The 55,334-nt window shown below is 61.8% G+C and carries 55 protein-coding genes (2 of these 55 cut by a window edge); 24 read left to right on the plus strand and 31 right to left on the minus strand.

Annotated features, from left to right (window positions below):
• Nucleotides 1–443 carry the 5' portion of a ribose-5-phosphate isomerase RpiA gene (gene rpiA / locus D1820_RS06765; RefSeq protein ID WP_118068311.1) on the minus strand. It extends 346 nt beyond the left edge of the window, so 443 of the gene's 789 nt are visible here — the first part of the coding sequence; the start codon lies at nt 441–443; its stop codon lies beyond the left edge, outside the window.
• A gap of 206 nt (nt 444–649) precedes the next feature.
• Nucleotides 650–1,036, minus strand: coding sequence for a hypothetical protein (locus D1820_RS06770; RefSeq protein ID WP_040174062.1), 387 nt, complete (start codon nt 1,034–1,036; stop codon nt 650–652).
• Between the two features lie 182 nt (nt 1,037–1,218).
• On the opposite strand from D1820_RS06770, the gene D1820_RS06775 reads away from it, so the two are divergent.
• The 3 genes from D1820_RS06775 (at nt 1,219) to D1820_RS06785 (ending at nt 4,374) form a co-directional block, all read left to right on the plus strand.
• Nucleotides 1,219–1,926, plus strand: a complete 708-nt coding sequence (locus D1820_RS06775; protein ID WP_118068312.1) for a glutathione S-transferase family protein — start codon at nt 1,219–1,221, stop codon at nt 1,924–1,926.
• Nucleotides 1,926–3,299 (plus strand): L-serine ammonia-lyase, encoded by a 1,374-nt coding sequence (locus D1820_RS06780; protein WP_014875278.1) that lies wholly within the window; start codon nt 1,926–1,928, stop codon nt 3,297–3,299. The genes D1820_RS06775 and D1820_RS06780 overlap by 1 nt, the downstream gene beginning before the upstream one ends.
• Before the next feature lie 112 nt (nt 3,300–3,411).
• Entirely contained in the window at nt 3,412–4,374 is a 963-nt protein-coding gene (locus D1820_RS06785; protein ID WP_118068313.1) for a DMT family transporter, read from the plus strand.
• 67 nt (nt 4,375–4,441) lie between these two features.
• Here D1820_RS06785 and D1820_RS06790 read toward each other — a convergent pair whose 3' ends face one another.
• Nucleotides 4,442–5,107 carry a thiamine diphosphokinase gene (locus D1820_RS06790; protein ID WP_118068314.1) on the minus strand — a complete coding sequence of 222 codons (666 nt, stop codon included), beginning with the start codon at nt 5,105–5,107 and terminating at the stop codon, nt 4,442–4,444.
• Between the two features lie 61 nt (nt 5,108–5,168).
• On the opposite strand from D1820_RS06790, the gene D1820_RS06795 reads away from it, so the two are divergent.
• The gene (locus tag D1820_RS06795; protein ID WP_254683373.1) at nt 5,169–7,472 is read left to right on the plus strand and encodes a chemotaxis protein CheA; all 2,304 of its coding nucleotides are present in this window, start codon (nt 5,169–5,171) and stop codon (nt 7,470–7,472) included.
• 171 nt (nt 7,473–7,643) lie between these two features.
• Here the strand turns inward: D1820_RS06795 and D1820_RS06800 are convergent, their stop codons facing one another.
• Together D1820_RS06800 and D1820_RS06805 are read right to left on the minus strand one after the other, a co-directional pair.
• Entirely contained in the window at nt 7,644–7,889 is a 246-nt protein-coding gene (locus tag D1820_RS06800; protein WP_118068315.1) for a DUF2842 domain-containing protein, read from the minus strand.
• Nucleotides 7,889–9,202: an adenylosuccinate synthase gene (locus tag D1820_RS06805; protein ID WP_118068316.1), complete on the minus strand. Its 1,314-nt coding sequence runs from the start codon at nt 9,200–9,202 to the stop codon at nt 7,889–7,891. Before D1820_RS06805 ends, D1820_RS06800 begins: the two co-directional genes overlap by 1 nt.
• A 339-nt stretch (nt 9,203–9,541) precedes the next feature.
• On the opposite strand from D1820_RS06805, the gene D1820_RS06810 reads away from it, so the two are divergent.
• Nucleotides 9,542–10,668, plus strand: a protein-coding gene (locus tag D1820_RS06810; RefSeq protein WP_118068317.1) for an IS3 family transposase whose coding sequence is annotated in 2 segments (ribosomal slippage) — nt 9,542–9,806 and nt 9,806–10,668 — 1,128 coding nt in all. Because the reading frame shifts where the segments join, the coding sequence is not laid out codon by codon here.
• Between the two features lie 31 nt (nt 10,669–10,699).
• On the opposite strand, the gene D1820_RS19090 is transcribed toward D1820_RS06810, so the two are convergent.
• From D1820_RS19090 to nthA, 6 genes are all read right to left on the minus strand, one after another.
• Nucleotides 10,700–10,858, minus strand: a complete 159-nt coding sequence (locus D1820_RS19090) for a hypothetical protein (RefSeq protein WP_162894078.1) — start codon at nt 10,856–10,858, stop codon at nt 10,700–10,702.
• A gap of 91 nt (nt 10,859–10,949) precedes the next feature.
• Nucleotides 10,950–11,951 (minus strand): hypothetical protein, encoded by a 1,002-nt coding sequence (locus tag D1820_RS06815; protein ID WP_118068318.1) that lies wholly within the window; start codon nt 11,949–11,951, stop codon nt 10,950–10,952.
• An 11-nt stretch (nt 11,952–11,962) separates the two neighbouring features.
• Nucleotides 11,963–12,640, minus strand: a complete 678-nt coding sequence (locus tag D1820_RS06820; RefSeq protein WP_118068319.1) for a hypothetical protein — start codon at nt 12,638–12,640, stop codon at nt 11,963–11,965.
• Between the two features lie 934 nt (nt 12,641–13,574).
• Nucleotides 13,575–13,931, minus strand: coding sequence for a nitrile hydratase accessory protein (locus tag D1820_RS06825; RefSeq protein ID WP_118068320.1), 357 nt, complete (start codon nt 13,929–13,931; stop codon nt 13,575–13,577).
• Nucleotides 13,928–14,632: a nitrile hydratase subunit beta gene (nthB, locus tag D1820_RS06830; RefSeq protein ID WP_118068321.1), complete on the minus strand. Its 705-nt coding sequence runs from the start codon at nt 14,630–14,632 to the stop codon at nt 13,928–13,930. The genes D1820_RS06825 and nthB overlap by 4 nt, the downstream gene beginning before the upstream one ends.
• Nucleotides 14,629–15,255, minus strand: coding sequence for a nitrile hydratase subunit alpha (nthA, locus tag D1820_RS06835; protein ID WP_118068322.1), 627 nt, complete (start codon nt 15,253–15,255; stop codon nt 14,629–14,631). The genes nthB and nthA overlap by 4 nt, the downstream gene beginning before the upstream one ends.
• 249 nt (nt 15,256–15,504) lie before the next feature.
• Between nthA and secG the strand changes: the two genes are divergently transcribed.
• The 3 genes from secG to D1820_RS06850 all read left to right on the plus strand — a co-directional run bounded on the left by secG (nt 15,505) and on the right by D1820_RS06850 (nt 18,868).
• Entirely contained in the window at nt 15,505–15,867 is a 363-nt protein-coding gene (gene secG, locus D1820_RS06840) for a preprotein translocase subunit SecG (protein ID WP_014875296.1), read from the plus strand.
• A 262-nt stretch (nt 15,868–16,129) separates the two neighbouring features.
• Complete coding sequence (locus tag D1820_RS06845) at nt 16,130–17,773, plus strand: CTP synthase (protein WP_118068323.1); 1,644 nt, start codon at nt 16,130–16,132, stop codon at nt 17,771–17,773.
• Between the two features lie 192 nt (nt 17,774–17,965).
• Nucleotides 17,966–18,868, plus strand: a complete 903-nt coding sequence (locus D1820_RS06850) for a fructose bisphosphate aldolase (protein ID WP_118068324.1) — start codon at nt 17,966–17,968, stop codon at nt 18,866–18,868.
• A 130-nt stretch (nt 18,869–18,998) separates the two neighbouring features.
• Here the strand turns inward: D1820_RS06850 and D1820_RS06855 are convergent, their stop codons facing one another.
• Nucleotides 18,999–19,784 carry a crotonase/enoyl-CoA hydratase family protein gene (locus tag D1820_RS06855; protein ID WP_118070080.1) on the minus strand — a complete coding sequence of 262 codons (786 nt, stop codon included), beginning with the start codon at nt 19,782–19,784 and terminating at the stop codon, nt 18,999–19,001.
• A 139-nt stretch (nt 19,785–19,923) separates the two neighbouring features.
• On the opposite strand from D1820_RS06855, the gene D1820_RS06860 reads away from it, so the two are divergent.
• Entirely contained in the window at nt 19,924–21,033 is a 1,110-nt protein-coding gene (locus D1820_RS06860) for a pyridoxal phosphate-dependent aminotransferase (protein ID WP_118068325.1), read from the plus strand.
• A 25-nt stretch (nt 21,034–21,058) separates the two neighbouring features.
• Here the strand turns inward: D1820_RS06860 and D1820_RS06865 are convergent, their stop codons facing one another.
• On the minus strand, nt 21,059–22,312 hold the full coding sequence (locus D1820_RS06865) for an alanine--glyoxylate aminotransferase family protein (RefSeq protein ID WP_118068326.1): 1,254 nt from the start codon (nt 22,310–22,312) through the stop codon (nt 21,059–21,061).
• A gap of 417 nt (nt 22,313–22,729) precedes the next feature.
• Between D1820_RS06865 and D1820_RS06870 the strand changes: the two genes are divergently transcribed.
• The 3 genes from D1820_RS06870 (at nt 22,730) to D1820_RS06880 (ending at nt 26,039) form a co-directional block, all read left to right on the plus strand.
• A complete protein-coding gene (locus D1820_RS06870; protein ID WP_254683394.1) occupies nt 22,730–24,571 on the plus strand; it encodes an ABC transporter ATP-binding protein in 1,842 nt (613 codons plus the stop codon).
• A 56-nt stretch (nt 24,572–24,627) separates the two neighbouring features.
• Nucleotides 24,628–25,368: a folate-binding protein YgfZ gene (locus D1820_RS06875; protein WP_118068327.1), complete on the plus strand. Its 741-nt coding sequence runs from the start codon at nt 24,628–24,630 to the stop codon at nt 25,366–25,368.
• A gap of 101 nt (nt 25,369–25,469) precedes the next feature.
• A complete protein-coding gene (locus tag D1820_RS06880; RefSeq protein ID WP_118070084.1) occupies nt 25,470–26,039 on the plus strand; it encodes a hypothetical protein in 570 nt (189 codons plus the stop codon).
• Between the two features lie 90 nt (nt 26,040–26,129).
• Here D1820_RS06880 and efp read toward each other — a convergent pair whose 3' ends face one another.
• Nucleotides 26,130–26,693: an elongation factor P gene (efp, locus tag D1820_RS06885; RefSeq protein ID WP_040174033.1), complete on the minus strand. Its 564-nt coding sequence runs from the start codon at nt 26,691–26,693 to the stop codon at nt 26,130–26,132.
• 216 nt (nt 26,694–26,909) lie between these two features.
• Here efp and D1820_RS06890 point away from each other — a divergent pair, with 216 nt between their 5' ends.
• Complete coding sequence (locus D1820_RS06890) at nt 26,910–27,227, plus strand: DUF6280 family protein (protein WP_008207990.1); 318 nt, start codon at nt 26,910–26,912, stop codon at nt 27,225–27,227.
• A 190-nt stretch (nt 27,228–27,417) separates the two neighbouring features.
• The gene (locus tag D1820_RS06895; RefSeq protein WP_118068328.1) at nt 27,418–28,878 is read left to right on the plus strand and encodes a cobyric acid synthase; all 1,461 of its coding nucleotides are present in this window, start codon (nt 27,418–27,420) and stop codon (nt 28,876–28,878) included.
• A gap of 48 nt (nt 28,879–28,926) precedes the next feature.
• Here the strand turns inward: D1820_RS06895 and D1820_RS06900 are convergent, their stop codons facing one another.
• The 5 genes from D1820_RS06900 to D1820_RS06920 form a co-directional block, all read right to left on the minus strand.
• Nucleotides 28,927–30,294, minus strand: coding sequence for a hypothetical protein (locus D1820_RS06900; RefSeq protein ID WP_118068329.1), 1,368 nt, complete (start codon nt 30,292–30,294; stop codon nt 28,927–28,929).
• A 128-nt stretch (nt 30,295–30,422) separates the two neighbouring features.
• Nucleotides 30,423–31,841 (minus strand): TolC family outer membrane protein, encoded by a 1,419-nt coding sequence (locus D1820_RS06905; RefSeq protein ID WP_118068330.1) that lies wholly within the window; start codon nt 31,839–31,841, stop codon nt 30,423–30,425.
• A 136-nt stretch (nt 31,842–31,977) separates the two neighbouring features.
• A complete protein-coding gene (locus D1820_RS06910; protein WP_118068331.1) occupies nt 31,978–32,631 on the minus strand; it encodes a protein-L-isoaspartate O-methyltransferase in 654 nt (217 codons plus the stop codon).
• A gap of 105 nt (nt 32,632–32,736) precedes the next feature.
• On the minus strand, nt 32,737–33,252 hold the full coding sequence (locus D1820_RS06915) for an alkylphosphonate utilization protein (RefSeq protein ID WP_118068332.1): 516 nt from the start codon (nt 33,250–33,252) through the stop codon (nt 32,737–32,739).
• 300 nt (nt 33,253–33,552) lie between these two features.
• Nucleotides 33,553–33,861 carry a hypothetical protein gene (locus D1820_RS06920; protein WP_118068333.1) on the minus strand — a complete coding sequence of 103 codons (309 nt, stop codon included), beginning with the start codon at nt 33,859–33,861 and terminating at the stop codon, nt 33,553–33,555.
• 242 nt (nt 33,862–34,103) lie between these two features.
• Between D1820_RS06920 and D1820_RS06925 the strand changes: the two genes are divergently transcribed.
• Complete coding sequence (locus D1820_RS06925) at nt 34,104–34,253, plus strand: entericidin A/B family lipoprotein (protein WP_081497224.1); 150 nt, start codon at nt 34,104–34,106, stop codon at nt 34,251–34,253.
• Nucleotides 34,254–34,321: 68 nt separating this feature from the next.
• On the opposite strand, the gene D1820_RS06930 is transcribed toward D1820_RS06925, so the two are convergent.
• The 3 genes from D1820_RS06930 to lepA all read right to left on the minus strand — a co-directional run bounded on the left by D1820_RS06930 (nt 34,322) and on the right by lepA (nt 37,910).
• The gene (locus D1820_RS06930; RefSeq protein ID WP_118068334.1) at nt 34,322–34,561 is read right to left on the minus strand and encodes a hypothetical protein; all 240 of its coding nucleotides are present in this window, start codon (nt 34,559–34,561) and stop codon (nt 34,322–34,324) included.
• 322 nt (nt 34,562–34,883) lie between these two features.
• On the minus strand, nt 34,884–35,666 hold the full coding sequence (locus D1820_RS06935) for a DUF3800 domain-containing protein (RefSeq protein WP_162894079.1): 783 nt from the start codon (nt 35,664–35,666) through the stop codon (nt 34,884–34,886).
• Nucleotides 35,667–36,095: 429 nt separating this feature from the next.
• Entirely contained in the window at nt 36,096–37,910 is a 1,815-nt protein-coding gene (gene lepA, locus D1820_RS06940) for a translation elongation factor 4 (RefSeq protein WP_102896599.1), read from the minus strand.
• A 201-nt stretch (nt 37,911–38,111) separates the two neighbouring features.
• On the opposite strand from lepA, the gene D1820_RS19095 reads away from it, so the two are divergent.
• The 4 genes from D1820_RS19095 to D1820_RS06960 all read left to right on the plus strand — a co-directional run bounded on the left by D1820_RS19095 (nt 38,112) and on the right by D1820_RS06960 (nt 41,379).
• Nucleotides 38,112–39,248, plus strand: coding sequence for a hypothetical protein (locus D1820_RS19095; protein ID WP_162894041.1), 1,137 nt, complete (start codon nt 38,112–38,114; stop codon nt 39,246–39,248).
• A gap of 250 nt (nt 39,249–39,498) precedes the next feature.
• Complete coding sequence (locus D1820_RS06950) at nt 39,499–39,681, plus strand: hypothetical protein (protein WP_014875318.1); 183 nt, start codon at nt 39,499–39,501, stop codon at nt 39,679–39,681.
• Nucleotides 39,682–39,932: 251 nt separating this feature from the next.
• The gene (locus tag D1820_RS06955; protein WP_014875319.1) at nt 39,933–40,244 is read left to right on the plus strand and encodes a hypothetical protein; all 312 of its coding nucleotides are present in this window, start codon (nt 39,933–39,935) and stop codon (nt 40,242–40,244) included.
• A gap of 169 nt (nt 40,245–40,413) precedes the next feature.
• The gene (locus D1820_RS06960) at nt 40,414–41,379 is read left to right on the plus strand and encodes a LysR family transcriptional regulator (RefSeq protein ID WP_040174015.1); all 966 of its coding nucleotides are present in this window, start codon (nt 40,414–40,416) and stop codon (nt 41,377–41,379) included.
• Nucleotides 41,380–41,382: 3 nt separating this feature from the next.
• Here D1820_RS06960 and D1820_RS06965 read toward each other — a convergent pair whose 3' ends face one another.
• The 5 genes from D1820_RS06965 to meaB all read right to left on the minus strand — a co-directional run bounded on the left by D1820_RS06965 (nt 41,383) and on the right by meaB (nt 44,688).
• Entirely contained in the window at nt 41,383–41,838 is a 456-nt protein-coding gene (locus D1820_RS06965; protein WP_118068337.1) for a low molecular weight protein-tyrosine-phosphatase, read from the minus strand.
• A 160-nt stretch (nt 41,839–41,998) separates the two neighbouring features.
• Nucleotides 41,999–42,469: a copper chaperone PCu(A)C gene (locus D1820_RS06970; protein WP_118068338.1), complete on the minus strand. Its 471-nt coding sequence runs from the start codon at nt 42,467–42,469 to the stop codon at nt 41,999–42,001.
• Nucleotides 42,470–42,522: 53 nt separating this feature from the next.
• Nucleotides 42,523–42,879, minus strand: coding sequence for a DUF2946 family protein (locus D1820_RS06975; RefSeq protein WP_371311714.1), 357 nt, complete (start codon nt 42,877–42,879; stop codon nt 42,523–42,525).
• Between the two features lie 184 nt (nt 42,880–43,063).
• Nucleotides 43,064–43,354: a 50S ribosomal protein L28 gene (rpmB, locus tag D1820_RS06980; protein ID WP_024096446.1), complete on the minus strand. Its 291-nt coding sequence runs from the start codon at nt 43,352–43,354 to the stop codon at nt 43,064–43,066.
• A 311-nt stretch (nt 43,355–43,665) separates the two neighbouring features.
• Nucleotides 43,666–44,688, minus strand: a complete 1,023-nt coding sequence (gene meaB, locus D1820_RS06985; protein ID WP_118070086.1) for a methylmalonyl Co-A mutase-associated GTPase MeaB — start codon at nt 44,686–44,688, stop codon at nt 43,666–43,668.
• 142 nt (nt 44,689–44,830) lie between these two features.
• On the opposite strand from meaB, the gene hrpB reads away from it, so the two are divergent.
• The 3 genes from hrpB to D1820_RS07000 all read left to right on the plus strand — a co-directional run bounded on the left by hrpB (nt 44,831) and on the right by D1820_RS07000 (nt 49,548).
• Entirely contained in the window at nt 44,831–47,335 is a 2,505-nt protein-coding gene (gene hrpB / locus D1820_RS06990) for an ATP-dependent helicase HrpB (protein WP_118068340.1), read from the plus strand.
• A 182-nt stretch (nt 47,336–47,517) separates the two neighbouring features.
• Nucleotides 47,518–47,976: an NUDIX hydrolase gene (locus tag D1820_RS06995; protein ID WP_040174005.1), complete on the plus strand. Its 459-nt coding sequence runs from the start codon at nt 47,518–47,520 to the stop codon at nt 47,974–47,976.
• Between the two features lie 90 nt (nt 47,977–48,066).
• Nucleotides 48,067–49,548: an inorganic phosphate transporter gene (locus tag D1820_RS07000; protein WP_014875328.1), complete on the plus strand. Its 1,482-nt coding sequence runs from the start codon at nt 48,067–48,069 to the stop codon at nt 49,546–49,548.
• Between the two features lie 106 nt (nt 49,549–49,654).
• Here D1820_RS07000 and argF read toward each other — a convergent pair whose 3' ends face one another.
• Nucleotides 49,655–50,581, minus strand: a complete 927-nt coding sequence (gene argF / locus D1820_RS07005; protein ID WP_118068341.1) for an ornithine carbamoyltransferase — start codon at nt 50,579–50,581, stop codon at nt 49,655–49,657.
• A 109-nt stretch (nt 50,582–50,690) separates the two neighbouring features.
• Nucleotides 50,691–51,875, minus strand: a complete 1,185-nt coding sequence (locus tag D1820_RS07010) for an aspartate aminotransferase family protein (protein ID WP_118068342.1) — start codon at nt 51,873–51,875, stop codon at nt 50,691–50,693.
• Between the two features lie 336 nt (nt 51,876–52,211).
• Between D1820_RS07010 and D1820_RS07015 the strand changes: the two genes are divergently transcribed.
• A complete protein-coding gene (locus D1820_RS07015; protein WP_118068343.1) occupies nt 52,212–53,141 on the plus strand; it encodes a DMT family transporter in 930 nt (309 codons plus the stop codon).
• Here D1820_RS07015 and D1820_RS07020 read toward each other — a convergent pair.
• On the minus strand, nt 53,123–53,959 hold the full coding sequence (locus D1820_RS07020) for an ABC transporter permease (RefSeq protein ID WP_118068344.1): 837 nt from the start codon (nt 53,957–53,959) through the stop codon (nt 53,123–53,125). The two genes, D1820_RS07015 and D1820_RS07020, sit on opposite strands and share 19 nt — an antisense overlap.
• Before the next feature lie 315 nt (nt 53,960–54,274).
• On the opposite strand from D1820_RS07020, the gene D1820_RS07025 reads away from it, so the two are divergent.
• On the plus strand, nt 54,275–54,883 hold the full coding sequence (locus tag D1820_RS07025) for a GcrA family cell cycle regulator (RefSeq protein WP_027246824.1): 609 nt from the start codon (nt 54,275–54,277) through the stop codon (nt 54,881–54,883).
• A 156-nt stretch (nt 54,884–55,039) separates the two neighbouring features.
• Here the strand turns inward: D1820_RS07025 and D1820_RS07030 are convergent, their stop codons facing one another.
• Nucleotides 55,040–55,334, minus strand: partial view of a YHS domain-containing (seleno)protein gene (locus D1820_RS07030; protein WP_118068345.1) — the 3' portion only. 224 nt of this gene lie beyond the right edge of the window; only the last 295 of its 519 coding nucleotides appear in the window; the start codon falls outside the window, past its right edge; the stop codon is at nt 55,040–55,042.

The raw sequence follows: 55,334 nt of genomic DNA on the forward strand, positions 1-55,334 counted from the left end.
CAGCCAAAGGGGATCACCTCCACCGGCAGGGGGAACGCTCCAAGGCTCTCGACCTCCTTGGCCTTGTCGGCAATCACCACCATCCGGTCGGAGGCGGTGGCGACAATCTTCTCCTGCAGCAGCGCCCCGCCGCCGCCCTTGATCAGGTTCAGATCGCGGTCGAATTCATCAGCGCCGTCAATTGTCAGATCCAGCCACTTCGCCTCATCCAGCGTCAGGATCTCGATCCCCACATCGCGGGCCAACTCCGCCGTGCGGGTGGAGGTCGGCACGCCTTTGATCCGCAGACCGTCGTTCTGCACCATCTCACCCAGACAGCGCACCAGCCAGGCAGCTGTGGAGCCTGTGCCCAGCCCCACCCGCATGCCATCCTCAACCATCTCCGCCGCACGTTTGGCGGCAACAAATTTGGCCTTGTCGATGGGGGATAATTCTCCGGTCATGACCGCGACTCCATGAGACTGCATTGACGTGTTCTCAATGTGTTATACGCATTGTTGCCAACAGACGCGAGGGGGCGCTGCGCGAGTTTCCCATAGCACCAGTGCCGCGAAACCGCAGCGCGGCCACGTAGGTCTGACCAGCATCGGTGACCGGATGCCTGCCGAGACCCGGCGTCAGATCGCCACGTCTCGCCACTGCAAGTGCCTCACTCGGCAAGGATCTCTGCCAGCGTGGCATAGTCTTCGCGGTAATCAAAAGATCCAAACTGGCCCCCCAATCGCACCGCCAGATAGAAGAGAACACTCAGCAATACTGCCGTTGGCACCGTCACCAACGCCCATGGCCAGCGCTGCGTTACCGCGTCATGCAGCATCGCAACAAAGAACTTCCAGTCGCAGCGCGCCCGGTCCCAGCGGTCGCCGCCGACCGCATAGCCAAAGTCATGGTGCCGCCAGCTGGCATCGCAAAAAAACCAGCTGGCTGTCTCGGTAATCAACTCTCGCATCCGCTCCGGCAGCCAGTAGGGCCCAACCCCATTTCCAAACAGCAGTTTCTGGCAGTCGTTGAGATCGTCAAATGAAGGGCGGGACATCCAGTCACTCCGTCTGGCTCGGCAGCGGCGCTGCCTCTCACAACCGGAGCATAAGCATTTCATTCCGTACACCAAGCCTCCACTTGCGACCCTGCCGGAAGGTTTGCGCAAACTGCGTGTTTCCTATTGGAAACGTCGGAAACGGGCGTTACCAACGCCTGCAGACAGCTTAGAATGGTTCCATGATGAACAGCTACCGCCTCCATTACGCTCCCGATAACGCCTCGCTGGTCATCCGGCTGGTGCTGGAGGAGCTTGGCCAGCCTTATGAATGCGTACTGGTTGATCGCAGGGCCAAGGCGCAGACCAGCGCGGAATACCGGGCGCTGAACCCGAACGGGCTGATTCCGGTGCTGGAAACCCCGGACGGGCCAATGTTTGAGACCGCCGCCATTCTGTTATGGCTGTCCGAACGGCACAGCGCGCTGGCCCCGCCCCCCAGCAGCCCAGACCGCGCAGCCTTCCTGAAGTGGCTGTTCTTTGCGTCCAACACGCTGCACGCAGATCTGCGGATGCTGTTTTATCCCAAGAAATACATCGGCCCGGACGCCGACCAGCAGGCACAGTTGCAACATGTGCTGCGTCAGCGCCTGCATCAGCATCTCACCCACCTCGACCAGGCCGCCGCAGCCCGCCCCTCATGGTTTGGTGCGGTGCACCCTTCGGTGTTGGACTATTATCTGGCCTGCCAGATACGCTGGATGGCGCTTTATCCGGCGCAGGCCGACAGATCCTGGTTCACCCTGGCGCATTACCCCAGCCTACACCGCCTCTGCGCGACGCTCGAAAGCCGCGCTGCGGTGGCTGTCGCCTGCGAGGCCGAAGGCCTCGGCCCGACACCCTTTACCCAGCCATCCTACGCAAATCCCTCAGAAGGATCAGCCACCTGATGTTCCTCTCCGTCTTCGACATGTTCAAAGTGGGCATTGGCCCTTCGTCCTCGCACACCATGGGGCCGATGGTGGCCGCCGCAAAGTTCCTGGACCTGATGCGCGCCTCGCCGTTTGAATTCCACGGGCTGCGCGCCTCGCTGCATGGCTCGCTCGCCTTCACAGGCGTTGGCCATGCCACCGATCGTGCCACCATCCTCGGCCTCGGCGGGTTTGTCGCCCATGACTATGATGATGAGAAGGCGGTCGCCTTCCTCGCAGAGCTGGACAAAACCCACACCATGCACCCCGAAGGTCTCGGCGCGCTGCATTTCGACCCCAAGGCCGATATGATCTTCGACTATGATCACGCGCTGCCCGGCCACGCCAACGGCATGATCCTGATGGCCACCGATGCCCAGGGCGACGTGATTCTGCGGCAGGTGTATTACTCCATCGGCGGAGGCTTTGTCCTCACGGAGGAAGAACTGGCTGCCGGTAAGGCCACAGACGAAGGCGAGCCGGTGCCCTACCCCTTCAAGTCCGCCGCCGAAATGCTGGAGATGGCCAAGGCCAGCGGCAAATCCATTGCTGGTATGAAACGCGCCAATGAGATCGCGCGCGGCTGCGAGGTCAGCCTCGCCAAAGGCACCGCCCGCATCTGGCAGGTGATGAACGATTGCATCAACCGGGGTCTGGAACGGGACGGCATTCTGCCCGGTGGCCTCAATGTGCGCCGCCGTGCCAAGGGGATCCACGATGCCCTGCAGGCCGAACGCGGCATGAACATCAACGCGCCCCACACCATCAATGACTGGATGAGCGTCTATGCGATGGCGGTGAACGAGGAAAACGCCGCTGGCGGACAGGTTGTCACAGCCCCCACCAATGGCGCCGCAGGCACCCTGCCGGCTGTCATTCGCTACTATCTCGACCACGTGCCAGGCGCGTCTGAGACCCATGTCGAGGATTTCCTGCTGACCGCCGCCGCCATCGCGGGCCTCGTGAAATACAACGCGTCTATCTCGGGTGCTGAGGCAGGCTGTCAGGCCGAAGTTGGATCAGCCGCCGCCATGTCCGCTGCGGGTCTCTGCGCGGTGATGGGTGGCACACCCGAACAGGTAGAGAACGCGGCTGAGATCGCGCTGGAGCATCACCTGGGCATGACCTGCGACCCTGTGAAAGGTCTGGTGCAGGTGCCCTGCATCGAGCGCAATGGATTGGCGGCGATCAAGGCGGTCTCCGCCGCCTCTCTCGCCCTGCGCGGTGACGGCCAGCACTTCGTGCCGCTGGATGCCTGTATTGAGACCATGCGCCAGACCGGCGAAGACATGCATGACAAGTACAAGGAAACCTCGCTCGGCGGCCTTGCGGTGAACGTGCCGAACTGCTGAGAACACAGGACCTCTTTCTGGCGGGACGCAGATCACACTCAACACGCATCCCGCCAGATCCAAATCGCAACCCCTGCTTGCATCCCCATGCGCCCGCGCCTAGCGTGGCCGCATGACACATGACCGCCCCTCTCTCGGCATCCTCCTGATGCTTGGTTTCTGCATCACCGCCCCGATGGGGGATGCGGTGGCCAAACTCCTGGGCGCACATATTCCCCTCGGACAGATGCTGTTTGTCCGCTTTGCCGCTCAGGTTCTGCTGCTGGCCCCGCTGATCTGGGCGACAGGCCGCATCTGGCGGATGCAGGGCCGCGTGTTGCGCCTCACCTTTGTGCGCACGCTGCTACATATCGCGGGCATTGGTGCCATGTTCACCGGGCTGAAATACCTGCCGCTTGCGGATGCGGTGGCGATTGCCTTTGTGATGCCTTTCATCATGCTGCTCCTCGGCAAATATGTGCTGGGCGAAGAGGTGGGCATGATCCGTCTTCTGGCCTGCATTGTCGGATTTGGCGGCACACTTCTGGTGATCCAGCCCAGCTTTGTAACGGTCGGCTGGCACGCGCTCTGGCCGCTGATGGTGGCGGTGATCTTTGCGCTGTTCATGCTGGTCACCCGCCAGATCGCCAAGGACACCGATCCAGTGGGCCTTCAGGCGGTCTCCGGCACCATGGCCTGCGTGCTACTGGCCCCCGTGCTGCTGCTGGGCCAGATCACGGATAGTCCGGTGCTGACGCTGATCACACCAAATGCTGAGCAATGGGGCCTTCTGGCCGCAATCGGCCTGCTGGGCACCGCCGCGCATCTGCTGATGACATGGAGCTTGCGCTACGCACCCGCTGCCACACTGGCCTCGATGCAGTACCTGGAAATTCCGGTCGCAGCCCTGATTGGCCTGTGGATCTTTGATGAGCTGCCAAACGGCCTCGCCGCAATTGGCATCCTGATCACCATTGCCGCCGGTCTCTTCGTAATCCTGCGCGAACGCCAGATCCAGCTGCAAAAGGCCGCCGCCGATAGGGCCGCGCTCCTGCTCAAGGACCCGCCAATCGCACCCGAACAGCCGGCGGTCTGATCGGCTCGGCCGGTTAGGCCAGAACAAGATTGCTTAAGACAAGGCGAGACAGGAAAAGGCCCGCGTATCAGGCCTGCGCCTGTAACGCGGCCACAACATCCGCCAGCCGGGCCCGCGGCAAAATAACCAGCATCCCCGGCCCATCCGCCCTGAGCCGCACCGGCCCCGTCGCCCGGTTAGAGGTCCCGACCCGCGCCATCGGATCCAGCCGCAAGCCCTCGATGGGCCATGCCAGCCCCTCCGACCAGCCGGTGACCTGCTGCATCGGGAACAGCGACACCACCTCCCCCGCCGTCAGCGGCAGCGCGATCTCACCGCGCAGATGGAACACCACCTCCTGCGGGCCAAGCAGCACGCAGGGACTGGGATGGGGTTGTACCAGCGTGTTGAATCCGGCCAGCTGATGGTCGATCCGGCCGCCCAGAAATCCAACTCCCAGCACCACCGGCGCGCCGATCATCCGCAGCGCCTTGTCGAAATCTGTGGTGGTCTGCTCGGTCACATGATGCAGCGCCCCCGGCGCCAGATCCGCCTGTACTTCCGCTGCCAGCGAATCCAGGTCGCCAATCACCGCCACCGGGTGATGCCCCGCCGCCAGCGCATGCGCCGCCCCGCCATCCGCCGCGACCAACACCGGGGCCAGCGCCAGCGCCGCCTCCAGATCATCCGGTCCCAGCACCCCGGCGCCAACCAGCGTCACCGGCTCAACCCGTTCAACAATCAGCTCTTTCATACCGGGATTACTGGCAGAAAAGGAAACAGACCACAATCTGAACACAAAATGATACGATCAATTGCACGGATTCGGGCGCAATTTGACCCCCTGCGCCATCAACGTGAGCGGCAATGACTTTGGCGAGGACACCTATCCGATGGTACAGAACAACAAGGTTTTGACAGTCTCCTACGGGACTTTTTCCTGCACATTGGAAGGGTTCGACGATTCATTTGGCACCATGAAGGCGATTGCGGAGTATTTTCGCGATCTCGCCTCCGATGACCGTTATTTCGGGGCAGAACCGCCACAGCCGGACGCCGAGATGCTGGCCCGGATTGCCCAGCGTGAGGTTGCCCGCCAGGTCGAGGCCCGCACCAGCGCCGAAGGCATCCACCTGCGCGCCGCCACCCTGACCAGCCCCGCCGCCGAAACGCCAACACAGCCCGCAGGTGATGCTCCGCAGCACCGCGCTCCCAGCGCCCTAGCCTCCCCGACTGCGGCTCCGGTCACCGCCGCAGATCCGGTTGAGCCGACCGCCAGACGCGTTGAAGCCGCGCCTGGCGCGCCGCAGATCCAGCCCGCCGCCGAGGCCCCCATTCAAGTGGCAGAGGTACCGCTGCAGCCTGTGCAACAGACTGCGCCCTCCACACCCGTCGCCGCGTCGGCTGATACGGCTGTGGCCGAGACTGTGGAGCCCGAGACGATCCAGGCCGATCCCGCTCAGGCCGAGACTGACAGCTCCGCCGAAAGCATCGCCGCCAAGCTGCGCCGCATTCGCGCGGTTGTCGCCAAGACCCCAACGGAGGAGTTCACCGAAGATCAGCACGCCGAACAGGCGCGCGAAGACGCGGTGAAAGACATTACCAATGCGCTCTCCGCCGATCACGATGCGGTGGATGCAGAGAGCGTGGACGAGACCCCCACTGAAACCGCCGATGCCGACAGCGACGCCGATATCGCCGAGGCGCTGAACCGCCTCGACCTTGGAACAGACACTGACGCCTCTGACACGCCGGCCATCCCCAACGTGCCCGAAGGCGCTGAGGCGTTCTTCGCCGACAGCAGCACAGCCGAGGCTGAGGATGACACCTCAGACGAAGAGACCAGCGATGATCGGAACGGTCTGGATGATATCGCCGCCGAACAGGACAGCGATACGCCCGCTGCAAACTCCCAGCCCGAAGAGACCGAAGAGACTGAGGTCACAGCTGACGCGGCCGCACCCGCAAAACCCGAAACGCCGCGCAAGCGGGGCCGCGTGCTGCGCGTCAAACGTCGCGAGATAGAAGGCGCCATGGCCAGCGGCACGCTGGAAGCGGTCGATGAAGAGGCCAGCGCCCCCGCGGCTGACAGCACCGCCGCACCGGCCCCCCAGATCAGCACACCCGCGCCAGAACCTGCCGCCGACAGCAGCCTGTCCCCCGATGACGAGGCCGAACTGCTGGCCGAACTCGCCGCCGTAGAGGCGGAATTGCTCGGTGATGACGATATCGATGATATCTCAGATACGCAGGCGGCCTATGACGACGAAGATGACAACGCTGAGCCGCAGCCCGACGACAGGGCAACGCGCCAGCACCCTGCGCAGCTGACAGAGGCCCCCCAACCCATCAGCACCCCGGAGGAGGCCGCCGCATCCGTGGCGCCGCAACCGGGCGCCAAACGCGGCGCCACCAGCACCGCCGACGGCGATATTGCCCGCCTGATGGCCGCCGCCGACGAACGTCTGGAAGACCCCGAAAACAGCACCTCGCGCGAAACCTACAGCCAGCTGCGCGCCGTGATGGCCGCGGCCTCCACCGAACGCAGCGCTGGTGGCGCCTTGGAAAACAAGGATGACGCGCAGGTCTACCGCGATGATCTGGCCAGCGTGGTGCGCCCGCGCCGCCCCGATGCCCGCCCGACCTCCAGCGGTGAGGGCCGCAGCGGCGCCGACCAGCGCCCCGCCAAACCCGCCAGCCGCCCGGCACCGCTGAAACTGGTACAGGAGCAGCGCATCGACGACAGCAGTGCCGCCCCAGCCGCACCAGTACGCCCGCGCCGGGTCTCCGCTGCGATCCTGGCTGAAGACGCCCCGGCAACCAGCGCCACCGAAGGCGGCTTTGCCGCCTACGCCGAAGAAACCGGCGCAGTCGAACTTGGCGAGCTGCTCGAAGCCGCTGCCGCCTACATGAGCTTTGTGGAAGGGCGCGATCACTTCTCCCGCCCACAGCTGATGAACAAGGTTCGCGGCGTCGACGGGACCGAGTTCAACCGAGAAGACGGGCTGCGCAGCTTTGGCCAGCTGCTGCGCGAGGGCAAGATTGAACGCGCCGACAACGGTCGCTTCACCGCCTCCGGCCAGATCGGCTTTCAACCCGGCAACCGCGCTGTTGGCTGATCCCTGCCCCCCGTGCAACACATGAAAAAGGCGGCCCGCAAAGGCCGCCTTCTTTCTGTCTAGGGCAAGATGTTCAGGGCAAACCGCCCGTCATCTTTCCACAAATACTCCGGGGTGAATTGACCGCAAGGTCAAGAGGGGCAGCGCCCCTTCCCCGCCAATATCATAAACTCAGCCCTGATCCTGATCCGGGTCATTGGGATCCGCCTTGCCGACACCGCGAAAGACGAATTTGAACGGCAGGATCCACAACACCCCCAATAGGACATAGACCACCAACTCCACCAGCAGCGAGGGCCGGTCGAGCCAGCTGATCACATTGACCGCCAGCACGATATAGAGCGGCATGCCGATCAGCAGGATCACCAGCGTCAAACGCCGCCGCGCCTTGTAGCTCAGACCACTTTCGTCAGACATCAGTCAGCAAAGGGATCGGTCACCAGAATGGTGTCGTCCCGCTCCGGGCTGGTGGACAAAAGCGCAACCGGGCAGTCGATCAGCTCTTCCACGCGCTTCACGTATTTGATGGCATTGGCCGGCAGATCGTTCCAGCTGCGCGCCCCTTCAGTGCTCTCGCTCCAGCCCGGCATCTCTTCATAGATGGGGGTGCAACGCGCCTGCTGGTCAGCTGCGGTCGGCAGATAGTCCAGACGGCTGCCGTCCAGCTCATAGCCGACACAGATTTTCAGGGTTTCAAACCCGTCCAGGACATCCAGCTTGGTCAGCGAAATCCCGGTGATACCGGAGGTGGCACAGGTCTGACGCACGAGGCAGGCATCAAACCAGCCACAGCGCCGCTGACGGCCGGTGGTGGTGCCAAACTCATGACCACGGGTCCCCAGACGCTCGCCATCTGCATCCGGGGTGCCATCCGCATTCAGCAGCTCGGTCGGGAACGGCCCCTCACCCACACGGGTGGTATAGGCCTTCACAATGCCCAGCACATAATCGATGGAGCCCGGACCAATGCCCACACCTGTGGCCGCCTGACCGGCGATCACATTGGAGGAGGTCACAAACGGGTAGGTCCCAAAATCAATATCCAAAAGCGCGCCCTGCGCCCCTTCAAACAGGATCCGTTTGCCTGCCTTGCGCTTCTCGTTCAGCACTTTCCACACCGGCGCGGCAAAGGGCAGGATCGCGTTGGAGATCTCTTTCAGCTGAGCAATCAGCCCGTCACGGTCCACCGCCTCAATGCCCAGACCTTTGCGCAGCGGGTCATGGTGCTGCAGCGCACGATCAACGCGGGCAATCAGGGTCGCCTCATCCGCCAGATCCGCCACGCGGATCGCCCGGCGGCCCACCTTGTCCTCATAGGCCGGGCCAATGCCGCGCCCGGTGGTGCCGATTTTGGTGCCCTTGGAGGCCGCCTCTTCGCGCGCCCGGTCCAACTCGCCATGCAGCGGCAGGATCAGCGGCGTGTTTTCTGCAATCATCAGCGTCTGAGGTGAGATATCCACGCCCTGCGCGCGCACGGTCTCGATCTCTTTCATCAGGTGCCAGGGGTCCAGCACCACGCCATTGCCAATGACCGAGAGCTTGCCGCCGCGCACCACACCCGAGGGCAGCGCGTGCAGCTTGTAGACTTTGCTGTCGATCACCAGCGTATGACCGGCGTTATGACCGCCCTGAAAACGCGCAATGACATCAGCGCGCTCGCTGAGCCAATCGACAATCTTGCCTTTACCTTCGTCACCCCACTGGGCGCCGACTACCACGACATTGGCCATCTCAGGTCCTCTGTATGCTGGTTGAAACCGACGCTCCGTATAACGAGGCAGCGCAGACAGGGGAACCGGTTTTTCGCCGCACCGCGCCTGCGCACCGCTTTTCCACAGGATCTTAGGCCGCTGAGCCCTCCGAAACAGGCCACAAGCCGCCCCCAGCCCCGGCGCACGCCCCTGAGGCCCGTCGATTCCCCCCGGCGCAAAGCCGCGCGCGAAACACGAGACCGCCTCAGCCCCACCTCCACGCGCGCGCAGGGCAGTCAGGTTTTCCGCAGGCGACAGTGGTGAGCCTCCCCCCATGAAGTGGTCCGCCCCTATGTTTAGGAAAGCGGAGGACCATAGATGGCCAATAAGAGACCGAAGCCCGAAGAGATTGTCGTGAAGTTGCGGCAGGTTGAAGTGCTGATGGGGCAAGGCATGCCCCGGATTGATGCAATCAGACAGATCGGCGTGACTGAACAACCATACTACCGCTGGAAGAAGAAGTACGGTGGCATGGGTACAGAGCAGCTTAAGGAACTGAAGCGGCTTCAGAAGGAGAACGAGCGCCTGCGTAGGGCGGTATCGGACCTGACGTTGGACAAATTGATCCTGTCCGAGGCCGCAAAGGGAAACTTCTGAGCCCCTCGCGCCGCCGCGCCTGCATCGATCTTGTGCGCAGCCAAATGAAGGTTTCCGAGCGTCGCGTTTGCCGCGTCCTGGGCCAGCATCGATCCACACAGAGACGAGAGCCGGTTGGTCGGGCTGACGAAGACCGTCTGGTTGCGGACATGATCGAGCTGACACGCCAGTATGGACGATACGGCTACCGTCGGATTGCCGCTCTGCTGAGAGACGCAGGCTGGCAGGTGAACGATAAACGTGTCGAACGTCTATGGCGGCGAGAGGGGCTAAAGGTTCCAATGAAGCAACCCAAGAAGGGACGGCTCTGGCTCAACGACGGATCATGTGTCCGGCTGCGGCCAGAGTATCGCAATCACGTTTGGTCATACGACTTCGTGCATCACCGGACAGATGATGGCAGGGCGTTCAGGACATTGAACATCCTGGACGAACACAGCCGGGAGTGTCTTGCGATCCGGGTGAAGCGAAAGCTGAACTCGACCGAGGTCATCGACGCGCTGACGGACCTGTTCATATTGCGTGGTGTCCCAGCGTATATCCGATCTGACAACGGCCCAGAGTTCATCGCGGAGGCTGTCAGGGGTTGGATCAAAGCTGTCGGGGCCAAAACTGCGTTCATTGAACCAGGGTCACCTTGGGAGAATGGCTATTGCGAAAGCTTCAACGGGCGAATGCGCGACGAGCTGCTGAACGGGGAAGTTTTCTACTCGCTGCGTGAGGCGCAAATTATCATCGAAAGCTGGAGGAAACACTACAATACCAAAAGACCCCACAGTGCTCTGGGCTACCGCCCACCGGCTCCAGAGACCATCGTCTCGATGGACCAAAGGCCAACTATGCACTAACTTTTAATTTGGACCACTCAAGTGGGGCTGCTCAAGATCCCAACACTGTTTCAAAATCAATAACTTCAACATGAATCCCCGAAAATTCGAGCGCTTCTTCTTGGATGTCGACCGTAGCTCCGATTTTTAGTTGGCTCAGATCGAAAATATCACCAGCGCCCTCGATTTCAGAACTCGCATCAATAGTCATAACATCAGAGGCATCTATTATGCGTACAATGTCGTTGCTTTTTCCCAGTTCTAGCGTTTCAAAACCTGCAATCTGAGAAAAAACGCCTTTTTTAGGCTTCCACAGAACTTATGTCCTCGGATGTTCCGCCACCTAAAAACGTAAATGTTTCAGTTAACGCTTTGGTTTCGATGACTTGGTTAAAAGTCACTTCATCCAAACCGTCTCCACCATCTAAAAGGTCGTTACCGTCAAAAAATCCGGCTTGCTCACTCCCACCAATTACGGTGTCGTTCCCAGCGCCGCCATGAATGGCGTCCATTTCATCAGTCGCAGAGAGCGTGTCGTCTGAACCCAACTTGCCCAATTTAATATCTGCACCAACGGTTAAGTACGCAAGTAGGTTTGTTCCGTCTACTCCATAATGCTCTTCCAGAAACGTAGCCAAGCTAGCCACAGCCGTAACAGCCACATCAGCTCCATCTGGGCACTGGTAGATTTGTAGCAGCGCATCAACGATGTTGGCAGATTGGTAACTTTCAAGCATGAACTTGAGCATTGCAAATGCGTCATAAGTACCGTTTCGGTCGCCAACAATATATCTATTAAAGTAGTCGTTGATCCCGAGCGCCAAGAACAGTGGGGATCCGGCCCATCCACCGAAATCGCCGTCTTGAAACAATATCCCTGCCGCCGCACGCGCATCGTTCTCCGCAATGAAATTCAAATCAGGAATGACTCCAGAGCTTCTCTTTATGCCGAGAAATAGTCTTTGTGCCATTATATTTGAGATATCACTCATCTCATCAAATGACACCGAATCTCCGGTACGTGCTCCGGCTTGTGAGTTATTGTAATTTCGAATAAAGTTTGCTTGATTTCCAACACCAATATTTACTTCTGCTGCGCCTCGCAGCCAAAGCCAGACAGGGGGTTCCACACCTGGTCGCCCTTCGACCATCACAGCAAGCGCAAGGTAGAATGCTGCTTCTGGATGGCTGTCAATAATACCTTCTGTTATAAGCCCAGTCGCTAATGGAAATAGATCCTCCGTCAAACCATTGACATACTCTGCAGTGAAGCTTCCTTCCATCAGAGCTGAAATGAATTCCATTTAGATTGCACTTAGTTGCACAATACGTCTTCCTCTAGTGAGTAAACTCTATTTTCAATTGACTTTTCGATAACACTCAGTGACTCGCTCCAGCTGAAGTCGTCAAACTCCATTGCCATATCTGGCGGCTTTGGCCAATGCCCTTTCAAATCCTCTCCCGTAAAAAAAGAAAAATCAATAATCATGCCGCTGGGCCGAACACCAATGCCCAGGCAGGCATAAGAATTATCATCATCAGAATAGATTGGTAGATTGGCTCGGCAAGTTACCTTTACCTCATTCCCAAAAAGATCTGGCGTGTTTACAAGAAAAATTTTATTGCCACGTCGAGACACTTCAAAGCGTGGGTGTTTGCTCGGCCATTCCACCAACTCCTCCTCAGCGATAAATCCGAATCCTATTTGACTTATGCGAAAATTGCTATTTTGATCGAGCAGAGTTTCCAGAATGGGATTGGTGCCGGGTACTGAGTTTAGAATTATAACCTCACTGAATGCTATAGGCTTACCCCCACATTCTTGCTTTAGCGCTTGGTAAGTATCTTTTTTATATAAATTTTCTGTCAGCGGGATCCTAATTGTTTCACCTGAGATGAAGATAGAGATGTCGCCTGATGTTTCCGCGCAGACTCCATTCGCATAAAAAATTGACGTCAATATGTAGGTAATTATTAACTTAATACTTTTCATTGCGATTCTAAAGTGTAAAGATCTTAACCTTATCCGACAAAAGGTAGGTATCGCATCGATCTGATGCTGTAACATGCCGATTGTATTGTTGGACTACATCTCATGCAAGAAGGGTGCTGCAAATAGTAGCCAATAGGTGTCAAGAACGGTTATGGTTTTTGTCAAGTTCGAAGGCTATAGAAGGCTATAGAAGGCATTCGATGTGTGTTGGTCCTTCACCGCCAGTGCTTGAACCCTTCGAATATGAGCTCGATCCGGCCGCATCGTTTGTAACGGCGCATCAACATCGCTGATGACCCTCGCAGCACCAGCTGGGATAGTGACTTACCTTTGCACGTCTGCTTTCGGGAAAACTGGCTGGCGTTTACGCACCTGCGGCATGGTAGCGCCGCCGACTCTACGAATGTCTGCTTTGGGCTGGGAACGGACATCCGACTTGCCTGTCACGAAGGTGGTCCATGGACCGTTGGCCAAACCTCGCAAAGCCCACTTCCTGCGCGACCCGTTGTGCAGCCACCGCGCGCCCTCTTCACGATCATTACCCGCAAATCTGCCAGACTGACCGCTGATCGATCAACTCTGCGCAGTCGGCGTGACCGCCTTGCTGCGCCACCAACCAAGACGACCCAAGATCGGCTCCGCATCCGCAGGGTGCTGCGTTTGAGCGCAGTTGGCACGCCAGGCAATGCGGGGGCAGATCAGGATATCCTGTCCGCCAGGCCCCACCCGGGCCTGACCAGAGCTTTAGCGGCGGCGCCGCCCTCTTTTCTCTTCATCCGTAAGAGGAGACACCGAATAAACCCCATCAGACCAAGAGGTCACACCGGAGACATCCAGCCGCAGACACCAACACAGCACCATGCCCCCAACAGTGTCTGAACACCCTGTTTATGAACCCGCCGCAGCGGCCCCGCCCGTTGTGCATAACGCGGGCTCAGCCCTCCTGCGCTGCGGGCTCTGCCAGCCGCACCGGTTGGCCATGAGGCGTGGTGAGATAGGCCGCCTCCCATTTCAGGCGCATATCCGCGGCGTCCTCAACCGCCACTGTTCCAGCCTCGGCCAGATAGTGTTCCAGCGTTTCCAGCCAGGCGGCAAAATAATCCTCGCCACCATTCAGATCCTTCGCCAACCCGTGACGACGCAGCGTCGCAGAAAACCGCGCCACCCAGTCGCCCCAGGAAAACGCCCCGCGTTCATTCAGATGCACCGTCAGCGCAAAGACCTGCGCGTGCCAGGGTTGCCCGAAGGCCGGGTCCGGTTGCGCCTGTGCCAAATTCTCAAATCCGCTCATACCGCCTCCAGATAGCTCTGCCACAGATCCAGCACCACCTCGTCACCCGGATGCTCCGGCGCGCTCCACAGGTCCGATGCCGCAAAGGCCACCGCATAGAGCGGCTCTGGTGCCTCGCCCAGACCATGGGCGGCACTGTCAGGCAGAACATGCGTCCCATGCACCCGCACAATCCACCCCCGCGCCCCGACCGCATAGGTCGGCAGCCGCGTGTGACCACCCGCCACCAACCGATTGCCACCGGGGCGGCGACAGCGCACAGGATCACCGGGGGCAAAGGCAACGGCGACATCGCTGGGGCGATCTGCCGGACCACCCTTGGCCAGTGCTGCGGCCACATCCGTCGCCTTCAGGGCACGGGCAGCCAGCGGATGCGGGGCCGCGCGATCTGCGCCCGTGCCATCCCTGCCGTCAGTGGCTGTGGCCAGATCCTTGGCGCTCAGCACCTGTTTTTCCACCAGCAGCGTTGCCAAACCCGCCAGCCATTTCTCGTAGTAGGAAAACCGCGTGTAATCCAGCGGTGCCAGCCGTTCGCGCGCATGGCGCGACGTGTCGATATTCCACTGCCCCAACGCGCCGCAGGCCAGCGTTATCGCCAGCGCACGGGCGTGCCAGTCTTCGGCAAAAACCGGGGCGCCCTGCGGTTCAGGCGTCACCGGCCCATCGCCGAATCGTCCCCCCATGTCATGGACCCGGCTCATGACGCCGCCACCTCCGGCGCGATCGCCAATCCTGTGCCGATCATACTGTCACGGCTCACCAATGCGGCCAGTTGTTCTTCGCTCATCCCTTCGCTGCCCTCGGGTCGCATCGGCAGCACCAGATAGCGCACCTCGGCCGTGGAGTCCCAGACCCGCACCGATGTGTCCGCAGGCAAGGTCACGCCAAACTCCGCCAGCACCCGACGCGGCTCACGCACGGCGCGGGCGCGGTAGGCATCCGATTTGTACCACCCCGGCGGAATGCCCAAGAGCGGCCACGGGTAACAGCTGCACAGGGTACAGACGACCATATTGTGCTGCGCGGGGGTGTTTTCCACCACCACCATATGCTCGCCCTGACGGCCATAGTAGCCCAGATCCGCCAGCACTGGATCGGCGTCAGCCAGCAGCGCCGCCTTGAAGTCCGGATCGTGCCAGGCGCGGGCCACCACCCGCGCGCCATTCGCAGGACCGATACGGTTCTGATAGGTGTCGATAATCTCATCCAGAGCGGCCGGATCAATCAGCCCCTTTTGTGTCAGCAGGGTTTCCAGCGCCTTGACGCGCAGGGCAGGATCCGAGGGCAAGAGGCTATGCGGGGCGTCAGCGTGATCATGAGGCATGGGGTGAGACTGCCCGCCACAGCGCAAACCTGTCCAGTCACAATCCGTCATGGATGGGATCAGCGGGCCTGATGCAAGGCGCCACCAACTCCTCCCGCAGGCGCCGATCCTGCGCTATTTCCTGCACATTTCAGCCGCCTCAGAGGCCACAGCGCCGCGTTCTCCACGCTTCGGCAAACTGAGCCCTTGCCCCTCAGAGCAATCTTCCCTATTTACCGCCCGATACTCAGCCAACCGCCGTAGGATCCTATGGAAAACGTCGTACTCATCATCCATCTTCTTCTGGCCTTGGGGCTGATTGCCGTTGTCCTCTTGCAGCGTTCCGAAGGCGGCGGCCTTGGCATGGGCGGCGGCGGTGGCGGGGCCATGTCTGGCCGGGCCGCAGCCACCGCGATGAGCAAGCTGACCTGGATCCTGGCCGTGGCCTTTATCGGCACCTCGATCACGCTGACCATTCTGGCGGCACAGAAATCCGCAGGCTCTTCGGTCGCCGACCGCCTGAGCGCCCCTGCCGCAGAGGGTGCCGCTGATGCCCCCGAAGCGCCGCTCGGCAGCGATCTGCTGCCGCCGGTTCAGGGCGACAACGCACCGCTGGTTCCCAGCGCAGACTAAATTCGGCCCTTCGGGTCCGGACCTTTGGATCGGCCCGGCGGATCTCACCGCTTTGGGCAGATCCGACAATGACCACTGCGTCTGACGCGGGATTCGCGAGAATCCACTACACTTAGAATGAACAAAAGCAGCCGTAACAGCATCTTGCGGCTTGCTTGCGCATTTTGCGCGAATCCTTTATACGTAAAGCCCCGTGATGCTGCGGTTTCTGCAACCGCCGGGCAGCTGAATTCTGACTTCTCACGGGGGCAGCCGAACACTCATGGCGCGTTTCATTTTCATTACTGGCGGTGTTGTATCATCTCTGGGCAAAGGGCTGGCATCCGCCGCTCTTGGGGCACTTCTTCAGGCGCGCGGCTATTCCGTCCGCCTGCGCAAACTGGACCCCTATCTGAACGTCGATCCGGGCACGATGAGCCCGTTCGAACATGGCGAAGTCTTCGTAACTGACGACGGCGCCGAAACCGATCTCGACCTGGGCCACTACGAACGGTTCACCGGCGTGGCCGCACGCAAGACCGACTCGGTCTCCTCGGGCCGGATCTATTCCAACGTGCTGGAAAAGGAACGCCGCGGCGATTACCTCGGCAAGACCATTCAGGTCATTCCGCATGTAACCAATGAAATCAAAGACTTCATCTCTATCGGAGAAGATGAGGTGGATTTCATGCTCTGCGAAATTGGCGGCACCGTCGGCGACATTGAAGGGCTGCCCTTCTTTGAGGCTATCCGCCAGTTCGCCAATGACAAGGCGCGGGGCCAGTGTATCTTCATGCACCTGACCCTACTGCCCTATATCAAGGCCTCCGGCGAGCTGAAGACCAAACCGACCCAGCACTCGGTGAAGGAGCTGCGCTCCATCGGTCTGGCGCCCGATATTCTGGTTTGCCGCTCCGAAGGTCCGATCCCGCATAAGGAACGCGAAAAACTGGCGCTGTTCTGCAACGTGCGCGCCGACAGCGTGATTGCCGCGCAGGATCTGAAATCCATCTATGAGGCGCCGCTGGCCTATCACCGCGAAGGTCTCGATCAGGCAGTTCTGGATGCCTTTGGCATTGCGCCTGCCCCGAAACCCAAGCTGTCGCGTTGGGAAGATGTGGCCGACCGCATTTACAACCCCGAAGGCGAAGTCAAAATCGCCATCGTGGGAAAATACACCCAGCTGGAAGACGCCTATAAATCCATCGCTGAGGCACTGACCCATGGCGGCATGTCCAACCGCGTGAAGGTGAAGATCGAATGGGTCGACGCCGAGCTGTTCGACAAGGAAGATGCCGCTCCCTACCTGCAAGGCTATAACGCCATTCTGGTGCCCGGCGGCTTTGGCGAGCGCGGCACCGAGGGCAAGATCAAGGCGGCGCAATATGCCCGCGAGCACAAGCTGCCCTATCTGGGTATCTGCCTCGGCATGCAGATGGCGGTGATCGAAGCGGCGCGCAACGTTGCAGGTATCTCCGAGGCGGGTTCGGAAGAATTCGACCACGAGGCGGGCAAGAAACGCTTTGAGCCGGTGGTCTATCACCTGAAAGAATGGGTGCAGGGCAACCACACTGTCGCGCGCAAGGTCGATGACGACAAGGGCGGCACCATGCGTCTGGGCTCCTACAACGCCACGCTGGCCGAAGGCTCCAAAGTGGCCGAGGTCTATGGCACCACCAAGATCGAGGAACGCCACCGTCACCGCTATGAGGTGGACACCAAATACCGCGAGCAGCTGGAGGCCTGCGGCCTCAAATTCTCCGGCATGTCCCCCGATGGTCGCCTGCCCGAAATCGTCGAATGGTCGGATCACCCCTGGTTCATCGGCGTGCAGTTCCATCCTGAACTGAAATCGAAACCGTTTGATCCGCACCCGCTGTTCGACGATTTCGTTCGCGCCGCCAAGGAAGCCTCGCGTCTGGTGTGACGCCCGGCGCCGCATGCGCCACAGATCATTACAACGTAAAAGGCAGGCCCGCGCGGTCTGCCTTTTTTCTTACCCACGCGTCATGTTAGCGACGGCGTTAGCGCAACCACCTGATGCTAATAGTTGTTTCCTGCCGCAGGCGCGGTATAGACGGTGCCAGACAGACAATCCCTTTTCGTGGAGACCCGACCTATGGCGCAAGAAACTTCGACCCAGACCGCACAGCTTGATCGTATCGCAAACGGCAAGGGCTTTATTGCGGCGCTCGATCAGTCCGGCGGCTCTACCCCGAAGGCGCTGGCGCTCTATGGTGTGACCGAAGACGCCTATGGCAATGACGACGAGATGTTCGGCGAGATCCAGAAGATGCGCGCCCGCATCATCACCGCGCCCGATTTCAACAGCGACAAGATCCTCGGCGCGATCCTGTTTGAAAAGACCATGGATGCGGCCATCGACGGTACCCCGGTGCCGGCCTACCTCTGGAACACTTGCGGTGTGGTGCCCTTCCTCAAGGTCGACAAAGGTCTCGCGGATGAGGCGGACGACGCCCAGACCATGAAACCGATGCCTGATCTTGATGCGCTGCTGTCGCGCGCGGTGAAGGCCGGGATTTTCGGCACCAAGATGCGCTCCGTCATCAAGGGAGCGAATGCCACTGGCATCAAGAATGTCGTGGGTCAGCAGTTCATCATCGGTCGCCAGATTGCCGCTGCCGGCCTGCTGCCGATCATCGAACCTGAAGTGGACATCCACTCCGCCACCAAAGCCGAGGCAGAAGCCCTGCTGAAAGACGCGATCATGGCCGAGTTGAACGCCCTGCCCGCCGAGACCAAAGTGGCGCTGAAGCTGACCATCCCGACCGAGGCCGGTCTTTATGACGATCTGGCAGCCCACGCCAATGTGGTGCGCGTCGTGGCCCTGTCCGGCGGTTACACCACCGATGACGCCTGCGAGAAGCTGACCCAGAACAAGACCATGATCGCCTCCTTCAGCCGCGCCCTGACCGAAGGTCTGAACGTGGCCATGAGCGATGAGGACTATAACGCGGCGCTTGGCTCCAACATCGACAAGATCTATCGCGCCTCGATCTGACGCGCGCGCCCCTGACGGGGCAAGACACTAAGAAAAGAGCCGCGCCGGTCAGATCCCGGCGCGGCTCTTTTTCGTTTCATCACGGGTTCATTTCAGCACCGGTTTATTTCGGACGTGGCCGACGCCGGGCTCAGTCGAATTTGGGCGCGCGTCTCTGCATCTGGGCGGCGACCACCTCCATCTGCTCCGGCTTGCCGATCAGACCGACCTGAACGCGGGATTCCTCCAGCAGCACCTCGGCGCTGTCGGTGCTGGCCTCGGCCGTCTCGATCAGCGCTTTCGCCGCGCGGATGGCGGCCGGGCTTTGGCCTGCAATCACAGTCGCCAGCTCATGGGCGCGGGCGACGGGATCTTCGGCCAGTTCCGTAACCAGCCCCCAGTCCAGCGCCTGCGGCGCCGAGACCTTCTCCGCCGTATAGGTCAGCCGGCGCAGCACATCGGACCGCAACAGCTGCGGCAAGAGCACCATGCCCCCCATGTCGGGAACAATACCCCATTTCATCTCCATGACCGAAAACCGCGCATCCGGCGCGGCAATGCGGATATCGGCCCCCAGCGCCAGTTGCAGCCCGCCGCCAAAGGCCACGCCATTGATCGCTGCAATCACCGGCATTGGCAGCCGCCGCCAGACCATCGCCACCTGTTGCACCTGATTGGCATCACCGTGAGAGCGGCTCATCAGCCACTCTTCGGGATTTTGCAGCCCCATCTGGGCAAAGCTCATCAGATCCAGCCCGGCGCAAAACGCCTTGCCCTCGCCCGAGAGCACAACCACCCGCGCCTTGCTGTCCATCAGGCTTTCGCCTGCGGCAATAATCTCTTCGATCATCTGACTGTCCAGCGCGTTCATCTTGTCGCCGCGGGTCAGCGTCACCCGTGCGATGTGGTCTTCGATCTCTACCGATACCCGTGCCATGTTGGCCCCCTCTTTCTCGGACATTCTCTTGGCCGCAGACTGCCCCGGATCCCCGGCCCGCGCCAGCGTAACGCCGGGGCAAAGCGGCAGGCTGTGACCTGCGCTTGCCCGAGAGGGTCCGATCACGTTATCTGCCCCCATGACACAGCCACGCTACACCCCGCTCGCCCAATCCCTCCCCGCTTCGGTTCCCTTTGTCGGGCCGGAAACCCAGGAACGCCAGCGCAGCGCGGTGTTCAAGGCACGGCTGGGCGCAAATGAGAATATCTTTGGCCCCTCACCCAAGGCGATTGCGGCGATGCAGGCTTCGCTCACGGAGATCTGGAAATACGGCGACGCCGAAAGTCACGACCTGCGCGCGGCATTGGCCGCCCACCACAGCGTTGCGCCTGAGAATATCATGATTGGCGAAGGCATTGACGGGTTGCTCGGCTATCTGGTGCGGCTGCTGATTGGCGAGGGCGATGCGGTGGTCACCTCGCTTGGCGCCTACCCAACGTTCAATTACCATGTCGCGGGCTTTGGCGGCGTATTACATACTGTCCCCTACAAGGGCGACCACGAAGACCCCGCCGCGCTCTTTGCCAGGGCGGCAGATGTGGGTGCGAAACTGGTCTATCTGGCCAATCCCGACAACCCGATGGGCAGCTGGCACAGCGGCGCCGATCTGCTGGAGGCGATGGATGCCCTGCCAGAGGGCTGCCTACTTTTGCTGGACGAGGCCTATATCGACTGCGCGCCGGAAGGCACCGCCCTGCCCATCGACATCAATGATCCGCGCGTGATCCGCACCCGGACGTTTTCCAAGGCCTATGGCATGGCCGGTGCGCGGGTGGGCTATGTGCTGGCAGAGGCGGAACTGATCGCCGCCTTCAACAAGGTGCGCAACCATTTCGGCATGAACCGCACCGCCCAGATTGGCGCGCTGGCGGCCCTGCAAGATCAGGACTGGCTGGTTGATGTTCTGGACCGCATCAGCACCGCCCGCGACCGGATTGGCGAAATTGCCCGCGAAAATGGGCTGACGCCGCTGCCCTCAGCCACCAATTTTGTCGCCATCGACTGCGGCAAAGACGGCGCGTTTGCCAAATCGGTGCTGGACGGTCTGGTGGATCAGGGCGTGTTTGTGCGGATGCCCTTTGCAGCGCCGCAAAACCGCTGCATCCGCGTGAGCTGCGGGCCGGAGGATCAGCTCGACGCCTTCGCCCGCGCGCTGCCTATCGCGCTGGCGCGGGCGCGCAACGGCTGAGGCCGCGCGCAAGGCCTGCTGCGGATCACCCGCAGCAGCTCAGACCTGTGGGCGCGCTGGTTTCTGTGCTGCCAGCCCCGGCGATCACAGATGCCGCAGCCTCCAGCGCGCCGGATCCATGCGGGATCTCCAGCGCCTTCAGCCCGGCATCAACGCCGCCCAGTAGCCCCATGATCATCTGACCATTCACATGGCCCATATGGCCCAGGCGCAGAAACCCGTGCCACTCCGGGCTGTTCGGCGGCGCCATGCCAAGGCCGATCCCCAGCGTCAGCCCCAGGGTCTGCTCCACCCACGTGCGCAGGCGGGTGGCGTGATCGCCGCCCAGATGCAGGGAGGTCACCGCATTGGAGCGCAAGGCAACGTCCTGCACATTCATCCGCAGCGGACCATCCGCGCCCCAGGCGTCACAGGCTGCCCAGATCGCGCGCGCCAGATGATGATGCCGCGCCCAGACGGTCTCCATCCCCTCAGCGTGGATCAGATCCAGCGCGGCCCGCAGACCATACAGATGATGCGTCGGCGCGGTGCCGCCAAAATACTGGTAGAATTCTTCCGGATTGGCGCGTGGCTCCCAATCCCAATAGCGGCTGACCCGCGGCAGGCGGGCGCGGGCCTCGGCGGCCTTGGGGCTGAAGAACACAAACCCCATGCCCGCAGGCACCATCAGCCCCTTCTGGCAGGCAGAAACCATCACATCGACGCCCCAGGCGCCCATCTCAAACCGGTCACAGCCGAGCGAGGCAATGCAATCGGCCATCAACAGCGCAGGGTGATCGCAGGCCTCCAGGGCCGCGCGCAGCGCCGCCACATCATTGCGGATGGAGCTGGAGGTATCGACATGCACTGCCAGAACCGCCTTGATCCGATGCGCGGTATCTGCGGCCAGATGGCTGGCGATGCGGTCCATGTCCCAGGGTGCACCGGTGCCGAAATCCAGCAGCTCAACCTCGATCCCCAGCGCCTCTGCCATTTCGGACCAGCCGATGGCAAAGCGCCCGGAGGAGGCCACGAGCACCGTGTCGCCGGGTTTTAGCGTGTTCTGCAACGCCGCCTCCCAGGCACCGTGGCCGTTGGAGATATAGATCGCCACATGATGATCCGTGCGCGCAACGCGGCGCAGATCAGGGATCAGCGTCGCGGTCATCTCCACCAGTTCTCCGGCGTAGATATTCGGCGACGGGCGGTGCATCGCCTGCAACACCGCATCCGGAATGACCGAAGGCCCGGGGATCGCCAGATATCCGCGCCCCGCGGCAAGGGAAACACCCGCTGTCATGCTGCACTCCTGTCCTGCAAACGGTCTGATTGCGGCGACTGTGGCCTGCGGGGTCACAGGCTGCAAGCCCTTGCGCTGCCGTGCAAATAAATTTGACGTAGCGATGTCGTGATCCCGGTCGGCGCCCCGCCTGCAACGGGTGACAGCCGCGCCAATGCTTGCACCTTTCCCCTCAGCTGCTTAAATGGCGCAGGTCTGACGCAGATGTCAGCGCCAGAAAAACCACAGCGGTTGGACCCCTTGCCCCAGACTGACCCCAAGCCCCCCTCGCCCGCAGCGCCGGACACGGCCCCCGCCACGGACGCGTCCACGGAGGCGGCATCGCCGACGCAGGCCACAGCGCCCGCGACGGATCAGACCGTGGCAAAGCCCCCCGTCACAGGGGAGCCCCCGGCCATCAAGAGCAAGCCCGAACATATGTCCTCGCGCGAGTTGCTCGGCTGGCTCTGGCGGGGCTATCTGCGCCATTACATGGGGCTATTGGGTCTGGCGATCCTGTTCATGCTGATTGAGGGCGGCACCGTTGGTGGCCTCAGCTACATGATGCAGCCGATGTTTGATCTGGTGTTTGTCGCGGGCAATACCAATGCGCTGTTCTGGGTCAGCCTGGCGTTTCTGATCATTTTTACCATGCGGGGGCTGTCCAGCGTCTGCCAGAAGGTGATCCTGAGCAAGATTTCCCAGACCTCTGCGGCGCATATGCGCAAGGATATGCTGGCGCGGCTGATCCGACAGGATCCCTCGTTTCATCAGGTGAACCCGCCCGGGTTTCTGATCCAGCGGGTGCAAAGCGATGTGATGGCGATCAATTCGGTCTGGCAGGCGCTGATCACCGGTGCCGGCCGCGATGTCACCCAGATGGTCGCCGTGCTGGCTGTGGCGATCAGCGTGGACTGGCGCTGGACCGCGATCATGCTGGTTGGCCTGCCGATGCTGCTGTTGCCGCTGGCCGCCGTGCAACGCTACGTGCGGCGCAAGGCCTCGCAGGCACGGGATCTGGGCGCGTCCCTCTCTACCCGGCTGGATGAGATTTTTCACGGCATCGTACCGATCAAACTGAACAATCTTGAGGACTACCAGACCGACCGGTTTGGCGGCCATATGGATCAGTTTGTCCGCTCCGAGGTGCGCGCCTCCTTTGGCGTGGCGTCCACCACTGGCATGATCGATATCATGGCCGGGTTGGGCGTGATGGGCGTGGTGCTTTACGGCGGCGCGGAAATCATCGAGGGCAAGAAAACCGTTGGTGAGTTCATGAGCTTCTTCACCGCCATCGGTCTGGCCTTTGATCCGATGCGCCGGTTGGCGTCGATCAGCGGCACCTGGCAGGCGGCCGCCGCCGCGATGGAGCGCATCAAGGAGCTTATGGATTCTCCGATCAAACTGGTGTCGCCCGAAAACCCAGTCGCACCGCCCAAGGGCCTGCCAGAGGTGGCGTTGACAGGTGTGACCCTGCGCTATGGCGACTCCGATGTGCTGCGCCAATTGTCGCTGGTGGCAGAGGCAGGCAAGACCACCGCCCTGGTCGGCGCCTCGGGTGCAGGCAAATCGACCATCTTCAACTTGCTGACCCGGCTGGTGGACCCGCAGGAGGGATCCGTCACCGTGGGCGGTGTTGCGGTGCGGGATCTCGATCTGGATGACCTGCGCGGGTTGTTTTCCGTGGTCACACAGGAGGCGCTGCTGTTTGACGAGACCCTGCGCGAGAACATCCTTCTGGGGCGCACCGATGTGAGTGATGCGCAGCTTGAGGAGGTGTTGAAAGCCTCCCATGTGGCGGATTTCCTGCCGAAGCTGGCCAATGGGCTGGATACGCTGGTGGGGCCGCGTGGCTCAGCCCTGTCTGGGGGACAGCGCCAGCGGGTGGTGATTGCCCGCGCGCTGCTGCGGGACACGCCGATCCTGCTGCTGGATGAAGCGACCTCGGCCCTGGATGCGCAATCTGAAAAGGTGGTGCAACAAGCGCTGGAGAAACTCTCCGGCGGGCGCACCACATTGGTCATCGCGCACCGGCTGTCGACCATCCGCAATGCCGATAAAATCGTGGTGATGGAACGCGGCGAGGTGATGGACCATGGCACCCATGAAGAGCTGCTGGAGCGCGGCGGCATCTATGCGGATCTCTACCGGCTGCAGTTTCAGGACGGCAAGACACTGGTCGACCGCGAAGGCGTCGCCGCACAGGCGCCGAAACAAGTCCGCGATGGCGGTGACCAGCCCCGTTGGTTCCAGAAACTGGCCCGCCGCATGTTCGGCTAGGCCTTACCCACCCCGCGACCTACATTGCCTCTCATGATCCTTCAGGAGCCTGACCTATGAGCAACCGCCGCATCCTGCGCCTTTCCGGTGCCGAGACCCGTGACTTCCTGCAGGGGCTGATCACCAATGATGTCGCCAAGGTCGATCAGGGGCTGGTTTATGCCGCCCTGCTGACGCCACAGGGCAAATATCTGGCGGATTTCTTTGTCGCTGCGGATGGCGAAGATCTGCTGCTGGATGTGGACGAGAGCCTGGCCGCCAGTCTGGCCAAACGGCTGACCATGTACCGGCTGCGCGCCAAGATCACCATTGAGGAAACCAATCTGGCCGTGCGCCGGGGCACCGGACCCGCGCCTGAGGGCGCGCTGGCGGATCCGCGACACCCGGATCTGGGCTGGCGGCTTTATGGCGCTGAGGCGGGCGACGACGGCAGCAACTGGGACGCGATCCGCGTAGCCCATTGCATCCCCGAAACCGGCATTGAGCTGGGGCCGGACAGCTACATCTTGGAGGCCGGGTTTGAACGGCTGAACGGCGTTGATTTCCGCAAAGGCTGCTATGTCGGCCAGGAGGTCACAGCCCGGATGAAGCACAAGACCACCCTGCGCAAGGGGCTGGCCACGGTTACTGTTGCGGGCGCGGCCCCCGTCGGCACCGAGATCCGGCGCGCCGATAAACCCGTCGGCACGCTGTTTACGCAGGCCGGAAATCAGGCCATCGCCTATCTGCGATTCGACCGCGCCGGTGACGACATGTGTGCGCAGGACGCGCGGATCGACTGGCCGGGTAAGACCTGAGGCAATTCTGTGGCCGCACCCTCAGCTTGTGACGCGACGTCACAGCAGGGTTGATCCACCGCTCGGCTATGTCTGAGGAATCATTTTTCGAGGAATTGCCGATGCGCCTGCTCCCTTGTCTTGCCCTCAGCCTGCTGCCCCTGCCCGCCCTCGCGACGGATTATTGGGAGTATCAGGACTGGTCTGTCGCCGCTGAAATTCGGGTCACCGAACAGCATGACTGGCGCGATTGCACGGCCTGGACCGGCGGCGACGGGAGGCCGCTGCTGCGGCTTTCGGTGACCCAAGGCGATGTTGGACCGCCGGAAACATACCCGCAGCTGGAGCTGTTTGAGAGCGCCCCGCGCCACTACCCGACACAGGTGCAGAATGGTCAGGCGATTGGTTTTATCATCGACCGAGAAGCGGTGTTCTACGGGGTCGCCAACGGTGAAATCAACGACGAAGGCCTCGCGGAGGCGCGCGCGCAGATCCGCTGGATGGACGCGCTGAACAGCATTCTGTGGATGCAGAACGGTCAGCGGATGGAGGTGCGCACGGTGGTGCCCTATGCCGCTGGCGAGATGGTTCTGGACGCATCACTGGCCGGATTTACTGCCGCCTACGGCAAGATGATGGATGAATGCGGCCACAGTCTGGAGCTGCGCAAGCTCGATATCGACTATAACTGAGGGCAGCTGTCAGCACATTCGGCGCAAGAAAAACCCCCGCAGCCGGGCTGCGGGGGTTTGCTGCTTCACGGATCTGTTGGCGCTAACTGCTTATGCGCGTTCAGAATATTCCATGGTCTCGGTATTGACGATGATCATCTCGTCCTGACCAACGAAGGGCGGCACCATAACTTTCACGCCATTATCAAGGATCGCCGGCTTGAAAGAGTTGGCCGCGGTCTGCCCTTTGACGACCGGCTCGGTCTCGACGATTTTGCAGGTGACTTTCTGCGGCACGGTGGCGTTCAGCGCCTCGTCATCGTGGAATTCAACAACGATGGTCATGCCATCCTGCAGGAACGGACGGCGGTCGCCAAGCAGCTCTGCGGGCAGTTCGATCTGCTCGTAGGTTTCAGCATCCATGAACACCAGCATGCCGTCACTCTCATAGAGGAACTGCTGATCTTTCTGCTCCAGACGAACCTTCTCGACCTTGTCAGCGCTGCGGAAACGCTCGTTCAGTTTGGAGCCGTTGCGCAGGTTGCGCATCTCGACCTGAGCGAAGGCGCCGCCTTTGCCGGGCTTGACGTGATCGACTTTGACAGCGGCCCACAGACCGCCATTGTGCTCGAGAACATTGCCGGGGCGGATCTCGTTACCGTTGATTTTGGGCATGACAAAAATCCCTCTCGGGTGGTTGATGAACTGTTAACCGCCCCTATATCTGGCAGGGAGTCGGCTGGCAAGACAACGATATGTCGTGTGACAGACCGGAGAGCTATGCAAATTGCGCATAAAAGATATGCGTTTGCAGGCTATCCGAATCGTCACAATTCCGCCATAAGGAGCGCCACGCCGAAATTGCAATAGCAAGAACAAAAAGGAAGCACGATGCGAGATTTCGTTGACGGCACCGCATATAATAACGAGCAAGGCAACCGGGCCCGCAAGCTGTTTGCCGCGGTTGTACTGGCGGCACTTGATGATGCGATTGCCGATGACAAGAAATATGGGAATGGCCCCGAGCAGATCGCTCGGTGGGCACGGTCGCGCGACGGGCGCGAAGTGCTGAGCTGTGCAGGCATCGACCCGAACGAACGCGTGGTCGGCGGCCTGATGGAATTTGTGGGCCGGGGTGTCCGCACCTCTGTTGCGCTGTCGCGCGAAGAGAGCGAACGCCGCAACGCGGCACAGGCCGAGGCGGCCTGATCAGACCTGCCAGTCTGAAAGACTATATATGACTGTCGAAGAAAAGCGCGTCCTGGGGGGCGCGTTTTTTCTTTTTGTGGTGGCGGTTTCAACGCGGAATAGGCCGCTCTGCGGGCTTTTCAGGACGGGAAAAATCCGCCATGGCTGACAGGTGAGAGATCACACCACCAACAGCACGAGAGAGGCCGCCATGACAGCACGGGCGATCATGATCCAAGGCACCGGCAGCAATGTCGGCAAATCAATGATCGTTGCAGGGCTGGCGCGCGCCTTTGTGCGCCGGGGCCTGTCAGTGGCCCCGTTCAAGCCGCAGAACATGTCCAACAATGCGGCTGTGACGCCTGAAGGCGGCGAGATTGGTCGCGCACAGGCGCTGCAGGCCCGCGCGGCCATGCGCCCGCCCCACACCGATATGAACCCGGTGCTGTTGAAGCCGGAGACGGAGACCGGCGCGCAGGTGATTGTCCAGGGCAAACGCCGGGGCACACAGGCGGCCGGATCCTTCATGCGCGACAAGACCGGCCTGTTGGAGGCGGCACTGGACAGCTTTCACCGGTTGGCGGCGGATGTGGATCTGGTCCTGATCGAAGGTGCGGGCTCCCCCGCTGAGACCAACCTGCGCAAGAACGATATCGCCAATATGGGGTTTGCCTGCGCGGCGGAGGTGCCAGTGGTGCTAGTGGGTGATATCCACCGTGGCGGCGTGATTGCGCAGATTGTCGGCACCCATACGGTGCTGGACCCGCAGGATCTGGCGCGCATCAAGGGTTTTGCGGTCAACCGGTTTCGCGGGGATCGCAGCCTGTTCGATGCCGGGCGCGATGATATCGCAGCGCGCACCGGCTGGCCGTCGATGGGGGTGATCCCGTGGTTCTGGGATGCGTGGAAACTGCCGGCTGAGGATATGATGGACATCGCCTCCCGCCCCGGTGGCGCCTGCAAGATCGTGGTACCGCAGCTGGAGCGGATGGCCAATTTCGACGACCTCGACCCGCTGGCAGCGGAACCCAATGTTACGGTGGAAATCGTGCCTGCGGGCCGCGCCCTGCCCGGTGATGCGGATTTGGTGCTGATCCCCGGCAGCAAATCCACCATTGGCGATCTGACGTATTTGCGGGCCCAGGGCTGGGACATTGATATCCTCGCCCATCACCGTCGGGGCGGCCATGTCATGGGGCTTTGTGGTGGCTATCAGATGCTGGGGCAGACTGTTGATGACCCGGACGGCGTGGATGGCCATCCCGGCAAGGTTGACGGGCTGGGGCTGCTGGATGTGCATACCGTCATGGCCGGTGAAAAGCGGGTGACATTGACCGAGGCGGTGACCCGCGATGGCAACTTGCCCGTGAGCGGCTATGAAATCCACATGGGGCGCACTGATGGACCGGATTGCGCCCGCGCCTGGCTGGAGATTGATGGCCGTCTGGAAGGTGCCGCCTCCCCCGATGGGCGGGTGCGCGGTTCGTATCTACACGGGCTGTTCAGTTCGGATGCGTTTCGGGCGTCCGTGCTCTCCGGTCTCGGCCATGAGAGTGTCGCGGGCTATGACGACGGGGTTGAGGCCACGCTGGACGCGCTGGCAGATCACCTTGAGGATTGTATGGATCTGGATGCGCTCTTGGCGCTGGCAGAGCCGGTGCGCAGCGCCTAAGCGCGCCATCTGCATCGTCTCAGATCCGTCACCCCCGAGGTGGCAACCTCAGAGCAGGTTCTGGGCCGAGAGAGCGCGGTGGATTTCGCGGCGCACCAGCTTGCGGACGTTGCGGGTGATCCGCTCACCCAGAGCGCCCTGCAGCTCCTCGCGCACGATTTCCGAAACCAGCTCACGCAGCGCGTGCTCATCCAGAAAGCTCTCATCGGAGCCAAGAGCGTCCAGCGCCTCAAGTGCGGTTTCGGTGACTGACGTCTCCAGCAGATCGCGGTCCACCTCGTCGGCGGTGGATGCGGCTGGCGCTGCTGGGATATCGGTGCTTGTGTTTTCCTCAACCGCGGTATCGGCGGCGGGCGCCTCGGCCTGCGTGTGCTGCTCCGGCTGAGGGGGGGACGGTTCGATCTGCGATGTCTCAGGCTGCGGGGCCTCAGACTGCGTGTCCTCAACCTCGGATCTGATGACCACATCCGCAACACTCTGGGTCTGATCGACGGGTTCCGTCTGGCCCTGTGCATCCGTGTCGCTGTCCTGATCATCCCAGGCAAGTGTTTCCAGATCACTGCCGGCGTAGGGCGTGTCGCGGGTTCCGTCGGGTTCCCAGAGCACCGGGCGGGCCGTATTGGCTGCTTCCATCTCCGCCAGTTTCTGCACCACCGCGCCGACCTTCGGGTTCAGTTGAGAGGTGGGTTTAGCCGGGGGCACTGGCGGATGGGGATCCTCGACCTGCGTCTCCTCCTCGTGATCTGTGCTGGCGGCGGCCTGATAGAGCGTGGCGTCAGGATCAGTCCAAGGGGCCTCGGTGTTGAGCGCCGCCTCAGCCTGCGCTGTTGGCGTGCCGGGCATATCTGCGGCGGCGGGCGCCGCATCTTGGGCCCCGTCGGCGGCCTCATCGGCCGCTGTGGCGGCGGTGATCCCGTTGAAAAAGGCCAGATCCTCATTGCCGGGATCATTGTCATGCAGGGCAATCCCCTGTGCGATAAGGTCCTTCGGCTCAGTCCAGAATTCTATGGCGTCTGCCGCCAGAAGCGCCTCAAATCGGGTCTTCCCGGATGCCGCTTCGCCGTCGGGATGCGGGGCGGTGTCCATCGGGGCGGTCTCAGTGATTGTGGCCGGTGTGGGCGCTGCTGGCGTTGGGGCGACGGGGGTCAGCTTGCTTTCGGGGACGCGCAGCGCCGGTGTCAGAACCAGACGGGTGACCGGCTGGCTGCTGCCATTTGTGGCGCCATTGGCGGGTCCCGGCGCGCCGGCGCCCTGCCCCCCGGGTGCTGCCGGGACGGGTTTGGCGATCTGCGCGGCCAATGCCGCCTCTGCCCCCTTGCCAAGCGAGGAGCCAGCGGCGCGGCTGTCCTCGCTCACCAGACGGCGGATCGATGACAGGACGTCTTCAATTTCAGCTTGGGTAACCGGTTCGGACATTTTTGCTTATCACTCTCGCCTCTTGAGATTGAGTGTAGCGACCTGTCCCGGTCCAGACAACCGTGTGAATTAGGTGGTTTTTAGGAAGGCCCGCGCTGGCGGGCCTCCAATTGGTGGTCAACCGGGCCTCAGTTCTTGCCCAGGGCGCGCATGACCCGGTCCAGATCCTTGCTGCGCTGGCTGACATGGGCCGGAGCGCCCTTCACCAGATTATAATACAGCGTCGGATCGTAGATTTCGACAGCCAGACCAAGGTGTTCCGCCGTCAGAAGCCCCTGCGCCTGCAACAGCGCATAGGCTGCGAGGGCCTGATTGGCGCGTGACTGGACACGGGCGGTCTGGGCGTTCAGCAACTCCTGCTCTGCCTCCAGCACATCCAGCGTGGTGCGGGCTCCCAGGGTGGCCTCCTCGCGGATACCGTCAAAGGCAACGCGCGCGGCGCGGACCTGTTCGTTAGAGGAGACAAGGCTGGCGCGGGCGGCTTCCAGCACCACGAAGGCCTCGGAGACGTCCTGCACCACACTGCGCTGGGTGGTGATCAATGCGCCGCGTTCCGCCTGAAGGCGGGCGATGCTGGCGCGCCGGGCCGCAGCCACTGCCCCGCCTGCATAAAGACGCTGGCTAAGTACAATGCTTGCGCTTGACGTGTCACTTGTGCCGGAGCCGCTGGGGTCTTCACCGTGAGCCGCGCTGGCGCGGAGGTTCACTGTCGGGCCAAGGCCACGGCCGGCGCTCTGGGCGCTCAGATCGGCGGCTTTGACCGCATGCTGCTGTGTCAGCAGGCTGGGATGATTGCGCATGGCAATGGCTTCTGCGGACTGCAACGAGGCGACCCGTTGCGGCAGCGGCGGCTGGCCCGCAATTGTGCCCGGCTCCCGGCCGACGGCCTGGACATAGGTTGCTTTTGCATTGAGCAGATCGCCCTGACTTTCGATCAGGCTGGCCTGCGCGCCCGCAACCCGGCTCTCCGCGAGGGCGACATCGGTCCGAGTGACCTCACCCACTTCGAACCGGTCATTGGCAGCACGCAGTTCCTCCCGCAGGAGACGCAGGTTGTTGCGGCGCAATGACACCGTATCCTGCTGCAGCAGGACATTAACATAGGCTTGAACCGCTGCGAACAACACCTGCTGTTCAATGTCGATCAATGCCTGACGCGTGGCCAGAACGGTTTCCTGTGCCGCCATCTGGTTCAGGCGGGAGACCCCATTGTCGAACAGCAACCAGGAGAGGTCCACTCCGGTTGAAATCGACGAATCGTGGTTGGAGACCGCAAAGTTGCCAAACCCGGTCCGAACATACCGACGTTCCGCCCGCGTGACCCAGTCGACAACCGGCCGCAAACGGGCAACAGCCGCCGCCACATTTTCATCCTGCACCCGCAGCAATGCGCGGTTCTGTTCCAGCAGGCCACTGGTGTTGTAAGCGCCGATCATCGCATCGGAGAGATTATCGGCGGCGGCCTGTTTCGGGGCGCCGAGCAGCAATGCTGCGCTTCCGGCGAAGACGAAGGCCTTGAACAGGTTTGCCGTCAGTTTATTGCGCATCTTTAGCCTCATGTGGTCCGGCCCACCGACGCGGCAGTGCCGTTCTGCTCTCTGGCGCTGTGAAATGTCAGGCGCCTGTCTGTTGCAATCCGCGCCGATCAGGATCCGCGCGGATTGAAGGTAAACCCCCTGCGGATCAGAGAGCGAATTCCTCTGCAGCCGCAAAACCGGGCAACACCGGAGCACCGGCATTAAACGCCAGCCGCCAGGAGATCTGGCCGCCGCTCTTATAGCCGACTTTGACCTCTCCCAATGGGCCGGACATGAAGATCGCGGCGACACGACCGCCATCCTTCAGCTGATCCAGCAGCGCCTCCGGCACGGTTTCCACGCCGCCCTCAATGATCATCACATCATAGGGGCCATGTTCGGCGGCTCCCGCCTCCAGCGCGCCCGTGTGGACAATGGCGTTGTCGGCGCCAACTGCCGACAGCTGGTCCTGCGCCTCAGCGGCCATGGACTCATCCGCCTCCACGCCGATCACCATCTGGGCGACGCGGGCGATCACTGCGGTGGAATAGCCCAGACCACAGGCCACATCGAGCACCAGCTCGTCCGGCTGCACATCAATCGCATCAAGGATCTTGGCCAGGGTGCGCGGCTCAAGCAGCACGCGACCGGGGCAGAGATCCAGGTTGCTATCGGCATAAGCCGCCTCGCGCTGCGCATCCGCCACAAAGGCTTCGCGCGGCACCGCCAGCATGGCTTCGATGATCGGAAATTTGGTGACATCCGACGGGCGGATCTGCGTGTCGACCATCATGCGGCGACGTTCGGCAAAGTCAGTCATATGCTAAACTCATCTGTTCAGTCAGTTGATCCGGTTGTGGCACATCCGGGACAGGGCGGCAACGGGCGGGCGCGCATTTCTGCGGCCCTGTGGCGACTGGGTCGCCTATTTCTTTTTCACAAATTTGGTGAGGATGACGATGCGCTGCCCGTCAACCCGGCCTTCGATATGCGCGGGGGTGTCGGCGACGAGGGAGATATTTCGCACAGCCGTGCCGCGCTTGGCGGTGAAGCCTGCGCCCTTCACTGGCAGATCCTTGATCAGCACCACGGAATCGCCCTGCGCCAGCGGCGCGCCATTGCTGTCGCGGTGGGCGCTGGTGGCCGGTGCCGCCTCGACCCAGGCGCGGGTCTCATCCTCCAGCCAGAGCTGCTCGGCCAGGTCGCGCGCCCAGTCGTGATCCGCCAGCCGCGCCAGCAGCCGGGCCGCCAGCACCTGAACCGCCGGTGTTTCAGACCACATCGCCGAGGACAGGCAGCGCATGTGGTTGGGATCAAGCTCCCCGGCCACCTGTTCCGCGCAAATCTCGCAAAGCGCCACCTCCGGGGACTGGCCATCGGGGGCGCCGGTCACCTCATAAGACACCAGCGGGGTTTCGGCAGCACATAGGGCGCAGGACATCGGCAAAGCTCCATCGGGGCAGGTCAGAACAGGATGGTTCTGCTGTAGGGGAGCAGGCCGGCAATGAAAACCGTCAAAAAGAAAAGCGCCCGCGTGGAGGCGCGGGCGGAGTTGGGATGCAGCGCGGAGATGTGCTGCGGGTCCACAGGGGATTGAGCTTGCGGAGGATTGGGCCTGCCGGGGGCTGCGTTGGCAGGGGCTTGCGTTGGCAGGGCCGGCGTCGGCGCTGGAGCGCTGTTGCGGGCACTGGTTGGAGGCGCCAATCCCGCAACGCGCCAGCCCTGCAATAACGCGGCGCCGTCAGCCCGCGCAGGACGCGCAGAACGCCGTGGTTGGATGCGCACTCAGATGGCTGTCGCAGATCCGATCGCCGCAGATCTGACAATAGCCATAGGACCCCTCATCCAGACGGGCCAGGGCACAGTCGATATCGCGGCGCAACTCCAGCCATTTGCGGCTGAGCACGGCCTCGGACGGCTGCGCCATGGCCGGGCTTGCGCGCCGGGGCGCCAGCGGCACCACAGTGGCCTCAGCAGTGATCGGTACGCCAACGGCTGGCAGGCCCTTGCGCAAATGTGTCAGTATGTCCTTTTGAGCGGCGTGGTTCATTCAGAGGTCCTCCCCGGATCGGTGACAGGTTTTGCTGACGAAATTTTATCGGCCCGACTCAACCTATGCGGTTTCATCCCAAAGTGGTACTCGCTGGATATGGGGGATGGGGTCGGTGTCGGCGATGGGGTCCAGCGCGACGGTAGTCCTGAAATGCCACCGATATATCCCCCCGCAAACCACTGGAACGGCTCAGTCCGCCTTGCTATCTGTTGGGCAAGATCGACCACGGGAGACATGAGATGATCCGAACCGCCCTCACCACGCTTGCCCTGACCGGCGCGCTGTTTGGCCTGACCGCCTGCGAAACCACCAAAGGCGCAGGCCGCGACATTTCCAAAGCCGGCCAAGCCATCAGCGGCGCCGCACAAGATGTGCAGAACAACCTCTGACGACGGGATGCGAAAGATGTGGAAACGCCCGGTTTGCCGCCGGGCGTTTTTGTTTGGCCTGCGGGACCTCAGATGCCGAGCATCGCCTTGGCGTCGGCCAGTATCTGAACCGAGGCATCATGATCGCCCGCGTCATGCAGGCTCTGCCCCTCGTCGCGCACCTCCTGAACGGTTGCCAGATCGGCCTCCGACAGTTCGGTGCCCGCGGCAAGTGCCGCGTCGATGGCGGCAATGTCGGCAGGGCACTGTCCGGCCAGAAGCGGTGACGCAACGAGGGTGAGTGCAGCGGCCAAAGTCAGCTGTTTCATGGTGTTCCCCTCCCCAGATGAACGGGGTTTAGGATAGCGTGGAACGGGTGGATTTTCAGCGGGTTGGTGCGGAGAGGCCGCGAATGGGCGGAGAGTGGCGCATGGGGTTTGGAGAGGAGCGACGGTTGGCCGAAGGTCGCAGGGCGAGCCTGCCCGCTTAATGGAGTTTGCCTAACATCAGATCAGCACGCCGAGGGCAGCGCCCGGCCCGGCGGGGTGGGAAGCGAAGCGCCCGCCCCACGGGGTGGGATGGGCGCTACCCGGTCTGGCGACCGGGCGGAAGAGAAGGACCCGCATTCAGCCACAGGTGTTTGTTAAGCAGTCACTTATCTTGATACATAGAAAGAGCAAATCTCAGCGCATCACCTTCCAAATTCATTTTGAATGGTCCCTGAATGTACTTCACTCCAAAGTTAGCGATCTTTTTGCCCTTTGGGTTGTTCCAGAACTTTGGGCGAAGCTCTCTCATATAGCGAAATTCTGGATAACCAAAATTGGAGTGAAGCTTTGAAACAGATTGATACAAGCTAAACGCAGTCAAATCTGCCAGAGAAAGTAAGATTTCATCTTTCTTTGCCTGCGCCTTTATTCGATGTGGAGCTATTCTTGACAGGTAACGCGCCCGATCGTCGTGCGGTGTATCTTGCATAGTTCCTATGAGGTTCCTGAGTTTCTTGTAATCATGCTTCTTCTCCTCAAAAACAATTTCCACCTGCTCCGGGCCGATACCTGTCTGTGACATGAAGTGGCCCAAGCGCTCTAACAAGTATGCTGCACATTTGTTGTAGTAAGCCTCGGTATCCTTCAAGTCGGCAATTTGTTTCGTGTAACTCCCGAGCGTTTCCTTCTTAGAAACAAGCCCAAAAAGCAAAACACGCATACTCTGAACCTTTCGACAGAAGTATGCGGTCTTTAGGTGAACGAGATCTGTGCTGTGAAGCTGCTTGACCCCGATTTCACATTGAAACGAGGTCAAAGCTTGCCTTATTTCATCTTGGAACTTCACAGGTACAAGACAGGCTCCAAACACTAGAAATGGGTCAGAGCCACGCACCCGTTCTTCAGTGCGAAACTTTTTGACGTCCTGATCGCCGCTCTCGTCCACGTAGAGCACATACTTGGTTGATGGTTTCATTTTACATAATAAACAGACAGTTGCGCTCCAAACCGTACAATAACCCTTTCTGGAGTCCAGAGGATTTTCACTTATTTGGTGTATCCGCGCAATTGGCCACACCCACCGCTTTAACCGCTCGGCTTTCACAACCACAGGGCAGCGCTCGGTCCGAGGGTGGGTGCGTAGCGCCCGCCGTTTTGCCGGAGGCAAACCTTTGATTTAATTGGGGCGGATCGGGCGCTGCCCGGCCTTTAGGCCGGGCGGGACTTGGCAATCGCCGGAATAGAAAACGGGGCCGAAGCCCCGTGTTGCATGCGTTTGAAGGTGTCGCATAGTCACCGCGTCATTGCTGGGGTGCGGGCACGCAATTGGCTTTGCCAAGTGCGCATCCCCGCCCTCCCTCAAAAACGGCCAGCTTTAGCTGTCCATTTTGAGGGCTGAAATAAACGCTTCCTGCGGAATGTCGACCTTGCCGAACTGGCGCATCTTCTTCTTGCCCGCTTTCTGCTTGTCCAGAAGCTTGCGCTTCCGGGTGGCGTCGCCGCCGTAGCATTTGGCGGTCACGTCCTTGCGCAGGGCGGAGAGGGTCTCGCGGGCGATCACCTTGCCGCCGATGGCGGCCTGGATCGGGATCTTGAACATGTGGCGCGGGATAAGGTCCTTGAGCTTTTCGCACATGGCGCGGCCGCGCATCTCGGCCCGGTCGCGGTGCACCATCATCGACAGCGCATCCACCGGCTCGTCATTGACCAGCACCGACATCTTCACCAGCGCGTCCTCGCGGTAGCCGGTCATCTGATAGTCGAAGGAGGCATAGCCCTTGGTCACCGATTTCAGCCGGTCGTAGAAGTCAAACACCACCTCGTTCAGCGGCAGGTCATAGACCACCATGGCGCGGGAGCCGGCATAGGTCAGGTCTTCCTGAATGCCGCGACGGTCCTGGCAGAGCTTCAGCACATCGCCGAGATACTCATCGGGCACCAGAATGGTCGCCTTGATGCGGGGTTCCTGAATGTGGTCGACCTTCGACATATCAGGCATATCGGCGGGGTTGTGCAGGTCCATCATCTCGCCCGCTTCGCCGTCCTTGCCCTTCATATAGACATGGTAGACCACGGAGGGCGCGGTGGTGATCAGTTCGATGTTATATTCGCGCTCAATCCGGTCGCGGATCACCTCAAGATGCAAGAGGCCGAGGAAACCGCAGCGGAAACCAAACCCAAGCGCGGCAGAGGTTTCCATTTCGAAGCTGAATGACGCGTCGTTCAGCGCCAGCTTATCGATGGCGTCGCGCAGATCTTCGAATTCAGCTGAATCGACCGGGAACAAGCCGCAGAACACCACGGGCTGCGCAGGTTTGAAGCCCGGCAGCGCCACCTCGGTGCCGTTGCGGTCATTGGTGATGGTGTCGCCGACGCGGGTGTCGCGCACCTGCTTGATCGAGGCGGTGAGGAAGCCGATTTCGCCCGGTGCCAGCTCATCCACCACCTGCATCGCGGGGCGGAACACGCCGATACGATCCACATGGTGCAGGGTGTTGTTCGACATGAACTTCACCCGCATGCCCTTTTTCAGCACGCCGTCCATGATCCGCACCAGAACGATCACACCAAGATAGGCATCATACCAGCTGTCCACCAGCATCGCCTTCAGGGGGGCGTCGCGGGTGCCGGTGGGCGCCGGGAGCTGCTGGACGATGGCTTCCAGCGTATCGCGGATGCCCTGCCCTGTCTTGGCGGAGACCTGAATCGCCTCGGAGGCGTCGATGCCGATGACATCCTCGATCTGTTCGGCGACGCGGTCACAGTCGGAGGCCGGCAGGTCGATCTTGTTCAGGACAGGCACGATTTCATGGTCCGCGTCCAGCGCGTGGTAGACATTGGCCAGCGTCTGCGCCTCCACCCCTTGCGAGCTGTCGACCACCAGAAGCGAGCCTTCAACCGCGCGCATGGAGCGGGAGACCTCATAGGCAAAATCGACGTGACCGGGGGTGTCGATCAGGTTGAGCACATAGGTCTCACCGTCGTCGGCGGTGTAGTCGATGCGGACGGTATTGGCCTTGATGGTGATGCCGCGCTCGCGCTCGATATCCATGGAGTCGAGCAGCTGCTCCTTCATATCGCGGTCCTCAACCGTTCCGGTCTCCTGAATGAGCCGGTCAGCGAGGGTGGATTTGCCATGGTCGATATGGGCGACGATGGAGAAATTGCGGATGTGAGCGAGGTCTGTCATGCAAGGGGATATGATTTGGTTTTAGGGTTTGGTCAAGCGGGGGCTTTGCCTTCGCCTAAGTTATTTTGATGCGCAGAATTGAGAATTGGATGCGGTGAAGTGATTTCCAATATGGACGACTTTCAAAGATGGCTTAGGGTGCAGGACCGCCCCTTCTGCACTGCGATAGCTGGGCGTTCGGTTCTCCGAAGCACTCTTGCGATGATGAAGCCAAATGACCAAAGAACTGCTCTTCAGAATGGTTCGATACCCCTACTCGCGTGCCTTCGAGCAACTCTTGTTGCTGTGACCGCTCACACCACCCCAGCAGCCCAGGTTGTGGAACACTCCACCGCCGCTTTGGCCGCAGAACCCACGGTAGAAGATATCCACCTTTCAAGCCAATCATCACGTCTTTCACAAATGCAGTCTGATCTCGCTCCGCACGAGGAACTTGACCTCGCAGATGCCATGGTCAATGTCGCTGCCAGCGCACTGTCGGCCGCCAGATTTGCAGCCAGCGCCGCCAGTTCAACCTACTCAAACGCTTCGACGCCTGCCTTACGTGCAGTTTCGGATGCCGCTGACACGCTGGCGCTCTTCGTCGCACCACAAGGGCAAAAAGTTGAATGCAAAAGAAAAGCACAGTCGGCGTCATTTCAGGATGCAAAGTTATCGCCTTCGACGTTGTTCCAAACCAAGTTATTGTCGCCATTCGAGGGAGAGGAGTTGCTTATGGCAGTTTGGCAAGAATTTGATTTGTTTTCGTCTAACAAAGCTGATTGGTCCTTCTGGCGCGACTGGTATCAAGGTTTCCTCGATGGCAAACCGCTCGACTGGGTCCTGCAACGCCGGGTTGCCCTGATCGACGATGCAATCTGGGACGCAGGCCCTGAAGCCGTTGCCGCCGAGATTGAGCGGATCCGCAGCCGCTACGATTTGGAACGGGAAATTGCCAACCTCAAGGAACAACTGACAACATTTCAACACAGTCCAGCAACCGCTCTGATCGGCGACAATGGGGGGCCACCGCTGGAGGATGCTCCGGCACGTGCTTTTCAAACCGACCTCGCGCTGATCTGGAAACAGGTTGAGGAGCTGGAGGAGGAAATCGCGAAACCGTCCCCCTCCCCTTTGCAGCTGGAAAAGATCGCCAAGGCGCTCTGGGACATTTGCCTGCGCATGGCGGCTTACTGCGGATCGATTGCGGACGGCATGATCCGCGAGGGAACCAAGGAATTGGCCAAGGCAGGTGCCAAATGGACTGCAAGGGCAACAGCCGTCACGGTCACGGCGCAAACCGAAGGCGTTCAATCGGTTGTCAAAGCCATTGGGGCATTCGTCAAAACGCTTCAATAGGCTGAACAGGCCCCCCGTCGGCCGCAAGGTCGGGCCGTGCCTGACCCTTCCCTCAAACCGTAGGTTTGCCTTCGGCAAAACGGGAAGGCGCGTGCCCATCCCCAAACCGCGCCTGACCTCCCCGCACCGCCAAAACGCCGCAAATTCGTCTGGCCTCCTGCGGGCGGGTCGAAAATACGCTATACTGCGGCCATTCCGCGAGACGCGCGCCCCCGCTGCGGGGGATCCCACTGCTCAGGAGGACACCGAAATGGACGCCATCAGAACTGCTGAATATGCCCGTGCGCTCTACTCAGCGCATGGGGACAAGGCCGAGGCCGAAGTGGCGCAGAAAATGCGGCGCTGTCAGGAGGTTGGCAAAACCGCCGAAGCCGAGGACTGGAAGTCCGTGCGTCAAATGATCCTGTCCCTGCGCGGGCCAAACCAGTCCTGACGCGCGCCAGATGACCCTTGGCGCCCGCCATCGGCTGCGGGCGATACACCCGACCGCGCCCGGCGCAGGACGGGCCAGTGCGGCGCGTCCCTGTCTGGCCGCGACAAACACCCATTGGCGGGTTTCCGCCGAGGGCTAACCAGCTGTTTACCTAGATTGAAAGCCCCCGCCGCTTGCGGCATAGTCCCGGCAAGTGCGGGCAACAGACCCGCTCAGATCAGAGCACTTGCAGATTTCTAGGGACAATGAAGATGAAGCTACTGCTGACCGCCACGCTATGCGCCGTGATGATCACCGGGGTGATGCCTGCCCCCGCCGGAGCCGGCGCGATCGAGAAAGCCTGCCGCCAGTCGGACCGCACCGCCGCCTCACCCTCGCTGTGTCGCTGCATCCAGTCGGTGGCCAACGCCAGCCTCAACCGCAGCGAACGCAAGACCGTCTCCAAATGGTTCAGCGATCCGCATCAGGCCCAGGTGGTGCGCCAGTCGAGCCGCAGCTCGGATGAACGGCTGTGGAAGCGGTACAAATCCTTTGGCGAGAATGCCGCACGCGTTTGCAGCTGATCCGGCGTGGCAGGGTTGGTGCAAACGCGCACTTCCCCCCCTCTGCCCGGATGAAATCGCATAAGACACCAACGCGGACCGCAGCTGAGTAGACGATCCGCATCGCCCCTCCCCTTTCCCATCGACGGGACGCAGACCCGCGCCCGCAACATCAGGCAGGACCGCAGATATGTTGATGAAAGGGGTGACGCTGCGCGGGCTTGAAGTGTTCGAAGCGCTGGCCAAAACCGGATCCGTGGCGCAGACCGCCGCGCTCACCGGGTTGAGCCAGCCTGCGGTCAGCCAGCAGCTGCGCAATCTGGAAAGCGCGCTGGGGGCGGAGCTGGTCAACCATGGCCGCCGCCCGATGGTGCTGACGCCTGCCGGGCGCAATTTTCTGGCCAGAACAGAGGCGGTGCTGACGGAACTGCGGCTGGCACAGAGCGAATTGAGCGTGGTTGACCTCAACCACCTGTCGACGCTGTCCATCGGGCTGATTGACGATTTCGACAATGATCTGACCCCGCGTCTGGCGACCACTCTGGCCGAAAGCCTGGTCAATTGCCGCTTCAAGATGATCACCGCCTCCAGCCACGACATTCTGGACGCGCTGGACGCGCGCGAGCTGCATATCGCGGTGGCGGCCACCTCTGGTGCCCTGCGCGAGGGGATCACCGAATACCCGCTGGTGCAGGATCCCTTCATGCTGGTGGCGCCGCGCGGGATGCTGCGCAAGCCAGAGGCGGAACAGGATATCCTCAACGCGTTGCCGTTCCTGCGCTACGAGGGCAGCCAGTTGATCTCGCAGCAGATCGAGGCGCATCTTGCGCGGCAGAAACTGCTGTTTGAAGAACGGTTTGAGATCGGCTCCCACCTGTCGCTGATGGCGCTGGTGGCGCGTCGGATTGGCTGGGCGATCACCACGCCGCTGGGCTATATGCGGGCAGCGCGGTTCCATGATGAGATTGAGGCTTTCCCGCTGCCTTTTGGCGCGTTTTCGCGGCGGATTTCGCTGTTTTCCAGTGCTGACTGGGCCGACCGGGTGCCGCGCGACGTGGCGCAGACCATGCGACGGCTGGTGCAGGGGCATATGATTGATCCTGCCGTTCAGCGCCTGCCCTGGCTGGCGGGCGATCTGAAAGTGCTGGAAGACTAAGACCTAGCCCGCATCGCTGTTGCGCAGCGCCTTGGTCAACCCAGCGGCGGCCCCCTCAATCAGATCAAGACAGCCCTCAAAATCGCGAGTGTAATAGGGATCGGGGACGTGATCGGTGCCCTGCCCCGGCGCGTAATCTGTGAACAGCTGCACGGGCGTGGTATTGCCCGCGGGGCGCTGCGCCTCAATGTCTGCCAGATTGTCGCCGTCCATTGCGATGATCAGATCAAACCGGGTGAAATCCTGCGGCGCGAACTGACGTGCGCGCAGGTCGGAGAGGTCAATCCCACGCGCGCTGGCGGCGGCCTGCATCGGCCCATAGGGCTGTGACCCCACGTGGTAGCTGGCAGTGCCGGCGCTGTCGGTGTCCACCTCCGGGCATAAGGCGCGAAACACGCCCTCAGCAGCGGGCGAGCGGCAGATATTGCCAAGACAGACAAAGAGGATCTTTTGCGCCATTCTCATCGCCCTTGAAGATTGCACCGCCACCCGGCACCAATTGCGAGATCTATCGTAACCCGACTGCGGCAAAAGAAAATGGCCAACCCATGCAGCAGAGCGCGGATTGGCCATAGTGTGTTTGATCAGGTGTCAGATCAGACCCTGATCAACGGGTCGATCAGTGCGAGTGTTTCATCGCGCCGTGATCGGGCTTGCGCTCCAGATCGACGGGAACGGTCACGGTGACCTCACCGGCCTTCTCGAATACCAGTGTCAGGTCGATGGCGTCGCCATGCTCCAGCGATTTGGTCAGCCCCATCAGCATCACATGATCGCCGCCCCGCTGCAGCATGTGGGTGTCGCCTGCGGGAATGGCAAAGCCCTCCTCGACGTGCAGCATCTGCATGACGCCGTTTTCGCCTTCCTTATGGGTGTGTAGCTGCACCAGCTTTGCGGCATCGCTGCGCGCGTCGATCAGCCGGTCATCGCTGTCGGTGGCGTTTTCGATCAGCATGAAGGCAGCGCCGCTCTTGGCCGCTTTGGAGGAGACGCGGGCGTAGGAATCCGTCACGGTGACGTCAGCGGCGAGCCCCGCAGTGGCAAAGCTGAGTGCGGCGAAGGTGGCGGCGATCGTGGTCTTGAAGGTCATAATCTTTGATCCTTGATACGTAGACTTTGGAATTTGGGTCAGAAACAGCGCGGTCATACCGCGCGGGAACGTCCCAGTTCCGGCGGCCCACGAGCAAAGGCCGCCAGCCGCACCACAGTCCGTATCTCAGCGCGCTGCACTATGTCTCGCGGCAGTTTTTGCGGCAGGGTGCTGTGCCCAAAGACCGCCAGGGGCAGGCCCAGATCCGCAACAAAGGTCAGACACTCAGGGCAGTCCATCGGCGGCGACACTGGCTGACCATCGCTGTCGATATAAACCATCACCGGGCCAGTGCCGGTGCAGATCACCATCTGACCGGTCGCATCACGCATCCCCGCCTGAGCACTGACGCCGGTGAGAGCCATCAGCGCGATCAGGGCAAGCGCCAGATATGATCGCAGAAAGGTCATGTCGGGATGAGATATGCGCCTGTGACCGCGCCGCCGCAAGGCGAAAAAGCGACGCAGGCAAAGGCACATGCAACAGGCCGGTCCCGGCCTCAACGGCCACATCGGCAAAAAGAAAACGCCGCGCATGATCTCATGCACGGCGTCTAAAATCTCTGTCCCGCCCCTTGGGCGGGGAGGTCGGCGATCAGGCCTCTGCGGCTTGCGCCTTGGCGATCTCTTTCTTGACCTTCAGCGCGGTGTTGGACAGCTCTTCGTCCTTGGCTTTGGCCAGGAAGGCGTCCAGACCACCACGGTGGTCGACGGTGCGCAGAGCAGCAGCGGAGATGCGCAGCTTGATGCCACGGTTCAGCGTCTCGGACTGCAGCGTAACGTCGTTCAGGTTCGGCAGAAAGCGACGCTTGGTTTTGTTGTTGGCGTGGCTGACATTGTTGCCAGTCATCGGGCCTTTTCCGGTCAGTTCGCAACGGCGCGACATAGGTTCATCCTTCGTATCTGGGGCGCCCGTTGATCATGGTTCGAATCGAGCACCAAATTACAAGGGGCGCGGCCATTGGCTGCGCCCGAAAACTGGTTGGATGCGTTTAGGAGGAATCGCGTGCAGGGTCAAGCCATATGAAACGGTTTTATGGGACAACCTGTGCACACACCCCTAACGGGCCATTCCCGCATCCAAGGTTCGCGCCCTTCTAGCCTGCCTCAGCCGTGAAATCCAGCGCTGATCGCAGGTTTTCGGTGCGGCCACGGGTGGCGTTCCCGCAGGCCGCCAGCCGCCCGGCGCCAGACCGCTCAGCCAATCCCCAGCCCTGCAAGCAGGTCCTTGGCTGCCGCCGCCGGGGTGACGCGCCCCTCAGCGACCTCTTCTGACAGATCGGCCATACGGCCTTGTGCCCAAGGCGTCTCCAGCCGGGCCAGTAGCGCCTGACGCACGTCTTCGCCAAACCAGTAGCGGGCCTGTTCGCCGCGCCGCCGCTGCCAGTGGCCGTTTTCGCGCCGCCAATCGGCCAGCGTCTGCATATCATCCCAAGCGGTCTCCAACCCGTCACGGGTGGCGGCGGAGACCATCAGCGCCTTGGGATAGCCATCCGGATCCTGCGGGCGTTTGCGCAAAAGGCGCAGAGCCCCGGCATAATCTGCACAGGTGCGGGTGGCGGCGGGCTTCAGATCGCCATCAGCCTTGTTCACCAAAATGATGTCGGCCATCTCCATAATGCCCCGCTTCACGCCTTGCAGCTCATCCCCGCCAGCCGGGGCCAGCAGCAAGAGAAACAGGTCGGACATTTCCGAGACTACGGTTTCGGACTGCCCGACCCCGACGGTTTCAATCAGCACCACGTCAAATCCCGCCGCCTCGCAGAGCGCCACCGCCTCGCGGGAGCGGCGGCCGACGCCGCCCAGATGTGTCTGACTTGGCGAAGGGCGGATGAAGGCGTTCTTCTCGCGGCTGAGATGCTCCATCCGGGTCTTGTCGCCCAGAATGGACCCGCCGGAGCGGGTTGAACTGGGGTCCACTGCCAACACCGCGACCCGCAGGCCCGCCGCGATCAGCATCATGCCGAAGCTCTCGATAAAGGTGGATTTCCCCACCCCCGGCGTGCCGGACAGGCCGATGCGCAGGGATTGGCGGTTTTCGCGGGCCAGCAGGTCCAGCAGGCGAGTGGTGGCCTCGCGGTGATCGGCGCGTCCGCTTTCGACCAGCGTGATGGCCCGCGCCAGCGCCCGGCGTTCGCCATCCAGAATGCGGGTGGCCAGATCGTCAATATCCGGCACGGCGCCCCGCGTGGCACCTTTCGGTTTGTCTGCTGCTGACATATCGGCCTCTCCCGCTCCCATCCGCCTGTCGCGCATTGATGGCGCAGCCGGGCCGCGATTGTCCAGAGAGCATCCGTCGCAGGAGGACAAAGCCAGTGAGGTCGGCGCTGGACCAGACCCGCGCCATTGGCGATAAGGCAGCATGACCAGATTGCCCATTGATGACGCCCTGCCCGAACTGATTGCTGCGCTACAGCGCCACAAACGCGCCGTGCTGCAGGCCCCGCCGGGGGCAGGCAAAACCACGCGGGTGCCCTTGGCGATGCTGGAGGCTGGGCTGTGCGACGGGCGCATCCTCATGCTGGAGCCGCGCCGACTGGCCGCGCGCGCCGCCGCCGAGCGTATGGCCGACACATTGGGCGAGCCGGTCGGGCAGACCGTGGGCTACCGGATCCGCGGTGAAGCGAAGGTGAGCGCAGACACCCGGATCGAAGTGGTGACCGAGGGCATCCTGACGCGGATGCTGCAATCGGACCCGGATCTGCCCGGCGTTGGCGCGGTGATTTTTGACGAATTCCACGAACGCTCCCTTAATGCCGACTTTGGTCTGGCGCTCTGCCTTGAGGTGGCGGGCGCGCTGCGCGACGATCTGATCCTGCTGGCGATGTCGGCGACACTGGATGCCGCGCCGGTGGCTGCACTGATGGAGGCGCCGCTGGTCACTTCCGAGGGGCGCAGCTATCCGGTGGGGACACGCTGGCTGGAGGCGCCGCTGGCAGCGGACAGCCGCAGCGGACGTGGCCCCCGGCGACTGGATGCGTTGGTGGATCTGGTGCAACGCGCCGAGGCGGAGACTCGACCCGCAGGATCTGGCGGCAATGGCAGTTCCGAGGCCAAGGGCGGCGGCATTCTGGTGTTCCTGCCCGGCGAGGGCGAAATCCGCAAGGCCGCTGCTGCACTGGCTGGTCGGCTGCCCGGCGATTGCGTGGTGCGCCCGCTGTTTGGTGCCCTGCCCTTTACCGAGCAGCGCGCCGCGATCCAGCCCGACCCGAAGCTGCGCAAGGTGGTGCTGGCGACCTCCATTGCGGAAACCTCACTCACCATTCAGGACATTCGCGTGGTGGTGGATATGGGGCTGGCAAGGCGCAGCCGGTTTGATCCGGGGTCGGGCATGTCGCGGCTGGTCACCGAACGTGTGACCCGCGCCGAGGCCACCCAAAGGCAGGGCCGTGCCGGCCGGGTGGCGGCGGGGGTCGGCTACCGGCTGTGGACCAAGGGCGAAGACGGGGCGCTGGCTGCGTTTCCGCCACCGGAGATCCAGGCCGCTGACCTCACATCACTGGCACTGGAGCTGGCGCTTTGGGGGGCGGCTCCGGATGATCTGCCGTTTCTCACGCCACCGCCGGACGGCGCGCTGAAGGAGGCGCAGGCGCTCTTGCGGATGCTGGGCGCGCTTGATGGGGAGGGTCGGATCACCCCCCATGGCAAGGCCCTGGCCAAGCTGCCGCTGCATCCGCGTCTGGGGCATATGCTGGCGCGGTTTGGCGCTGATGCGGCACCGCTGGCGGCCCTGCTGGCGGAACGCGATCCTTTGCGCGGTGCGCCGGTGGATCTGGCGCTGCGGCTGGAGGCGCTGCGCGATGCCAGAGGGTTTCAGCGCCGCCGGAGCTATCAGCTGAATGTCCCCACGCTGGAGCGTATCAAGGGAGAGGCCAAGCGACTGACCCGGCAGGCGCGCAGTGGCGCATCCTCTGCATCCGCAAGCGCTGCCGTGATGGCCGCCGCCGTCTACCCCGACCGGATCGGACAGCGCCGCAAGGGCGATGCGCCACGCTATGTGCTCTCCGGGGGCAAGGGCGCGGTGCTGCCACCGGAGGACAGCCTTGCCGCCTCCCCGTTTCTGGTGGGGCTGGACAGTGACGGCAACCCGCGTGAGGCGCGGCTGCGGCTGGCCACGCCGATCACCCTGTCGGAACTGCGCAGCGAATTTTCCGACCAGATCACACCGCAGCAGACCTGCACATGGTCCAAACGTGACCGCCGGGTGGTGGCGCGCCGCCAGCAGTGTCTGGGGGCCATCGTGCTGGAGGATCACATCTGGAAGGATGTTCCCGCCGACGCCATCGCCACCGCCATGCTGGAAGGGGTGCGCGAGCTGGGTCTGCGGCTGGGCGGCGCCGCTGCGCGGTTTGTGGCGCGGGTGCGGCTGTTGCAGGCGGATGGGGAGGATATGCCGGATTTCAGCGACGAAGCTTTGCTGGCGACATTGGAAGACTGGTTGCTGCCGATGCTGGAGGGGGTCCGGAGCGCCGAGGACTGGAAACGCTTTGACCCGCTGCCTGCGCTACGCACGGCGCTGACCTGGGAGCAGACGCAGCGACTGGACCAGCTGGCGCCGCCACATTTCACCACGCCGCTGGGGCGCAAGATCCCGATTGATTATGCCGAAGAGGTGCCGGAGATTTCCGTCAGACTACAGGAGATGTTTGGGGTCACCCGCCATCCCACAGTTGGTGGCGTGGCGCTGAAGGTATCCCTACTGTCCCCGGCGCAGCGCCCCATCCAGATCACCCGCGATCTGCCCGGTTTCTGGTCCGGGTCCTATGCGGATGTGCGCAAGGACATGCGGGCGCAATATCCCAAACACCCCTGGCCCGAAGACCCCACACAAGCCGATCCGACATTGCGGGCCAAACCGCGCAAATAGGCAAAAACGACGCCCAAATACGCAATTTCCCCGCAATTTCACGGTATTTTGCACCGATATGCGATAAATCCCCGAATTTTACCGCCCGCCCCCTCTTGTATTTCGCCCCTAACGTGCAAAGATTGTTACAAAGCAAAAAATGGGCCCGCAGTTCACCACGGGCACGAGAAAGCTGAGCAGCAATGAAACATATCATGTCCAGCGCCTGGGAGGAGTATCTCCGGCCAATGTTCTTTCGTCCCAAGCGGCTGCAAGTGGCCGCCATGTGCTATCGCACTGGTGCTGAGGGCAAAGAGGTTTTGATGATCACCAGTCGTGGCACCGGTCGCTGGATCGTACCAAAGGGCTGGCCCATCAAGGGCATGAACGGCCCGCAGTCAGCGCTACAGGAAGCCTGGGAAGAGGCCGGCGTGCGCGAAGCCCGGATCGAGGGCGACCCGGTCGGCACCTATGAATATGTGAAATTGCAAGACAACGGCACCAAGGAAGTTGTCCATACTCTGGTCTATGTCGCCGAGGTGTTGGAGCTTTCTGATGATTACCCGGAACAGTCCGAGCGGACCCGTGAGTGGATGTCCCCGAAGGCCGCGGCAGAGCTGGTGGCGGAGCCTGAATTGAGCGATCTTCTGCGTCAATTGTAACAGATCCGTGATTGAAATATGACAAACCCCTTGCATGACTGCAACGGGGACGCTAGGCGCGTGCGCAACTTTTGAATCGGGATCGATACAATGAGCGACGCACCGCAGCGACCGCAGTGGAAGACACTGGACCGGGATCTTAACCGGATCTCTCAACTTGAACTGGCGACATCCTATGTGTCGCGCCCGCTGGTTGCCCCCGGCATCGCGCTGGTCTTCATTGCCCTCGCCGGTGTTGGTGCTGCGGTGTTCCTCGGCTCGGCGCCGTCGAACTTTGTGGTGATCGCGGCGGCGGCCTTTGGCGCCTATATGGCGCTGAACATCGGCGCCAATGACGTGGCCAACAATATGGGGCCTGCGGTGGGCGCCAATGCGCTGACCATGGGCGGAGCTATCGTGATTGCTGCCTTGGCCGAAAGTGCCGGTGCGCTGCTGGCCGGCGGCGATGTGGTCTCGACCATTTCCAAAGGCATCATTGATCCGGCGGGCGTTGCCAGCTCCGAAGTGTTCATCTGGGCCATGATGGCGGCGCTGATTTCCTCAGCTCTGTGGGTTAACCTCGCGACCTGGATCGGCGCGCCTGTCTCAACCACACATTCGGTTGTGGGCGGTGTCATGGGGGCAGGCATTGCCGCTGCCGGGTTTGGTGCTGTGAACTGGCCCACAATGAGCAAAATCGCTGCCAGCTGGGTCATCTCCCCCGTATTGGGCGGGCTGATTGCGGCCGGGTTCCTCGCCTTCATCAAGGCCAAGATCATCTATCAGGACGACAAGATCGCCGCTGCGCGCCGCTGGGTGCCGGTGCTGGTCGGCATCATGGCGGGGGCCTTTGCCTCTTATCTGGCGCTGAAAGGCCTGAAACGGATCATCAAGATTGATCTGGAAATCGCACTGCTGATTGGTGCAGCGGTCGGCGGTCTTTCCTATGTGGTGACCGCACCGCTGATCAAGCGTCAGTCGGAGGGCATGGAAAATCGCAACAAATCGCTGAAAGTGCTGTTCTCAATCCCGCTGGTGATCTCGGCCGCGCTCTTGTCCTTTGCCCATGGCGCCAATGATGTGGCCAATGCGGTGGGTCCGCTGGCAGCGATTGTGCACACCACCGAGTTTGGCGATATCGCCTCCAAAGTGGCGATCCCGACCTGGGTCATGGTGATCGGCGCCTTTGGCATCTCCTTTGGCCTGTTCCTGTTCGGCCCCAAGCTGATCCGCATGGTCGGCAGCCAGATCACCAAACTGAACCCGATGCGCGCCTATTGTGTGTCGCTGTCGGCAGCGATCACCGTGATTGTGGCCAGCTGGCTGGGGCTGCCGGTGTCCTCCACCCATATCGCGGTGGGGGCGGTGTTTGGCGTGGGTTTCTTCCGCGAATGGCATATGGAACGCCGCCTGAAGCGCAGTTCCGCCACGCGACCCGAGACCAAGCGGATCGCCCCAGAAGAACGCCGTCGTCGCAAGCTGGTGCGTCGTAGCCATTTCATGACCATTGCTGCCGCCTGGGTGATCACCGTGCCGGCCGCCGCCCTGCTGTCGGGCTGTGTCTTCCTGGCGCTGACCGCGATCACCATGTGATCCCGGCCCCCGGCCTGACGCCCCCGACCTGAAATAGAAAAACCGCCGCATCCTGATCGGGTGCGGCGGTTTATTATTGCGCTCTTCACGGGCTGAGGAGCCTGGCTCAGGCGCCGAGGCAGTAGCGCATGATTGCCTTTTGCGCGTGCAGGCGGTTTTCGGCCTCGTCAAAGATCACCGACTGCGGGCCGTCCATCACGGCGGAGGTCACCTCTTCCTCGCGGTGGGCAGGCAGGCAATGCATGAACAGCGCATCGGGTTTGGCATGGGCCATCAGCGCGTCATTCACCTGATAGCCGCGCAGCATGTTGTGGCGGCGCTCCTTCGAGGACTGGCTGTCGTGCATTGAAACCCACGTGTCGGCGACCACCAGATCAGCGCCCTCGACCGCTTTGGCAGCGTCGCGTTCGATGATCACCTGTGACCCTGCCTTGCGTGCAAGACCGATGAATTCAGGCTCCGGATCAAGCTGGGACGGGCCAGTGAAGGTGAGATCGAATTCAAACTGCGCGGCGGCGTGCAGGAAAGACGCGCAGACATTGTTGCCATCGCCGCACCAGACGACTTTCTTGCCCTTGATGGGGCCGCGATGTTCCTCATAGGTCAAGACATCAGCCATGATCTGGCAGGGATGGGTGCGATCGGTGAGCCCATTGATCACCGGCACCGAGGCATAGTCTGCCATTTCGGTCAGCACGGTTTCATCAAAGGTCCGGATCATGATCATATCGACATAACGGCTGAGTACGCGGGCGGTGTCGGCAATGGTCTCACCATGGCCCAGCTGCATGTCATTGCCCGACAGCACCATGGTCTGGCCGCCCATCTGGCGCACGCCGACGTCAAAGGACACGCGAGTCCGGGTGGAGGGTTTTTCAAAAATCAGCGCCACCATGCGATCCTTCAGCGGCAGCTCATCATCCGGCGCCGCCTTGGGCCGACCGAGGCGGGCCTGTTTGGTGGCGCTGGCCTGATCGATGATGCTGCGCAGGGCGCTGGCGTCGGTTTTATGGATATCAAGGAAATGGTTCATATCGAACGTCGCTTTCGTTGTGCTTGTGTCGTGCCGGTGCGGGTGCCGTTGCGGCCACGCGCGGGGGCCAGCCCCCGCACCCCCGGAGTATTTCAGGAAAGATGACGCCTCAGGCGTCCGCTTTGGCCTCCACAGCGGTGGCGGCCTGATCAAGCCGGGTGAAGGCCTCGGCGATATCCTCATCGGTGAGAGTCAGCGGCGGCAGCAGGCGGACCACATTGTCAGCGGCGGGCACGGTGACCACTTCAGCCTGATAGCCTGCGGCCACCACATCGGTATTGGCCGCGACACATTTCAGACCCAGCATCAGACCGCTGCCGCGAACCTCTTCAAAGACCTGCGGATGGGCGGCCACCAGCCCTTCAAGCTTCTGGCGCAGGAGACCGGCCTTGCGGTTCACCTCGGCAAGGAATTCCGGGTCGGTGACATGATCCATCACTGCGCAGCCCACTGCACAGCCCAAGGGATTGCCGCCATAGGTGGAGCCATGGGTGCCGGCGGTCATGCCGGAGGCGGCCTCTTCGGTGGCCAGCACTGCGCCCAGAGGGAAGCCGCCGCCAATGCCCTTTGCCACCATCATGATGTCCGGGGTGATGCCTGCCCATTCATGAGCAAAGAGCTTGCCGGTCCGGCCCACGCCGCATTGCACCTCATCGAGGATCAGCAGCAGACCATGCTCATCACAGATCTGGCGCAGCGCCTTCAGTTCGGTGTCAGGCACCGGGCGGATGCCGCCCTCCCCCTGCACCGGTTCGATCAGAATGGCGGCAGTGTGATCGCTGATGGCGTCGGTTACCCCATCCAGATCGCCAAACATCAGATGTGTGAACCCCGGCAACATGGGTCCAAAGCCACCGGTCATCTTCTCAGAACCGGCGGCGGAGATCCCGGCCGAGGAGCGGCCATGAAAGGAGCCGGAGAAGGTCAGGATCTCCACCCGCTCAGGCTGGCCCTTGTCGTGGAAATACTTCCGCGCCATCTTCACCGCCAGTTCGCAGGACTCTGTGCCGGAGTTGGTGAAAAACACCGTATCGGCAAAGCTGTGCTCCACCAGCCGATCCGCCAGCGCCTGCTGCTGCGGGATGTGGTAGAGGTTGGAGACATGCCAGAGGGTTTCGGCCTGATCGGTCAGCGCCTTCACCAGGGCCGGATGGGCATGCCCCAGCGCATTCACCGCAATACCCGCTGCCAGATCCAGAAAACGTCGCCCATCCGCCTCGATCAGCCAGGCGCCTTCGCCCTTCACGAAGCTGAGGGGCGCACGATTATAGGTGGGCAGAACGGACGGGATCATCGGGATCTTCCTTTTGGACATGTTGGGCCAAGCAGTGACGCAGCCGGGCCGCAGGGTCAACGATATTGGAGAAGTTGGAGGTGCCGCAACAGGGCACGGGGGATCGGGGCCGGATTACGCGCTGTGGCGTCGGCGTCGCAGCAGAGTGATATGTGCAGCGGTGATCATGATTGCATCCATAACGGAGGTTTCGGGGGAAGAAAAGACTGTTTATCAGCGCGGCTGATCAATTCGAAGGTGTCAGCTGTTGTAATCGGCGGATGCGCCAGCCACCTCACCCACGGTGCCCCCTCTGGTGGCTTGCTTTTGGTGGCAGCAACGGGCAGTGCTGGCAGCATGATCAACACCCGTCAGAACCCCGCCCTCGCCGCTGCGCTGATCCTGCTCGCCACGGTGTTCATCGCAGGCACCACGCTGGTCGCCAAAGCGCTTGGCACAGAGGCTCTGGGGGCGCCGCTGCATCCGCTGCAGATCAGTTTTGGCCGGTTCGTGTTTGCGTTTTTGGCGATCAGCACCTTGGTTGCGCTGCGGCGCCCCCGGTTTACCGCGCCGCATTGGGGGCTGCATCTGGGGCGCACCAGTTTCGGCTGGATGGGGGTGACGCTGATGTTTGCAGCCGTGGCCTATATCCCACTGGCCGATGCCACCGCGATCACTTTTCTGAACCCGGTATTCGGGATGCTGCTGGCGATCCCCCTGCTGGGGGAAACCGTTGGACGCTGGCGTTGGGCGGCGGCGGCGATTGCGCTTCTGGGGGCGATGGTTCTGCTGCGTCCCACCCCTGCCAGTTTTCAGCCCGCAAGCCTGCTGGCGCTGGCGGCGGCTGCGGTGATGGGGCTGGAGCTGATTTTTATCAAACGGTTGGCCGGGCGAGAGAAGCCGTTGCAGATCCTGTGGTTCAACAATCTGCTGGGGTCCGTGATTGCCAGCGTTGCGGTGATGGCAATCTGGCAGCCACCAACAGCCGAGCAATGGGCGTTGATGGTCGCGCTTGGCTCCATGATGGCCTGTGCGCAGGGCTGTTTCATCAATGGAATGGCGCGGGCGGATGCCTCTTTTGTGGCGCCGTTCAGCTATGCCACGCTGATCTTTGCCGCGATTTATGATTTTGCCGTCTTTGCCGAGGCGCCGGATGCGATCACCGTTCTGGGCGCCGTGATCATCCTGGCGGGCGCGGCGCTCTTGGCCTGGCGCGAGGGGCGGCAGCAGGTGCCGACCCTACATGTGGATCCGGGCGCGCAGGCGGATCAGGACTTCAGCCGGTAGCCGCTGCGCAGCATCAGCCAGGCCAATGTGCCAATCGCCGCACTGGACAGGCTGCAAACCAGCAGTCCGAGCAGAGGGGAGCTGTCGGAGGTGCCGATCACCCCGAATCGCACCCCGTCGATCAGGTAGAACACCGGGTTGAGATGTGACAGCAGCCGCAGCACCGGCGGCAGCGCTTCCACTGAATAGAAAGTGCCCGACAGGAAGGCGAGTGGTGTCACGATGAAATTGGTGATCGCCGCCATCTGATCGAATTTCTCGGCAAAGACACCGGCGACAATGCCCAGCCCACCCAGGAACAGCGCACCAAGCACCACGAACAGCAGGGCCACCAGCGGATGTTCCGGCACCACACCCAGCACCAGCATCAACCCGGTGCCAATGCCCAGCGCGACAAGAACGCCGCGCGCCACCGCCCCGGCCAGATAGCCAAGCAGGATTTCAACCCCCGACAAGGGCGGCATCAGCGTATCGACGATATTGCCCTGCACCTTGGTGATCACAATCGACGATGATGTATTGGCAAAGGCATTCTGAATCACCGTCATCATCATGATACCGGGAGCCAGAAATTCGATGAAGGGCACGCCCATGACATCACCCCGCCCCGGACCAATGGCGATATTGAAGATCATCAGGAACAGGGCGGCCGTCACCATCGGCGCCATCAGCGTCTGGGTCCAGACCACCAGAAACCGGGTGATTTCGCGCCGCGCCAGCGTGCGCAGACCCAGCCAGTTCATCCGCCCGAAGCGCCGCTCTCCAAGGGCGATGGCCGGTGTCGCCGTTGCTGTCTGCTCTGGGGTGTGCTGTGCCATGTCGCGCCTCTTTGCTTATCTGCGGGGACCATCTGCGGGCCAATCTTGTGGGCTTGCCGATCGGTGACGGCCCCAGGTGGTCCTCATCGGTCGATCGTCTGCGTCAAACCATGCCCACCCTGCCGGGGCAAGCGGCTTTCACCCCCAAAGCGCCTCTGCCAAAGGCTGGCAGGGGCCAATAAGGACCAAGAGAGCAGACCCCGAGGCACAAGACGCTCTTGTAACTCGGCACGCAGTGATTAGAATAGGGGCCTGATACGGAATTCGATGGCGGCCGCAGGATCTGGGGCCGCTTTTAGCTTGGAAAGGCAACAGATGTCCTGGACAGACGAGCGCGTCGAACTGCTCAAGAAAATGTGGGGCGAAGGGCAATCTGCAAGCCAGATCGCCAAGGAACTGGGCGGCGTGACCCGCAACGCCGTGATTGGCAAGGTGCATCGCCTGGGACTGTCCAACCGCAACAGCGGTACGGCCAAACCCGCCGCCGAGCCCAAGGAAAAACCCGCCGCGGCACCAAAACCGGCGCCCGCCGCAGCTGCGGCCGCACCGGCCAAGCCCAAGCCGCAGCCCAAGACCGAACCGGCCCGCCCGGTGACGCCTGAGCCTGCGGCCTCTGCCGAAGGTCGCCCGGCCACGCCTGCACGCCGCCAGATCATTCCGGCCGGCCAGCCGCTGCCGCCGCAGCCCTCGGCCAATGAAATCAGCCCCGAAGCGCTGGCCAAGGTCAACGAGATCGAGAAAAAGGCCAAGAAGCTGGGCCTGATGGAACTGACCGAGCGGACCTGCAAATGGCCCGTGGGTGATCCCGCGACCGAGGATTTCTGGTTCTGCGGCCTGCCTGTTCAGCAGGGCAAACCCTATTGCGAAGCCCATGTCGGCGTGGCGTTCCAGCCGATGAGCGCACGCCGCGACCGCAAACGGTAAACTGCGGGTCGGCCTTGACCTTGCGAAAGATCGGCCACCGCTTGAAGATCAAAACAGCGCCTCGGATTGCTCCGGGGCGCTGTTTTCTTTGGGTACTGTCGTTTGGGGAGGGTGCAGGGCATACACCCCTGCCCTCTCCTTATCGGATCGCCCGGATCAGCCCTGTTCCGGGGCAGAGGATGTGAAGTTGGGGATCACATTCTTGGAGGCGTCCGCCGGTTCAATCTCCGGCCAGTTGCCCTGAGCGAGGTTGATATTGCCGGGAATATCCTCTTCCCAGAAGCCAACAACGTTTTTGGTGATGTTGAGGTACAGCTTGTCATCCACGATGCGCCACAGGTTTGGATTGCCCGGAACCTTGCCACCCTTGGAGACGCCATAGGCGCAGTGGCCGTCATATTGCGGCGCGTAATAGTCAGGATTGGCGGCAAACTTGTCGCGATTCGCTGCG

The sequence above is a fragment of the Phaeobacter sp. LSS9 genome (assembly GCF_003443595.1).
Classification (GTDB): domain Bacteria; phylum Pseudomonadota; class Alphaproteobacteria; order Rhodobacterales; family Rhodobacteraceae; genus Phaeobacter; species Phaeobacter piscinae.

What these genes read in the sequence shown, in the direction of transcription:
- D1820_RS06770 (WP_040174062.1), bottom strand. Translation starts at nt 1,036, where the DNA reads ATGTCCCGCCCTTCATTTGACGATCTCAACGACTGCCAGAAACTGCTG.
- D1820_RS06775 (WP_118068312.1), top strand. Translation starts at nt 1,219, where the DNA reads ATGATGAACAGCTACCGCCTCCATTACGCTCCCGATAACGCCTCGCTG.
- D1820_RS06780 (WP_014875278.1), top strand. Translation starts at nt 1,926, where the DNA reads ATGTTCCTCTCCGTCTTCGACATGTTCAAAGTGGGCATTGGCCCTTCG.
- D1820_RS06785 (WP_118068313.1), top strand. Translation starts at nt 3,412, where the DNA reads ATGACACATGACCGCCCCTCTCTCGGCATCCTCCTGATGCTTGGTTTC.
- D1820_RS06790 (WP_118068314.1), bottom strand. Translation starts at nt 5,107, where the DNA reads ATGAAAGAGCTGATTGTTGAACGGGTTGAGCCGGTGACGCTGGTTGGC.
- D1820_RS06800 (WP_118068315.1), bottom strand. Translation starts at nt 7,889, where the DNA reads ATGTCTGACGAAAGTGGTCTGAGCTACAAGGCGCGGCGGCGTTTGACG.
- D1820_RS06805 (WP_118068316.1), bottom strand. Translation starts at nt 9,202, where the DNA reads ATGGCCAATGTCGTGGTAGTCGGCGCCCAGTGGGGTGACGAAGGTAAA.
- D1820_RS19090 (WP_162894078.1), bottom strand. Translation starts at nt 10,858, where the DNA reads ATGACTATTGATGCGAGTTCTGAAATCGAGGGCGCTGGTGATATTTTC.
- D1820_RS06815 (WP_118068318.1), bottom strand. Translation starts at nt 11,951, where the DNA reads ATGGAATTCATTTCAGCTCTGATGGAAGGAAGCTTCACTGCAGAGTAT.
- D1820_RS06820 (WP_118068319.1), bottom strand. Translation starts at nt 12,640, where the DNA reads ATGAAAAGTATTAAGTTAATAATTACCTACATATTGACGTCAATTTTT.
- D1820_RS06825 (WP_118068320.1), bottom strand. Translation starts at nt 13,931, where the DNA reads ATGAGCGGATTTGAGAATTTGGCACAGGCGCAACCGGACCCGGCCTTC.
- nthB (WP_118068321.1), bottom strand. Translation starts at nt 14,632, where the DNA reads ATGAGCCGGGTCCATGACATGGGGGGACGATTCGGCGATGGGCCGGTG.
- nthA (WP_118068322.1), bottom strand. Translation starts at nt 15,255, where the DNA reads ATGCCTCATGATCACGCTGACGCCCCGCATAGCCTCTTGCCCTCGGAT.
- secG (WP_014875296.1), top strand. Translation starts at nt 15,505, where the DNA reads ATGGAAAACGTCGTACTCATCATCCATCTTCTTCTGGCCTTGGGGCTG.
- D1820_RS06845 (WP_118068323.1), top strand. Translation starts at nt 16,130, where the DNA reads ATGGCGCGTTTCATTTTCATTACTGGCGGTGTTGTATCATCTCTGGGC.
- D1820_RS06850 (WP_118068324.1), top strand. Translation starts at nt 17,966, where the DNA reads ATGGCGCAAGAAACTTCGACCCAGACCGCACAGCTTGATCGTATCGCA.
- D1820_RS06855 (WP_118070080.1), bottom strand. Translation starts at nt 19,784, where the DNA reads ATGGCACGGGTATCGGTAGAGATCGAAGACCACATCGCACGGGTGACG.
- D1820_RS06860 (WP_118068325.1), top strand. Translation starts at nt 19,924, where the DNA reads ATGACACAGCCACGCTACACCCCGCTCGCCCAATCCCTCCCCGCTTCG.
- D1820_RS06865 (WP_118068326.1), bottom strand. Translation starts at nt 22,312, where the DNA reads ATGACAGCGGGTGTTTCCCTTGCCGCGGGGCGCGGATATCTGGCGATC.
- D1820_RS06870 (WP_254683394.1), top strand. Translation starts at nt 22,730, where the DNA reads ATGTCCTCGCGCGAGTTGCTCGGCTGGCTCTGGCGGGGCTATCTGCGC.
- D1820_RS06875 (WP_118068327.1), top strand. Translation starts at nt 24,628, where the DNA reads ATGAGCAACCGCCGCATCCTGCGCCTTTCCGGTGCCGAGACCCGTGAC.
- D1820_RS06880 (WP_118070084.1), top strand. Translation starts at nt 25,470, where the DNA reads ATGCGCCTGCTCCCTTGTCTTGCCCTCAGCCTGCTGCCCCTGCCCGCC.
- efp (WP_040174033.1), bottom strand. Translation starts at nt 26,693, where the DNA reads ATGCCCAAAATCAACGGTAACGAGATCCGCCCCGGCAATGTTCTCGAG.
- D1820_RS06890 (WP_008207990.1), top strand. Translation starts at nt 26,910, where the DNA reads ATGCGAGATTTCGTTGACGGCACCGCATATAATAACGAGCAAGGCAAC.
- D1820_RS06895 (WP_118068328.1), top strand. Translation starts at nt 27,418, where the DNA reads ATGACAGCACGGGCGATCATGATCCAAGGCACCGGCAGCAATGTCGGC.
- D1820_RS06900 (WP_118068329.1), bottom strand. Translation starts at nt 30,294, where the DNA reads ATGTCCGAACCGGTTACCCAAGCTGAAATTGAAGACGTCCTGTCATCG.
- D1820_RS06905 (WP_118068330.1), bottom strand. Translation starts at nt 31,841, where the DNA reads ATGCGCAATAAACTGACGGCAAACCTGTTCAAGGCCTTCGTCTTCGCC.
- D1820_RS06910 (WP_118068331.1), bottom strand. Translation starts at nt 32,631, where the DNA reads ATGACTGACTTTGCCGAACGTCGCCGCATGATGGTCGACACGCAGATC.
- D1820_RS06915 (WP_118068332.1), bottom strand. Translation starts at nt 33,252, where the DNA reads ATGTCCTGCGCCCTATGTGCTGCCGAAACCCCGCTGGTGTCTTATGAG.
- D1820_RS06920 (WP_118068333.1), bottom strand. Translation starts at nt 33,861, where the DNA reads ATGAACCACGCCGCTCAAAAGGACATACTGACACATTTGCGCAAGGGC.
- D1820_RS06925 (WP_081497224.1), top strand. Translation starts at nt 34,104, where the DNA reads ATGATCCGAACCGCCCTCACCACGCTTGCCCTGACCGGCGCGCTGTTT.
- D1820_RS06930 (WP_118068334.1), bottom strand. Translation starts at nt 34,561, where the DNA reads ATGAAACAGCTGACTTTGGCCGCTGCACTCACCCTCGTTGCGTCACCG.
- lepA (WP_102896599.1), bottom strand. Translation starts at nt 37,910, where the DNA reads ATGACAGACCTCGCTCACATCCGCAATTTCTCCATCGTCGCCCATATC.
- D1820_RS19095 (WP_162894041.1), top strand. Translation starts at nt 38,112, where the DNA reads ATGATGAAGCCAAATGACCAAAGAACTGCTCTTCAGAATGGTTCGATA.
- D1820_RS06950 (WP_014875318.1), top strand. Translation starts at nt 39,499, where the DNA reads ATGGACGCCATCAGAACTGCTGAATATGCCCGTGCGCTCTACTCAGCG.
- D1820_RS06955 (WP_014875319.1), top strand. Translation starts at nt 39,933, where the DNA reads ATGAAGCTACTGCTGACCGCCACGCTATGCGCCGTGATGATCACCGGG.
- D1820_RS06960 (WP_040174015.1), top strand. Translation starts at nt 40,414, where the DNA reads ATGTTGATGAAAGGGGTGACGCTGCGCGGGCTTGAAGTGTTCGAAGCG.
- D1820_RS06965 (WP_118068337.1), bottom strand. Translation starts at nt 41,838, where the DNA reads ATGGCGCAAAAGATCCTCTTTGTCTGTCTTGGCAATATCTGCCGCTCG.
- D1820_RS06970 (WP_118068338.1), bottom strand. Translation starts at nt 42,469, where the DNA reads ATGACCTTCAAGACCACGATCGCCGCCACCTTCGCCGCACTCAGCTTT.
- D1820_RS06975 (WP_371311714.1), bottom strand. Translation starts at nt 42,879, where the DNA reads ATGACCTTTCTGCGATCATATCTGGCGCTTGCCCTGATCGCGCTGATG.
- rpmB (WP_024096446.1), bottom strand. Translation starts at nt 43,354, where the DNA reads ATGTCGCGCCGTTGCGAACTGACCGGAAAAGGCCCGATGACTGGCAAC.
- meaB (WP_118070086.1), bottom strand. Translation starts at nt 44,688, where the DNA reads ATGTCAGCAGCAGACAAACCGAAAGGTGCCACGCGGGGCGCCGTGCCG.
- hrpB (WP_118068340.1), top strand. Translation starts at nt 44,831, where the DNA reads ATGACCAGATTGCCCATTGATGACGCCCTGCCCGAACTGATTGCTGCG.
- D1820_RS06995 (WP_040174005.1), top strand. Translation starts at nt 47,518, where the DNA reads ATGAAACATATCATGTCCAGCGCCTGGGAGGAGTATCTCCGGCCAATG.
- D1820_RS07000 (WP_014875328.1), top strand. Translation starts at nt 48,067, where the DNA reads ATGAGCGACGCACCGCAGCGACCGCAGTGGAAGACACTGGACCGGGAT.
- argF (WP_118068341.1), bottom strand. Translation starts at nt 50,581, where the DNA reads ATGAACCATTTCCTTGATATCCATAAAACCGACGCCAGCGCCCTGCGC.
- D1820_RS07010 (WP_118068342.1), bottom strand. Translation starts at nt 51,875, where the DNA reads ATGATCCCGTCCGTTCTGCCCACCTATAATCGTGCGCCCCTCAGCTTC.
- D1820_RS07015 (WP_118068343.1), top strand. Translation starts at nt 52,212, where the DNA reads ATGATCAACACCCGTCAGAACCCCGCCCTCGCCGCTGCGCTGATCCTG.
- D1820_RS07020 (WP_118068344.1), bottom strand. Translation starts at nt 53,959, where the DNA reads ATGGCACAGCACACCCCAGAGCAGACAGCAACGGCGACACCGGCCATC.
- D1820_RS07025 (WP_027246824.1), top strand. Translation starts at nt 54,275, where the DNA reads ATGTCCTGGACAGACGAGCGCGTCGAACTGCTCAAGAAAATGTGGGGC.